Below are 57,671 nucleotides of genomic sequence, written 5' to 3'. Positions count from 1 at the left end.
CGATCTCCAGCCGGAACAGATGTTCCTGCTCCCCTTCCGCGCGCGTCGGCCGAACGATCAGCCATTCTTCGGCCAGCTCCATCGGCAGCTTGACGACACCCTTTCGCAGCGTGCGCCACCCGTCCGGCGCGCCCGTCGCCGCGTCAATACCGTCTCGCTGCAACAGCGATGGTGCCTCGTGCAGGCTGGAATGGGTGAGGATGTGGAACGAGACCCCTGTGTGGGATGGCAGATCGAAGCGCACATCGACATACTCGTACGGCTTGGATTTGCCCAGCAGATAGCCATGGGGAACACAGAGCGCGGGCTTTGTGGGAAGGCGACCGGCGGCCAGGCCCCGGAAGCTATCCAGCATGTTCAGCACTTCAACGGCGCGCTGGGGAACATTGTTCTTGACCGTCACGTTGCCAACCAGTGGGTTCGCGGACTGGTCCGGCTCGGTGAAGTCCCAGGCCTCGCGCTCGATCCGGATGCGGGCGCCATTCTCCCAGCGATACCCTTCCAGCACCCGCCTGGCCGGATCGGCGTCTACCGCGCCTCGGTGCATGAAATAGCCCGGCTGCCCGTCCTGGGATGTGGTGTTCTTGTACAGGAACGGTTCAGCATCGACGCTCTTGACTGCCTTGAGTTGGGCGCCCCGCTTCTCGATCTCATTCTGGAAGGCGCCGAGGGACATGACTTCTGTCCCAATCATGATGCCGCGAATCTTTGTCGAACCGAGCATCGCCATGCCCGGCGGCATCTCCAGCAGGTAGCGACCCACGCAATGGGGGATCAGATTGTGGGTCAGCGCATCGACGGCCTGTTGTTCCGGCGGGGACATCTTGGGCGCCCTGCCGCAGGCCCCGAGCATCAGGGTCGCGCAGAGCGTGAGGGCTGCCGCGGCATGCGCTTTCACAGACCCTCCGCTGTCAGAAGCCATTGGGCCGGGGCCGCAGGGTTCGGGAGATGGCGTCCCAGACCGCGAGGGCTTCGGCGTCCGTCAGCGATGCGCGCTCTAGCCCGCGATCGTCCGGGAGCGGGACCGCTGTCTCCATATCGAGCCCTACGAAAGGCGCCAGCACATCGTTCTCAAGCGCGTTGCCTTCCAGGCTGAAGAGATGCCCATGCACTTCCGTGGTGGGTCTCGGGCCTGCCAACAGCCATTCCTCGGCGTCAACGCCGGCCAAAGCAACCTTGCCTTTTCGAACCGTTCGCCCCCCCTCGATCTGCGACAATGCGTCCTCGATCTGGCGATGCCTCTGCAATAGCGAACTCCTTTCAACGAGATCCGAATCCGTCACAAGTGTGAATTCGACGTCCTCATGGCTTGCGACGTTGAACATCGCAGTCACGCGTTCGTCCTCTTTCGCTTTTCCGAGAATCAGACCGTCCGGCAAGCACAATCCCGGCTCCGATGGAATCTCGTTCTCGCCGCGGCCCCGGAAATTCGTGAGCAGTTCAAAGACATGATTGGCCTTTGTCGGCACACTGTTCTTGACATCCATACGCTGCACGATCGGGTCATCCGCCTGATCGGGGCTGCTGAAATCTGACGCCTCCAGCGTGACCTTGACGCGAACCCCATTCTCCCAACGATAGCCTTCCAGAATCCGGTTTGCGATGTGGCTGTATTCCGAGCCCCGGTGCATGAAGTAGCGGGAATGCTCGTCCCACGCGGGTACATTCAGATAGAGGAATGGGTGAGCGTCAATGCTCTTTACCGCCTTGAGTTCCGTTTCCCGCTCCGATATTTCCTTGTTGAATGCGTCGATGGACATGATTTCTGTCTCGATCAATGCGTCCTGCAAGGTGACGACGCCCCCGACCGTCGCGTCAGCAGGCAAATCGATAAGATGGCGTCCCACACAACGCGGGGTCAAATTGGAAGTCATGGCATTCACGGTCTGTTGTTCCTGAGGCGCCAATGGAGGGGTCTTCCCACAAGCCGGTAGCGCCAGCGATGCGCCCAGGATCGCGCTGATCACCACATATCGTTTCATCATCGCGGCGCGCTCAGAAGGCATTCGGCCGGGGCCGCAGGGTTCGGGAGATGGCGTCCCAGACCGCGAGGGCTTCGGCGTCGGTCAGCGATGCGCGTTCGAGCTTTTCATCGCTTGGGAGTGGGTTCGCTGTCTCCATATTGAGTCGTACGAACGGTGCCAGAACATCATCTGAGCGTGCGTTTCCTTCGAGCGTAAAGACGTGCCCGTGCACTTCCGTAACCGGCCTTGGCCCCATCATCAGCGATTCCTCGGCGTCCACATCGCGCAAGACGACCTTTCCTCTTCGGATCGTTCGTCCGCCATCAGTCTTTGACAACGCCTCCTCGATCTGCCGATGCCGCTGCAGCAGCGTATCCCTTTCAACGAGACGCGAATCCGTCCGAATGGTGAATTGAACGTCCTGATGGTTTGCCAGCCGGAACCTCGACTTTGACCGTTCCTCGCCGCGCGCCTTGCCGCGGATGAAGCCACGAGGAAAACACAACCCCGGCTCCGCTGGGATCTCGTCCTCGGCGCGAGCGCGAAAATTCGTGAGCAGTTCAAAGACATGGTTGGCCTTTGGCCGGACGTCGTTCTTGACTTCCATACGCTGCACGATCGGGTCATCCGCCTGATCGGGGCTGCTGAAATCTGACGCCTCCAGCGTGACTTTGACGCGAACCCCATTCTCCCAACGATAGCCCTCCAGAATCCGGTTTGCGATGTGGCTGCGTTCCGAACCCCGGTGCATGAAGTAGCGGGAGTGCTCATCCCACGCGGGCAGATTGAGATAGAGAAATGGATGCGCATCCATGCTCTTCACCGCCTTGAGTTCCGCTTCCCGCGCGGAGATTTCCTTGTTGAATGCATCAAGGGACATGATCTTCGTCTCGATTCGTGCGTCTTCCACAGTGGCGGACCCTTTGACCGTCACGCCGGCGGGCAAATCGATAAGATGGCGTCCCACACAACGCGGGATTAGGTTGGTAGTCAGGGCATTCACCGTCTGTTGTTCCTGAGGCGTCAATGGAGGGGTCTTCCCACAAGCCGGTAGCGCAAGCGATGCGCCCAGGATCGCGCTGATCACCACATATCGTTTCATCATCGCGGCGCGCTCAGAAGGCATTCGGCCGGGGCCGCAGGGTTCGGGAGATGGCGTCCCAGACCGCGAGGGCCTCGGCGTCGGTCAGCGATGCGCGTCCGAGCGGACGATAGTCCGGAAGCGGATTCGCTGTATCCATTTCGAGCCGCACGAAAGGCGTCAGTACATCGTCCGCGAGCGCGTTCCCCTCCAGCGCAAAGAGGTGCCCGTGCACTTCCGTGGTGGGTCTTGGGCCTTCCAACAGCCATTCTTCTGCGTCGACGCCGGTCAATGCGACCTTTCCTTTACGAACCGTTCGCCCGCCCTCGACCTGCGACAACGCCTGCTCGATCTGACGATGCCTCTGCAGAAGCGAGTCCCTTTCAACGACACTTGAGTCCGTCAGAATGGTGAAACCGAGATCCTCATGGCTTGCAAGACGGAACCTCGACTTTGTGCGTTCCTCCTCGCGCGCCTTGCCGCGGATGTATCCGCGAGGGAGACATAATCCAGGCTCCGTTGGAATCTCGTCATCGGCCCGGCCGCGAAAATTCGTGAGCAGTTCAAAGACATGGTTGGCCTTTCGCGGCACACTGTTCTTGATTTCCATGCGCTGCACGATCGGGTTATCCGCCAGATCGGGGCTGGTGAAATCGGACGCGTCCAGCGTGACCTTGACGCGAACTCCATTCTCCCAACGATAGCCTTCGAGTTTCCGGATTGCGATGTGACTGTGTTCCGAACCCCGGTGCATGAAGTAGCGGGAGTGCTCATCCCACGCGGGCACATTGAGATAAAGAAATGGATGCGCATCCATGCTCTTCACCGCCTTGAGTTCCGCTTCGCGCGCGGATATCTCCTCGTTGAATGCATCGAGGGGCATGATCTTCGTCTCGAGCCGTGCGCTTTCCACAGTGGCGGACCCTTTGACCGTCACGCCGGCGGGCAAATCGATAAGATGGCGTCCCACACAACGCGGGGTCAAATTGGAAGTCAGGGCATTCACGGTCTTTTGTTCCTGAGGCGTCAATGGAGGGGTCTTCCCACAAGCCGGTAGCGCAAGCGAAAAGATCACGATAAGTAGCGATGAGAAGCGTTTCATTTGCGATAGGCCATTGAAGTTTGTTTCACGGCATCCGTGATCTTGACGATCGACCATACGGTGAATAGCTGGAGTGGCAAGACCTTGTACGCGGCTTCATGCTCGATCCCTCGGTAAGCCAGGCAGACCTTTGCTTTCTCCCGTGGCGCTGCGCCGGACCGGCGCGGGACGGTGCCGTCGCCATCTTCGTCCGCGCCGTTCAGGTCGAAGGCGACGCGCAATGGGTTTCCGGCACTGCGCGTGAGGATCGAGATGCTTCCCACGCCTGTGTCACCCGTAACCGTTCCCTCGGCAAGGTCGTCAATGGCGCGCGGCCCGAAGCGCGGCGCAGCATGCCGCCGCCGCCATGTGACCTCTCCCCAGGTCTTGTGTGCGGTATCGTCGCCGTAGAACGCATACGTATTCGGGTGATATCGGTTCGCGATGGCACGATGGAATGGGCGGACTAGCTTCTGAACGGTTTGCACGTACCGTTGCCAGTCCTTGTCGACGGTCTTTTTGTACTTATCAAGCGGATTGATCAGATTTTCATCGCATAGCGCCCACCACTTGCCCCGCACGGTGTAGATCTCGTTATAGGGATCGGATCGTGGAAGCGAGACCATGCGGTTGCCATCACGGATCTTCAACCAATGCGTGCCGTACTCGGGCGTCGGCAGCAATTGCAGGGGTCCGGGAGCCTGAGCGAAAACCGCCGTCACTTCTGCAGCCTTCCTACCGATAACGGTGCCCGCCGAGCCTTCTGTACCGGCTTTCACGCGCTTGTAGGCGACCGCCGCACCGGTAGCCGGCATGACCCCATTCACTACCCCAAGGATGACTTCGTTGCCGCCCATCGATTCAGTGAAGTAGCGCCCGACAAGCCCCCCCATCGAATGCGTGACGAGGATGGCGCGGTCGCACATGAATCCCTTGCTCCGGTAGAAGGCCATGAAGGCATTGACTCTGGCCCCCAGGCGCTTTGCCGAATCTTCGTTGGACTGCAGCCAGTTGTACCCCACGGCATGGACGGGATAGCGGTATTTGTAGGACAACGCGGCTTCCTCACGCGTGAGCGCTGCCACGCCGATCTCGCGCGCCTTCACTTCATCCAGCAACGTCGAACGTATGCCGGTCTGCCATTGATGCGTATCGTTGAGCGCCTCCTCAAGCCAAGCGAGGAACTCCCCGTAGCTCATATATGCGACTTCGCCCCAGCCTCTCCGCTGCATTTCCTCTGTGGAAAGCGTGCTTCCAGTCGGAAGCTTCCCTTTTCCATACACGATCGTCTCATTTGGATCTAGAATCGTCTTTCGTTCTTCCGCACTCTCATCCATCCAACCAATCACGGTAAGCACGCTATCCAGAAGCCAAACTGGATTGTCTTGTTCATCCTTATCAGCCAAATTCGACCCCATCACCCCCGGCACGAACACCACCGGTATGACCCGCCGCGACACCAGGTAGCAAATCGCCTCGGTCTTTCCCTTCGACATGACGGATCGATACCGCACGGAGCCGTCTTCCTGAATCTCGGGCGGGATAATGCGTTGCGTGACTTCCATGACATCACCGTTGTTGTTTGACGTTGACCATCGCCGGCTTCTCAGAGAGCACCGGGTCTGGGCCGCAGGGTGCGGGACACGGCGTCCCATAGGGCCAGTGCCTGCGCCTCCGTCAGCGAGGCCTTCTTCAACGGTTCTTCCAGGCCCGTGGGGCCGCCGTTGCTCAGCTTGACGGCGACGAACGGTGTCTCCGGGCTGCCGGTCGTGGCGTTGCTCTCCAGCCGGAACGCCTGCCCCTGCACGTTCGTCACGATCATCGGCCCCGCAATAACCATCTCCTCGCCCCGGCCACCGGGCAGATCCACCGTGCCCCTGCGTAACGTCTTCCCGTCATCGAGCACGCGTTGCGCAGCGGCAATCGGGCCGCCCCGCCACAGCAAGGAGGTCTTCTCCTGAAGGCTGGAATGGGTGAATACGTTGAAGTAGACGTCGGGATAGGCCGGCAAATTGAAATCGACGTCGACCTGCTCGTCATCCTTCGACTTGCCCAGGAGAATCCCGCCGGGAACGCAGAGACCGGGCTCTGTGGGTATCGCGCCATCCGGCCGGCCGCGGAAGCTGGTGAGCATTTCGAACACCTGCGTGGCGGCGCGGGGCACGTCGTTTTTGACCGCCATCTGCCGTACGAGCGGATCCCTGGTCTGATCTGGCTTTGTGTAGTCCGACGAGCGAAGTCGGATACTGATCAGGACACCGTTCTCCCAGCGATACCCTTCCAGTATCCGATTACCCGGATCGTCGCCGATCGAGCCGCGATGCAGGAAGTAGCGTGAATGCTCATCCCAAGCCGGCGCGTTCACGTACAGGAACGGATGGGCGTCGATACTCCGCGTCTTGGTGAGTTCGGTCTCCCGCGCCGCCATCGCTTTGCGGAACTCGTCCAGCGACATGGCCATCGTCTCGACGATGGCACCTTCAATCTTCACCATGCCGCTCAATTCAACTTGCGCCGGCATATCGATGAGATAGCGCCCCACGCATTGCGGGACGAGCCGGGTAGTCAGTGCCTGGATGGCTTGTTGTTCTTGCTCGGTCATTTTCGGAGAGAAATCGCAGCCTGCAAGCGTCAGGCAAAGGCCGGCGGTAAAGCATCTACGGCTGAACTTCATTTGCTGTACGCCATGGAGGTGAGCTTGACGGCGTCGGTGATCTTCACGATCGACCAAAGCGTAAAGAGTTGGATGGGTAGCGCCTTGAAGGCGCCTTCGTGGTCGATGCCACGATAGGCAAGGCAGACCTTTGTCTTTCCTTTTGGCGCGGCACCCGAGCGGAGCGGGACCGTACCGTCACCGCTTTCTGCTGCGGGTTGGATCTGGAAGACCGTACGAACGGTGTTTTCACCGCGTCGGGTGTGGACGGCGATCTCCCCGGTGCCCTTGTTCGCCACTACCTTGCCCTCCAGCGGGTCATCGACCGGCAAGCCTCTTGCGGGCCCGAGGCCTGCCTGATGGCGTCGCTGCCATGTCACCTCGCCCCAGCTCTTGTGATTGGCATCGTCGCCGAAGAAGGCGTACGAGTTCGGATGGTATCGACCGGAGATTGCCTGATGAAACGGCCTGACGTCGTCCTTGACCATCGACTCATATGTCTTCCAGTCGCGCTCGAGGGTCTCCTTCTTCTTGTCCGCCGGATTGATCAACTTGTCATCGCAGAGGCACCACCACTTTCCACGCTTGATATAGATCTCGTCATACGGATCCGTGTTCGGCAAGCCGATCACCTTGTCCCCGTCCCGGAACTTCAGCCAACGCATGCCGTACTCCGGCGTCGGCAGCAGTTGCAGCGGGCCCGGTGACTGTGCGAAGACCGCAGTCATTTCCTCCGCATCGCAGCCCAGTGCCCAGCCAGCCGGTTTTTCCGTTCCCGCCTTGACGCGCTTGTAGGCGGCTGGCGCGCCGGTAGCCGGCATGACGCCATGCACGACGCCCAGCACCCTGTCTCGCCCGCCCAGCACTTCGGTGTAGCAGCGTGACACCAGCCCGCCCATGGAATGCGTGACGAGGATCACCCGGTCGCACATGAATCCCTGCTTCCGGTAGTACGCCATGAACGTCTCGACGCGCGCCTTCAGGTGCTCCGCCGATGCGCGGTTCGACTGCAGCCAGTTGTAGCCGACGGCATGCACCGGGTACCGGTACTTGTAGGACAGCGCCACCTCCGCGCGGGTCAGCGGCTCCACGCCCACGCGTTGCACGGTGCTCGGCTCCATCAACTGCGAACGCACGCCTGTCAGGAAATCGTGGGTGTCGTTGAGGGCGTTCTCCAGCCAGGCCAGAAACCCGCCGTAGCTGATGTGGGCGACCTCTCCCCAGCCACGGCGTCTCATCTCGTCTTCTGTCAGCGACGTCCCGGCAGGCAGCTTTCCGCCGCCATAGACGGAAGTCGTTCCCGGGTCCAGCATGATCTTCCGGAACTCGGCGCCAACGGGAATCCAGGTCGCCGCATCGGCCATGCTGTCGAGCAGCCACACTGGCTCCTTCGTCAATTCAATGTTGCCGTTGAACCGCCTGCGGGGCCGGAGGCCAAGCAGATTCGACCCCATCACGCCCGGCACGAATACCACCGGGATCATCCGGCGTGACACCAGATAACAGACCGCGACGCTGTCGTCCGGCGGCGTCATGACAGAGCGATAGCGGACCGAGCCGTCCGGCTGGATTTCGGGCGGGATAATGCGTTCTCTCGCTGACAAGGTTGTCGTCCTCAGGATTTCAATGGGCAAAGCAGTTCCACGCTCTCGGCGAACAGGCTCTTCTGCAGCGATGTCCTGCCTTCCGCATCCACCTTGCCGCGAATGCGGCTGCCGTCGTCGCGGACCACGGCATACGACTCATGGCTGGCGGGTTCGTCGTCGAACGGCCACCGGACCGTGAACGCTTCGTCGAACTCCGTGTGCTTCCACGTATTCATCGCCTGCGAGAGCGACTGTTTTCTATCGAGCGTGTAGGAGGCCGACCGGATGATCCGGTCGCCACGCGTGCCGTCCTCGATACCCGTGAGCGACAGGCGCAGGTAGGAGCCGCCGCACTTCAGCAGCAGTTCCTTTTCGGCCTCGATGACCACCCTGCCGTGGGCGCTGCTGATGGTCACGTTCTGGTCGGCCAGCAGGCGCATGTCGTCGCTCTGCGCCTGGATGTCGATGGGTCCCCTTGCGGCGAACAGCTTGATGCCGAGCTTCTGCGCGAAGACCGACACCAGTTCGCCGGCGGCGACGGTGAAGCGCTTCAGCGCGCTGAAGTCCGCGTGGCCGCCCGATGTGCCGATCAGGTTCTGGCTCGCGCTCAGTTGCAGGTCGCCGCCAGACGCCAGCGCCATGCCGGCCGGCGCGCTGGCCAGCAGGCCGGCTTGCTTGAGGGTGTCGAGGGTGTTGTCGAGCAGCGCCTTCTGGCGGCCGTAGTCCGCCGCCACCGCCTGCGCGGCCTGCGCGGCGGAGGCCAGCGCCTCGGTCTGCTGGAGCGCCTGCTGGAGCAAACCCCGGGCCGCGTCCATGCCGAGTTGCGGGCCTCTCGCGGCGGGCTGGTCATCGGCCGACAGGAACAGGCCCTTGCCGCCCCGGACGGCGCCCCATCCGGACGTGCGCAGCTCGAAGCCCTCGCCACGCTTCTGCCGCTTGTCGTCGACCAGATAGCCGAGGTTCAGCTGCGACTTGCGCGCAAAGTCGGTGGAGAGCTTGACGCCCTCCTGCCCCTCCCAGTCCTCGAAGCGCAGCTTGTTGTTGCTCTGGGTGCGGATCACGTTGCGCGACAGCCAGCGGTCCCGGTTCGTGATCAGGTCTTCGTGCTGGCTGTTGTGCTGCACGTGGGCGATGTACGGCTTGTTCGGATTGCCGTCGCGGAAGGCCACGTCCACGTAAGTGCCATCGACGAGCGGGAAGTGGAAGCCGGTCTGCCTCGCCCCCGCGAACGGCTTGGCCAGCGCCAGCGGCACGCTTTCGCCGCCATTCGGCCAGGTGTCGAAATCGAGGTCGAAGCGGACCGTGTAGTGCCCCTGCTGCGTCAGGTAGGCGTACTTGTACTGGCCCGGCGAGGTCACGCGGGCAGACAGCGTGCCCTGGATCCTCGGCCATCGGTCTTCGGCCAGCGGCAGCCGGAAGCGCCGGTCCGAAGGGATGGCCTTGAAGGTGTTGCGATAGGCGGCATCGCGCGCGCCGGTGTGGATGACCTCGGTGATGACCTGCCCGTTCGGTGCCTCGGCCAGCGCCAGGTCCATGCGCAGGATGCGCGCCGGGCGCAGGTCCAGCACGTTGCTCTCGCCCGAGAACACCAGTTGGCCGGCCATTGCCGCTTCATGGCGCAGCTGCGCCTCCCACTTGCCGCCCGCGAAGTCCAGGTGATGGGTGCCGAAGACATAGGACTCCCCGTAGGTTGTGGCCTCCTTGCGCGCGACATTCGCCTCACCCGTGAAGCGCTCCCACGCACTGCCCGGGTGGTAGTCCGCCACGCGAAATGACGCCGCCACGGTCTGCGCATGGGATTGCAGCGCGAGCACCGCCTCCACGCCCGCCTCCAGCCCGGCGGTCTCCCGGTACGGCACGCGCAGTTCCGGCTGGTAGAGGTAGTGGTCGATGTCGTCCCCGAACACCAGCATCTCGCCAAACTTGCCGGGCACGAAGTAGCTGTACAGCCCCTCCTGCTCCATCAGCAGGCGGATGTAGGCCCAGTCGGACATCTGGTACTGGAAGCGGAACGCATGCTGCGGATACTTGCGGCGCAGCCGGAAGGTGAACTGATGCCCCTGCAGGCCGTGCCGGCGCAGGATGGCCTCGATGATCTGCGGCGCAGTCTGGTGCTGGTAGATGCGGCTGGCCTGCGTGAGCTTCAGCCGCGCAGCGAGCGGTTCCACCACGGCCTCGTAGGTGAACAGGTCGCGGGAGCGCTGGAGCCGGCTGAGCCGGGTGATGCAGCCGGCAAACTTGCGGGGTTCGGCCCCATCGGCGCCATCGGCACCATCGGCACCATCGGCACCATCGACGCCATCGACGGAATTGCCGTGGTCGATCCGGAAGGTGGCGGCCTTGCCGAGATAGTCGGCGCGCGGGAGTTCCAGCGGGTGCGTGAACTGCACCGTGACGACGTAGGTGTCGCCAAGCCATTCCTTGGCGGTGAAGGACACCACCGACAGCGCGGCGGCATGTTCGGCGCCGGGCACGTCGAGGAAGTAAGACTGCCTCCCCGCCGCCAGGGCACCGCCATCGTCCGCCCGGTATTCCGTCCGCTGCGCCATTGCTTTCACTTCCCTCCCCATCGACTTGGATTTGCGGCAGAACCGTACTCCGTTTCGATGGCGCCGGAAGCGCGCAAAGCGCGCTGTTTGCGCTACGTCATGTGTAGCTAATTCGTTGATTTTCCTAGGGTTTCTCGGAATCTCCTGAGGTCCGGCCAGCCCCTTCCCAAGCGCCCCTGATCTATCGGCCGAGCTTGCAGCGGCGGTCCAGGAAGTCGCTGGCGTGGCCGTTGTTGCCGGGCGCGAGATCGACCGGCTCGTCCACTACGACAAAGCTGCCGCCGGTGTAGGCGAGAAAGATGCCCCGGTCCTGCGGCGCGATGGCGGTGCCCGGTGCCGTACCCATGTCTCCACGCACTTCATCGAACGGATTGAAGGCCAGCACCGGCTGGTCCGCCGGCACGCGCTTCGCCAGCACGCGCTTCCCTGCGAACGTGAACGCCCCCCACGTCGGCGTGATGCCGCTCTGATTCAGAAACTTCTGAGCGGCGCCGCTGATGCAGTCCAGATGGATATGGAGCTGGTCCTGGCTCCGGGAGGCCCTGGAATTCACGGCCAGGCCGATCAGCGTATCGGGCACCGGCTTGCCGACCGCCCTCGCCACGATCTGGCGTTCTTCCCACCCGAAGGCCCAGCCGTTGGCGCGCGGGCCGGTCCAGACGCGCGGGTCTTCCACGCCCGTAACGGGGTGATCGGGAATTACGAGGTAGTGAGAGGCGCCGACGGCGTCCTTGTAGAGCACGAGGCCCCGGTCGCGGTCAACCACGGCGCAATCGGCATGGCGCGGCGCGCCGGCCGTGAGGCAACGCGCCTGCACGTTGCGCCAGAGACCATTGCGGGTGAAGCCGCCACCGGCATTCGGCGGCCACACGATCTCCGCGCTGGCGACGACCGAAACGCAGGCCGCGATGATCGCGACGAACAAGCCTCGCATCGGAAAACTCCTGGGTATGGGTGAGATGTCTTGCGGCGCAGGCATGCGCCGGACCCGGGAGAGTTACCAGAACTTGTGTGGCATTTCTACCATAGGGCGGACTGGCTATCTGGATTGCACGGCGTGGATTGCACGGCGTGGATTGCACGGCGCGGATTGCACTGCGCGCCCTACTCCACCCCCGCGCTGGCCAGCAACACGAGATCGGCGATGGCCTTGCCGCCCGCCGAGATATGGGTCCGCATGGCCTCGGCGGCGACGTCGGCATTGCCCGCCAGCACCGCCTCCACCACATGCCCGTGCTCGCGGTGGGAGCTGGGTACGCGGGCGTCGTTGATGAGGCCCTTCTTCTGCCAGTAGATCGCCAGCCGGCGGCGCAGCTGCACGATCTGCTCCGACAGGAACGGATTGGCTGCAGCCTGGTACAGCACGTCGTGGAATTTGCGGTTGGCTTCGATATAGCCCGCAGTATCTCCGCGCTCAACGTGCTCGGCCGCCGCCTCATGCGCATTGGCCAGCACTTTCTTGCCGGCAGCAGTGATGCGCTGGGTCGCCAGCCGCGCCACCACGCCCTCCATCTCGGCCAGGGTTTCGAACATCGCCACCAGTTCGGCGGCGGTCGGCCGGTGCACGAACATGCCGGCGCGCGGCACGATGGTCACCAGCCCCTGCGCGGCCAGCATCAGCAGCGCCTCGCGCACCGGCGTGCGCGAGCTGTCGAACGCATCGGCCAGCGCCTTCTCGTCGATCTGTGCCCCCGGGGGCAGCGCGCCGGTCTGAATGGCCGACACCACGTTTTCTCGGATGCGATCCTGGAGTGATTGCACGGGTATACCCTCTTTTGTCCTAGAAAAAAAATATCTGTAGGCTTCGTGAATATATCAAGACACCAGGGAGATATTTCGGAATGGATGATAACTCGCCTCTGCTCACTGTGGACGGCGCCGTCGCCACGATCGCGCTGCGCCGCCCCGAGGTCGCCAACCGCCTCAACCCGGGTGATCTACGCGCCATACGGAATCATATCGAGGCGGTCAACGAGATGGAGCGCGTGCTGGTGCTCCGCTTCGTCAGCGCCGGCAAGTATTTCTGCAGCGGCTACGACATCGGCTCGCTGGCCGGCAAGTCTGACGAAGGTGCGCTGAACTTCGGCGAAGTCATGGACGTCATCGAGGCCGCCCGCCCGGTCACCATCGCCGCCATCAACGGCGGCGTCTACGGCGGCGCCACCGATCTCTGCCTCGCGTGCGACTTCCGCATCGGCGTGCCCGGCTGCGACATGTTCATGCCGGCCGCCCGCCTGGGCCTGCACTTCTATCGCGGCGGCATGGCGCGCTACGTGTCGCGGCTCGGCCTGAACGCCGCCAAGCGCCTGTTCCTGACCACCGACCGCATCGACGCCGCCACCATGCTGGACATCGGCTTCCTGACCGAGATGGTCGAGCCGGCGGCGCTCCACGCGCGGGTGGACCAACTGTCTGCCCAGCTGGCCGGCATGGCGCCCATCGCCCTGCTCGGCATGAAGCAGCACCTCAACGCGCTGGCGCGCGGCACGCTCGATGCCGACGCGCTGGCGCGGGACATTCATCGCTCGGAGACCTCGGCAGATCTCCGGGAAGGCGCGGCGGCGTGGAAGGAAAAGCGCCAGCCGGTATTCAGCGGCAAGTAGCGATACAGCTACCCGGAGGAGACACCCACCATGACAAAGACCCCCGTATCCACGCAGTCCCTGGCCGCCCTGGCCACGCTGGCCCTCATCGCCACCGCCGTACCTGCGCAGGCTTCGCCGCAGACGGCCTACCCGACCAAACCCATCCGCCTTGTCATCGGCTTTCCCGCCGGCGGCGGCGCGGACAACACGGCGCGGCTCTATGGCGATGCGCTGAGCCGCGAACTGGGCCAGCCCGTCATCGTCGATAACCGGCCCGGCGCGGGCACCACCATCGCCGCCGAGTTCGTCGCCAAGGCACCGCCGGACGGCTACACGCTCTACATCGCCACGGCCAGCCTGATGGGCGGCGACAAGGTGCTCTACAAATCCATCAGGTACGAGCCGGCCGACTTCATCCCCATCACGCGGCTGGTGGCGGCGCCGATGATCCTCGCCGTCAACAAGGACACCGGCATCCGCAACGTGGCCGACCTCGTGGCGCAGGCCAAGGCGCACCCGGGCTCGCTGAACTATTCGTCCTCCGGCAACGGCGTCATCACCCATCTGGCCGGCGTCTACTTCACCAAACTGGCCGGCGTGAAGATGACCCACGTGCCATACAAGGGCGGCGCGCCGTCCGCACAGGCCGTGGCCGCCGGCGATGTGCAGCTCACCTTCGGCACGGCGCCGTCCGTCAAGCCGATGATCGACACCGGCAAGATCGTGCCGATTGCCGTGACGTCCGCCCAGCGCTCGCCGGCCAACCCCCAGTTGCCGACCATCGCCGAGGGCGGCGTGAAGGGCTACGACCTCTCCGCGTGGTACGGCCTGTTCGCGCCCGCCAAGACGCCGCCCGAGATCATCGACAAGCTCTACGCGGCCACCGCCAAGGTCATGGCCAACCCCGAACTGAAGAAGAAATTCCTGATGCAGGGCGATGAGGTGGCCGTCTCCGCCTCGGTGGCCGAATTCCAGGAATACGCGGCGCGCGAAGGCCGGATCGGCGTGGACCTGGCGGTCTCCAGCGGCGCGAAGATCGATTGAAAGACATGGAGCATGCAATGACCAATCCGACCATCCCCCCCAACACGCCCCCGGCGGGTCAGGGCCAGTTGCCGCTGGCGGGCCTCACCGTGGTGGATCTCACGCGGGTGCTGTCCGGCCCCTATTGCACGATGATGCTGGCCGACCTTGGCGCACGCGTCATCAAGATCGAGCACCCCGACGGCGGCGACGACTCGCGTCAGGTGGGCCCGTTCGTGGATGGCGAGTCGGCCTACTTCGCCTCCATCAACCGGAACAAGGAATCGATCGCGCTGGACCTCAAGCAGCCGGACGACCGCAAGGTGCTCGACAAGATGCTGGAGACAGCCGACGTGCTGATCGAGAACTTCCGCGCCGGCGTGATGGAGAAGCTCGGCTACACCTGGGCCGCGCTGCACGCGCGCTACCCGAAGCTGGTCTTCGCGTCGATTTCCGGCTTCGGGCAGACCGGTCCCTACCGGAACCGCCCGGCGTACGACATGGTGGTGCAGGCCATGGGCGGCCTGATGAGCGTGACCGGCGAGGCCGGCGGCAACCCGGCACGCGTGGGCGTATCGATTGGCGATATCGGCGCGGGGCTGTACGCCACCATCGGCATCCAGTCCGCGCTGCTCAAACGGGCGGCCACGGGGCTGGGCGAACGGGTGGACATCTCGATGCTCGACTGCCAGGTGGCGTTGCTGGAGAACCCCATCGCGCGTTACTCGGCCACGGGCGGGGTGCCGAAGCCGCTGGGCACGCGGCATCCGTCGATCACCCCGTTCGACATGTTCGCCACCCGGGACGGCTTCATCGTCATCGCCGTGGGCAACGATGCGCTGTTCACGACACTCTGCACGGCGCTGGGGCGAGAGGAATGGGCGCGGGACCCGCGCTTCGCCACGGTGCCGGCCCGCAACGAGCACCACGCCGCGCTGAAAGAGGCGCTCGAGGCCCGCTTGGCCGATGCCACCACGGCGGAGTGGGAAGCCGCGCTGGAAGCCGCCGGGGTGCCGCATGGTCCACTCAACGGCGTGCCAGAACTGGTCGAGAACGCGCACGTGGCGGCGCGCGGCATGCTGCTGGACATCGGCATTGGCAACGGCAAGGCGCTGCGCGTGGCCGGCAACCCCGTCAAGATCGGCACGGCAGACGCCCTGTCAGGCGTGCGGAACCCGCCGGCGCTGGATCAGGACCGGGCCCGGCTGCTGGCCGAGTTCCGGGTGTAGGCCCCGCTAAACGGGGTACGCGCGCGTATCTAACCGGCCTTGGCGTGGCGTGCAAGGCTCGTAAATGTCAGTTGCACAATCAAACAGAATGTCAGGTGCCTCGACGCTACAGTGGTCACTCCCAAGCCTGTAGGCGTTTTAGGAGGTACACGAATGAAGCAACATCTGGCGAAATCCCTGTTGATGGCTGGTGCGATGATCGCGTCTTACCCGCTGCTGGCGCAGCAGACGCTGCCAGCCCAGCCGGTGCAGCCGGCGCCACCGGTGCAACAGGGTCAGCCGCCGATGCAGTCGGCCGCGCCGTCCACGGTGGGCGCGCAACAGGGCACGCAACAGGGCGCGCAACCAGGCGTGCCGACTGCTGCACCCGACACCTACGCGCAAGGCTCGGGCCAGTCGGTCCAATACGGCGTGCCGCCCACGGCGGGCGCGCCCATGGCGGCACCGACTTCAGCACCGGTCGCCCCGGCCGTCAGTCCGGCGATGGACCCGAGCGCGGCGGCCAACACTACCCTGCCGCCTGACGCACTGGGCACGCGGCTCGGCCAGCGCAGCCCCTTCCTGGACGGCGCCTGATCCAGCCCCGAGGCACCGAGGCGCCGGGGCGCCGGGGCACCTTGCGGGTGCCTCGGCATGCCGGCGCTGCCGGTACTCACCGCCGGAACCACAGCATCGACAAGGCGCACGCCGCCACCAGCAGCAACACCGACGACGCCGCCAGCAGCGCGCTCACCTCGGTTTCCTTGTGTTCCAGCGCAAAGCGGGCACTGAGCTGGCGATAGACCTGGCTCAGGTCGGCTGCCGACCCCGCCTGGAAGTACTCCCCGCCCGTTATCGTCGCCACCGCGCGCAGCGCCGGTTCATCGAGCTGCATGAAATAAGACAGGTTCGATTCCCCCGCCGCGCCGCCCTGCGTGGACCCAAACCCCACCGTATAGACACGCACGCCCCGCTGGGCCGCCATGCGCGCGGCTTCCGCCGGGTCCGGGCCTGTGGTGCGCCGTCCGTCACTCAGCAGGATCACCGCGCCGTGCCGATACGAGCCCGGCTGCACCGCCTCCCGTTCCTGGTCGCGCTTGCGCGCGGCATCGGCCGACGCGGCCTCGTCCAGTGAGCGTGGGCCGCGCCCGGGGCGGGCCGACATGCCATTGAACAGGATGTCTTCCAGGTCGATGCCATCGTCGGGAAACAGCACCGCCAGTGCCTGGATCAGCCCACTGCCGGTTGCCGTGCCGCGCTGGAGCTGGAAGCGTTCGAGTGCTTCCAGCATGTCCTGCCGGTTGTTGGTGGGCGGCAGCACCACCGTGGCAGTGGTGGCGAAGGACACGATGCCCAGGCGCACATTGGCCGGCAGCCCGATGATGAGGTCCCGCGCCGCCTGCTGCGCGGCGCTGATGCGCGTGGGCGCCACGTCGGTGGCCTCCATGCTGCGGGAGATGTCCATGGACAGGACCAGCGTGACGGTGTCCGATGGCAGGGTGATGGTGGCGCTGGGGCGCGCGCATGCCAGCAGCGCCAGGGCCAGCGCCCCGAAGAACAGCAGGGGTGGAATATGGCGCCGCAGCCGCTGGCGCGAGCCCAGCGCGGCGCGGGGCAGCGCCAGGCTGGCATAAAGCAGCGCGGTCTTCTTCCGCCGTGCCAGCAGATAGAGATAGGCGGCGGCCAGCAGCGGAAGCGCCAGCAGCAGCCAGAGCATTTGCGGCCAGAGAAACTGCATGCCCTGCTCCTTGGCGCGTGAGTGAGAACGATGGTACTGTATTTTCCACGGCGGGACGGGACCTCGGGAGCAGCAATGAAACGGGTGACGATCTACGGATGGCTCTCGGCGGCAGTCGCGCTCGTGTTCATCGCTGGCGTGGGCGTCGCCTGGCTGATGCAGCCGGCCTCGCCGCGCGCGCCCACGCAGGCAGACATCGATTCGGCCGTGCTCCATACGCTGCAAACCAAAAGCCTGCCGTCGCGCACGGCGCGCGCCGCAGAGGCAGTGCGCGAGTCAGTGGTGGAAGTCCGCAGCTACGCGCCAGGGGAAGACAAGGCGAAGCCGGCACCGGCGGCGCCTGACAGCAAGCCGGCGCCATCCGCCAAGGCACCCACCAGGCCGTCGCCAAAATCCTCGCCAAAGTTCTCCGCACCTTCGCCCACGCCAACCCCCGCCCCGCCGCGTGACGAAATCGCCGCGGAAGGCATGCCCGACCACAAGACCGAGGAGCGCCAGATCGGTACCGGCGTGGTCGTGACCGAAAGTGGCATCGTCATCACCAATCACCACGTCATTGCCGACGCCAGCCGCGTGGAAATCCGCTTCCATGACGGGCACATCGCCGAGGCTTCCATCCTCCAGGCGATTCCGGAAAAGGACATCGCCATCCTCCAGGCCAAATCCATCCCCGACGACCTGCCGGCGGCCACGCTCGGCTCCAGCCGGGAGCTGGCGCCCGGTGCCGAAGTCGTGGCGGTGGGCTTTCCGTTCGGCATCGGCCCGTCCGTCTCCGCCGGCGTGGTGTCCGGGCTGGACCGCCAGTTCGTCTCGCCGGACAACAAGCAGAAACTGGACAAGCTGATCCAGTTCGACGCCGCCGCCAACCCGGGCAACTCGGGCGGGCCGCTGGTCAACATGAACGGCGAGGTGGTGGGCATCGTCACGGCCATCCTCAATCCCAACAAGGACGGCACTTTCCTCGGCATTGGCTTTGCCATCACCATCGAAAGTGCCGGCGCATCCATCGGATCTTCTCCCTTCTAGACGCGGAGGCCTATGAACGACGAAGCCCGCAGCGCTGCAGACAGCGCCAACCTGATGGAACGCCTGCTGTACGAGGTGAAGCGCGTGGTGGTGGGGCAGGACCACTTCCTGGAGCGGGTGCTGGTGGCCGTGCTGGCCGGCGGGCACCTGCTGGTGGAAGGCGTGCCGGGCCTGGCCAAGACGCTGACCGTCAACACCCTCGCCCGCACCATGCGCGGCACCTTCAAGCGCATCCAGTTCACGCCCGACCTGCTGCCCGCGGACCTGGTCGGCACCCGCATGTACAACCAGGGCACCGGCGAGTTCTCCACCGTGCGCGGGCCGGTGTTCACCAACCTGCTGCTGGCCGATGAAATCAACCGCGCGCCGGCCAAGGTGCAGAGCGCACTGCTGGAGGTCATGCAGGAGAAGCAGGTCACCATCGCCGGGGAGACGCACCGCGTGCCGGCGCCCTTCCTGGTCATGGCCACGCAGAACCCGATCGAGACCGAGGGCACCTACCCGCTGCCGGAGGCGCAGGTAGACCGCTTCATGATGAAGGTGCTGGTGGGCTACCCGAGCGAGGAGGAGGAGGTCGTCATCGTCAATCGCGTGACCGGCCCGCGCATCCACGTCGGGGCGATCGCCACGCCCGAGCATCTGGTCGAACTGCAGGAAGCCTGCCGCAAGGTCTACGTCGACCCGGAACTGATCCAGTACGCGGTGCGCGTGGTGGCAGCCACCCGCAAGCCGGGCAACTACGGTCTGGCCGACATGGATCGCTACGTGTCCTTCGGCGCCAGCCCCCGCGCCACCATCGGCCTGATCGAAGGCGCCCGCGCGCTGGCCTTCCTGCGCGGCCGGCACTATGCCGTGCCGGAAGACGTGGTGGACCTGGTGCCCGATGTCCTGCGCCACCGGCTGGCGCTCTCCTACGAGGCCATGTCCGATGGCATGACGGCGGATCAGCTGATCGCGCGCATCCTCAAGGCCCTGCCCGTGCCAGAGCGGCCGCTGGAAGCCCATGTTCGGGCGGCTGCTCGCTAGGCGCCGGGCCGGCCCGGACGCCGCTGCCCCGCTCCCCCCGGTCCCGCCCCCCGCGGAGGCGCCGCTGGGCGGCCCGCGCGCCAGCCAGACCGAGGTGCTGGTGCGCCGCCTGGAGTGGACCGTGGTGCGCCGGCTCGATGGCATGCTCCAGGGCGACTACCGCACCCTGTTCCGCGGCTTCGGGCTGGACCTTGCCGATCTGCGCGAATACCGTCCCGGCGACGATGTGCGCCACATCGACTGGAACGTGACCGCGCGGCTGCAAACGCCGCATGTGCGCGAGTTCCAGGAAGACCGCGAGGTGGCGGTCTGGTTCCTGCTGGACCTGAGCGGCTCGATCGATTTCGGCTCCGGTACGGTGCGCAAGCGCGACCTGCTGAACGACTTCACCACCGTGCTGGCGCTGCTGCTGACGCGCTATGGCAACCGGGTGGGCGCGGTGTTCTACGGCGGCGCGGGCGAGATCGCCACGTCGGTGATACCGGCGCGTGCGGGGCGCCGCCAGTTGCTGCACCTGCTCGACCGCATGCAGGCCACGCCCGCCGCATCGCCGGGCGACACCCGGCTGCGTGACCTGCTCGAGCGCGCGCGGTCCGTGGCGAAACGCCGCTCCGTGATGTTCGTGGTCTCAGACTTCATCAGCGCGCCGGGCTGGCAGGCATCGCTCGCCATGCTGGCCCGGCGCCACGAAATCGTCGCCGTGCGGCTGGTCGATCCACTGGAAGTCGCCTTGCCGGACCTCGGGCTGGTGGTGCTGCAGGATGCCGAAACCGGCGAGCAGATGTTCGTCGACACCCATGACCCGGCCTTCCGCAAGCGCTTTGCGGCCGCCGCCGAGGCGCGCGAGGCCGAACTGCGGCAGGGCTTCGCGCGGGCCGGCGTGGAGTGCCTGACCCTGTCGACCTACGCCCGGCTGGATCTGGCGCTGCTGCACTTCGCCCGGCAGCGCCGCCATCGGCAGCAAGGGGCCGCGAGCGGCGCGGGGGCAGCATGATCGATGCGATGAGCGGCCTGCCCCTCTTCAGTTTCCTGTGGCCGGAAATGCTGTGGCTGCTCGGCTTCGTGCTGGTGCTGGGGGCCGCCTATGTCTGGCTCGATGCGCGCCGGCGCCGTGTGGCGGTGCACTATCCCGCGCTGCGCACCGTCGGCCTGACCCCCACCGGCGGCGCCGGCTGGCGCCGGCACGTGTCGCCCGTGCTGGCCCTGCTGGCCCTGAGCGCGCTGATCTTCGCCATCGCCCGCCCGCAGGCCGTGCTGATGCTGCCCTCCCGCATCGAAACCGTCATGCTGGTGATGGACCTGTCCGGCAGCATGCGCGCGCAGGACGTGAAGCCTACCCGCATCCGCGCCGCCCAGCAGGCCGCCAAGGTGCTGCTGGATGCCCAGCCCTCGGGGGTCAAGGTGGGCGTGGTGGCAATGGCCGCCACGGCGGCGGTGGCGCAGGCGCCCAGCCGCAACCGGGAAGACGTGGCCAGCGCCATCGACCGCCTGAAACCGCAAGGCGGCACGGCGCTGGGCAACGGCCTGCTGATCGCGCTCACGACCCTGCTGCCGGAGGCCACCACCGACGCGGCGCTCCTCATGGACGACGACATCCCCCCGCAGAAGACCGCCGATGCGCTGGGCGGCGACGACAAGCGCCCCGGCGCCTACGCCTCGGGCGCCATCGTCCTGTTCTCCGACGGCGAAAGCAACGCCGGCCCGGCGGTAGCCCAGGCCGCCCAACTCGCCGCCGCGCACGGGGTCCGCATCTATACGGTGGGGGTCGGCACCACCGACGGCGTGGTGCTCTCGGTGGATGGCTGGTCAGCCCGGGTCAAGCTCGACGAGCAGGTGCTGAAACAGGTGGCCGACATCACCGGCGCCGAGTACTTCCGCCTGGAAGACGCGAGCCAGCTCAGGAAGGTGTACCGCGCCCTCAGCGCCAGGCTGGCATTCGACAAACGCAACCAGGTGGAGATCACCGCGTTCTTCGCGGCGCTGGGCGCCTTGCTGGCCGGCTGCGCCGGATTGCTGTCGCTGTGGTGGTTTGGGAGGGTGTTGTAGGGCGCCTCCGAACTGACTACCCGGCGGCCTCAGGCGGCTTACGGCGCCAGGCGCCTGACCGTCTCGTCGGTGTCCCAGAGCGCGTTGGCGATGTAGCGGAAGTTGACCAGCGCCGCATGGTAGCCGTCGCCCTCGGGTAGCTTGGGGCCGGCCACGGCATCGCGCACCACCGCCACCTCGAAACCCTGTTCGAGGAGGTCGCGCAGATGGGACTCGACGCACAGGTTGGCCGCCATGCCGGCGAGGATGACCTGATCCACCCGCTGCTTGCGCAGTTGCAGCACCAGATCGTTGGCCTGCGGCCCATAAAGCTTGTGGGTCGAGCAGATGATGGTCTCGCCGTCCTCGATGTAAGGCTTCAGCTCGGGCATGAAATCGGCGCCCGAGTCGCGGAAGCCTTCCAGCGTCAGCGCGCCGGGGCGGTCGAACATGCCCACGGCATGCTGGAACATCTCCGCCGGGCCCAGCACCTTCCACTTGTGGTCGTGCGGAAAGTAATAGTGCGGGGAGATGGCGACGCAGATGCCGGCCTGCTTCGCCGCCGCGAACAGGCGGACGAGGTTGGGCACCAGGTTCTGCTCGGTCACGCTCTCCCCCACCACGCCCCAACTCCGGCCTTCGGGGCTCATGAAGTCGACTTGCGGGTCGATCACGACCAGCGCGGTGCGCGCAAGGTCCAGCGTCAGGCTGGCGCTGGGCAGGGCCGGCTCGGCCGGGTCAGTGTAGGCAGGGTTGTGATTGCACATGGCGGGGGCCTTTCAAGTTGGGTTGCGCAGGTCAGCTACGGAGGAACGCCAGCAGGTCGGCGTTGAATTTTTCCTTGTGGGTGTCGGTCAGCCCGTGCGGCGCGCCCGGGTAGACGATCAGCCGGGAGTTCTTGACCAGCTTCGCCGAGGCGCGGCCGGCAGCGTCGATCGGCACGATCTGGTCGTCGTCGCCGTGGATGATGAGCGTGGGCACGTCGATCTTCTTGAGGTCTTCCGTGAAATCGGTTTCCGAGAAAGCCTTGATCGAGTCCAGGGTGTTCTTGTGTCCGCCCTGCATCCCTTGCGCCCACCAGGCGTCGATCAGCCCCTGCGACGGCTTGGCGCCCGGTCGGTTGAAGCCGTAGAACGGGCCGGACGGCACGTCGCGGTAGAACTGCGAGCGGTTGGCAAGCTGGGCCGCGCGCAGCCCGTCGAAGACCTCCAGCGGCAGGCCGGTCGGATTGGCCGGCGTCTTGACCATCAACGGCGGCACGGCCGAGACCAGTACGACCTTGGACACGCGCCGCGTGCCGTGGCGGCCGAGATAGCGCGCCACTTCGCCGCCGCCGGTGGAGAAGCCCACCAGGATGGCGTCCCGCAGGTCGAGGGTTTCGATCACCGTGGCGAGATCGTCGGCATAGTGATCCATGTCATTGCCCTGCCACGGCTGGCTGGAGCGGCCATGGCCACGGCGATCATGCGCCACGGCGCGGAAACCCGAGCTGGCCACGAGCAGCATCTGCGACTCCCAGCTATCGGAACTCAACGGCCAGCCATGACTGAACACCACGGGCCGACCCGATCCCCAATCCTTGTAGTAGAGCTGCGTGCCGTCGCGGGCGGTGATGTAGCTGCCGTGCGGCTTGCCCGCTGTCGCGGCGCTGGCCCCCTTGGCAGCCTGTGCGGCTTCGGCGCCGCCGGGAAGGCTGGTGGCCACCAGCGCGGAGGCTGCGGCGGCGCTGCCGAGCAGCAGGTTACGGCGTGACACGCGATTCGGGAGACTCTGATTGGAAGACATGGCGACACTCCTTGCTTTACTACAGGGTTGAGAAAGGGGATGGACCACTGCACGCCTTTTTATATACGACCAGTCGTCTATTAATAGGCGCAAAAAAATTTCAGGACAACAAGCGCTTGAGCGTGACATCCAGGAAGCGCTGACAAGGCGCACCGTTGCGCTCGACCTTCGCGCGCAACACGGCCCCTTCCCACGCTTCGATCACCACCGCCGCCAGCGGCGCGGCATCGACGTCCTGGCGCAACTCCTGCCGCACCTTGGCCTCCTCGATGCAGGCTACCAGCATCCCCTGCCAGCTGGCGAGGATGCCTTCCAGCGCCTTGCGGACCTCGGCGCTGGCATTGGACAGTTCGAGAGACAGGTTCCCGACCAGGCAGCCCAGCTTGAAAGCCTGCGCGGCGTGGTCTTCCACCAGCAGTTCGAACAGCTTTTCGATCCGCTCGAGCGGCTTGATCCGGGCGTCGTACATCACCACCCCGTGCCGGCGCTCGATAGACGCCCAGTACGCACAGAGAACTTCGGCCGCGAAGGCTTCCTTGCTGTCGAAGTAGCTGTAGAAGGAGCCCTTCGGGACCGCCGCAGCCGCCACGATGTCCTGCACGCCGGACGCGTTGAAGCCCAGTTCGTGGATCACACGTCCACCTTTGGACAGCAGTCGCTCGCGGATCTCGGGGTTGGCGGGTCTTGGCATGGTTGTCGTGCTCGGCTGGTATGGAGCGAAATATAGACGACTGGTCGGCTATCGTCAAGCACTGTCCGCGCGTCGATTGGTGCCCGCGCGGCAACATCGTGCGTGTCGCCAGGGCACTACCGGCAGGCGTCACGGCCCCCTACATTGCCAGCAGGCAACCGGCCTGTCGTCGGGGCCGATGTTCAGCCCCGGCCATGTCGTCCGGGCGAAGGTTGCGGAGAAAGGTGATGGCGAAGCCAAAGACGCGTACCGTGCCGGCCTGGGTATGCCTTGGCGTACTGGGCGCGGCGGCGTTCCTGCCGGGCTGCGCCAGCATGACGGGGCTCAAGACGCAGGCCACGGTCGAAGATCCCAACCGCCTGACCGCCACCGCATCGCTCGCGGGCACGCCCCTGTCGCCGGCCGCCTGGCCGGACCGCGCCTGGTGGGAAGGCTTTGGCGATCCGCAGCTCACCGCGCTGGTCGAAGCGGCGCTGGCCGGGCAGCCCACGCTGCGTATCGCCGCCGCGCGGGTGCGCCAGGCCGATGCGCTCGCCGGCGGTGCCGAATCCGCCTTGTATCCGCAGGTCAACCTGAGCGCCCGGACCACGCGCCAGCGCTTCAGCGAGAACGGTCTCGTGCCACGCCCGCTCGCAGGCAGCTGGAAGTGGTCCAGTGACGTGCAGCTTGGCCTCGGCTACGAACTCGACTTCTGGGGCAAGAACCAGGCCGCGTTCGACGCCGCGCTGGACCGCGTGCGCGCCGCCGAGGTCGATTACCACGCGGCGGAACTGATACTGACCACGTCCGTCGTGCGCACCTACCTGCGGCTCGACGCCGCCTACGCCCAGCGCGCGCTGACCGAGCAGACCTACCGCCAGCGCCAGAACACGCTGGACCTGACGCGCCGGCGCGTGGATGCGCAGCTCGACTCCGCCTTCGACATGAAGCAGGCCGAGGCGGCCCTGCCCGCCACGCGCGAGCGCCTTGCCGCCATCAACGAGATCATCGCGCTGACCCGGAACCAGCTCGCGGCGCTGGCGGGCAAGGGCCCGGATGCCGGCGCCGAGGTCCGCCCCCCGCAACTGCGCGACCGCTACGCGGCGGCGGTGCCGGCCACCCTGCCCGCCGAACTGATCGGCCGCCGGCCGGACGTGGTGGCGCAGCGCTGGCGCGTGGAAGCGGCGAGCCACGACATCCGCGCCGCCAAGGCCGAGTTCTATCCGAACATCAGCCTGAACGCCTTTGCCGGCCTGCAGAGCCTGAGCCTGTCCGACTTCCTGACCGCGGGCAGCCGCACCTTTGGCATTGGCCCGGCGCTCTCGCTGCCGATCTTCGACGGGGGCCGGCTGCGCGCCAATCTCGGCGTGCGGCAGGCCGAATACGACGCTGCCGCGGAGCAATACAACGCCACGCTGGTCACTGCGCTGCACGATGTGGTCAACCAGCTGGTGTCCCTGCGCTGGCTGGCCGAGCGCGCCAACGAGCAACAGCAGGCGCTGCAACTGACGCAGGAGGCCTATGACATGGCCGTGTCGCGTTATCGCAGCGGCGTTGGCAACTATCTGCAGGTGCTGTCCGCCGAGGGCCAGGTCCTGCAGCAGAAGCAGTTGCTGATCGACATTGAAACCCAGGAGCGTACGTTGCACCTCGAACTGATCCGCGCGCTTGGCGGCGGGTATGACACCGCGACAGCCCCGGCCTCCCCTGCCCCCCCGGCCCAGCGCGGCGGTGCGGCCACCCGGAGCGCATCTTGAATCCCGCCAGCCAACCCAATCCCGCGCAAGACCCTGCAAAACCGGCCGAGGTCCGCCCGGCCCGGCGCTGGCGCATCGCCGGCAGCGCCTTGCTCGCCCTCCTGCTCGCCGCCGCAGCCGGCTACTGGCTGCAATATGGCCGGGACCAGGTCTCGACCGAAGACGCCTATGTCGAAGGCAACGTGGTGCAGGTCACCCCACAGGTGGGCGGGGTGGTCACCGCGATCCTCGCCGACAACACGGATCTGGTCACCACGGGCGTGACGCTGGTCGAACTCAATGGCGTGGATGCCCAGTTGGCGCTCGCGGCGGCGCAGGCCCAGCTGGCCCGCACGGTGCGGCAGGTACGCGGGCAGTTTGCCGCGGTCGGCCAGGATCGCGCCAATGTGGCGATACGCACGGTAGATCTGGCGCGGGAGCAGGAAAACATGACGCGGCGCACGGCGCTGGTCGCAAGCGGGGCGATCTCGGGCGAGGAACTGATCCACGCGCGGCATGCCGTACGCGCTGCGCAGGCCGCGCTGACCATGGCCAGCGAGCAGCTCAAGCGCAACCAGGCGCTGGTGGAGCGGACGTCGGTGGGGTCTCACCCCGACGTGCTCGCCGCCGCCGCGCAGGTGCGCAATGCCAGCATCGCCCTCTCGCGCACGCGCATCGCGGCGCCGGTGGGGGGCGTGGTGACCAAGCGCTCCGTGCAGGTGGGGCAGCGCGTCAGCCCGGGCGTGTCGATGATGTCCGTGGTGCCGCTGGATCAACTGTGGGTCACGGCCAACCTGAAGGAGTCGCAATTGCGCGATATCCGCCTCGGCCAGCCGGTGACGCTCACCACCGACCTGTACGGCCGACGGGTGGTGTATCACGGCCGCGTCATCGGGCAGGACGCCGGCACTGGCAGTGCGTTTGCGCTGCTGCCGGCGCAGAACGCCACCGGCAACTGGATCAAGGTGGTGCAGCGCGTGCCGGTGCGCATCGCGCTGGACCCGGCGGAAGTGACGGCCCACCCGCTGCAGATCGGCCTGTCGATGAAGGTGGCCGTCGATACGCGCGCGCGGGACGGCAAGCGGCTGGTGGCCATTGACGCACCGGGCCAGAACTACCGCACCACGGTGTTCGCGGACGAGCTGGCGCACGCCGACGAGGCCGTGCGCCGCATCATCGAAGAGAACTCCTAGGCACGCCATGACTTCCGCCATGACTGCGGCGCCGCCCCGCCGCCTGCTGCTGACGATAGCCGCGCTGACCACGATCGACTTCCTCCAGAACGGCATGGTCGCCTTTGCCGCCGCGCCGATCATGGGGGAGATTGGCGCGAGCCCGGACCAGTACAGCACCCTCGCGGCGGCCTACGCCAGCGTGGCCGTGGTGGTGATCGCCCTGCAACGCTGGATCGTGGAGCGCGCGGGATGGCGGCGCTATCTCCAGGGGTCGCTGGGAGCGGCGGCGCTGGGGGCGCTCCTGTGCGCCCATGCCGACAGCTACGAAACCTTCCTGGTCGCCCGCATGGTCATGGCGCTCGGCTGTGCCGGCATGGTGACCTCATCGCGGCTGACGGTGAACCTGATCCCGCCCGGCCCGGCCCGGTTCTTCGGCATCAAGGCGTTGGCATCCGGCGTGTGCTGCGGCATGGCGCTGGCACCCTGGCTGGCCTCCGCCATCGTCAGTGCAGACCGCTGGCCGCTGATCTTCTGGCTGGTGGCCGGGTGCGCGCTGGCACTGCTGCCGGCCACCAGCGTCCTGCCCGAGGCCACGGCGCCGCCCGCGCAACGCTCGGATGCCCATCCGGTGCGCCTCGCGGCGCTGGCCGTGGGCAGCTTCCTGGTCCTGTATGTCCTGCAGCGTTCCTACTACGATTTCTACGCCGACCGGCTCTGGCTGGTAATCGGCGCCGTCGCGGGCGGCGCCGCCCTGCTCGGCTTCATCTGGGCGGAGTCCCGCAGTGATCGCCCGCTGCTGAAGCTGCGCAATCTGGTTGAACCGCGCTACCTGAGCGGGCTGGCGCTGTTCACGTTCTGCTACGTCACCCTGGGCGCGAACGGCTACCTCCTGCCCATCGCCCTGCAGCGCTCGCTGGGGCATGCCTGGTCCACCGCCGGGCAGTTCTATGCGATGGGACTCTCGGCGGGTGTCCTGACCTGGCTGACCGTTTCGCGCCTGCTGCCGCGCTGGCCCAGTCCGCGCAAGTACTTCGTCACCGGCTTCCTGGCGCTGGCCGTCTCGGCCTGGATGATGAGCCGGATGCCGCCCGCGCCCGACCTGTGGGGCGACGTGCTGCCCGCGCTCGCGCTGTACGGGGTCTTCATCATGATTCTGATGCCGGTCACGGCCATGCAGACCTTCAGCGGCGTGGCGCACGACGAGTCCGTGTTCTCCAACGCGCAGCAGACCAAGAACATGCTGGGGCAGATCGGCCAGGCGCTGGGGGTGACCATCGCCACGGTGGGCCAGCAATGGCTGACCACGTGGCACTACAGCACGCTGCATGACACCATCTACCCGGGCAGCCCGCAGTTCCAGGACGCCCACGCACGCTTCACGGCGGCGATTGCCGCGTCGTCCGATCCGGCGCGCGCCGCCGAACTCGCCACGGCGCAGATCGCGCAGGTACTGGCGCAGCAATCCGCCCTGCTGGCCAATCTCGACCACTTCCGCGCGCTCGCCGTCGTGGCCGTGCTGGCCATCGTCGTGAGCCTGACCCAGAAGGTGATTCGCTGAGCGCGCCGATGCTGGCGCCCGCCCTTCCCATTGACTGACGCATCAGATACATTGACGGCTCCTGGCTTACCCGAGGCGCCGTGAAACACTACAACCGCGAGAACTTCCAGCTGACGCAGAGCGTTGGCTTCCACCTGAACAAGGCCCGCAACGGGCTGCTGATGGAAGTCGACGCGGCGCTGCGGCCGCTGGACATTACCGGCCAGCAGATGGGCATCCTGCTGTCGCTCACGCAAGGCGCGGCCAGCACGCCGCTGGAGATCAGCAAGCTGCTGGAGATCGACACCGGCCTGATGACGCGCATGCTCGACAAGCTGGAGAGCAAGGGCATGGTGCAGCGGCAACGGAGCGAGGCAGACCGCCGCGTGGTCAACCTGATCCTGACCGACAAGGGCCGGGACGTTGCCAGCCGCATTCCCGACATCGCCCCGGACGTGCTGAACCACCGCCTGCGCCATTTCACCCGGGACGAGTTCAGCGAGTTCCTGCGCCTGCTGCGCAAGTTCACCGAAGACGCCTGAGCCGCAGGCGGCCCCTCAGTGGGCTGCCGCAGCGGCGCCCGACATTGCGCCCTTGGTGGGCCGCGTCAGCCAGATCAGCGGCACGATGGCGACGAAGATCACCGCCGAGACCCAGAAGATGTCGTTGAGCCCGAGCATGATGGCCTGCGCATTCAAGCCGCGTTCGAAGAACGCCACGGACTGGCCTGGCGACAGATGCATGGCCGACTGGATCGACTCCAGCGCGGCGGTATAGCGCGGATTGCCCGGGCTGGCCTGCTCCGCAAGCCGGGCGTGGTGGAGCACCGCGCGATCGTTCCACACCGTGGTGGCCAGCGACGTGCCGGCCGCGCCAAAGAAGACCCGCACGAAGTTCGACAGGCCAGCTGCCGCCGGAATTTTCTCCGGCGGCAGGCCGGAGAGGATGATGGCCGTCAGCGGCACGAAGAACAGCGCCATCGGAATACCCTGCAGCAGCGTGGGCAGCACCAGCGTGAAGGTATCCACGCCAGTCGTGTACTGCGAGCGCATGAAGAACACGGCGGCAAAGCCCAGGAAGGCCAGCGTGGCCAGCACGCGCAGCTCCGCCTTCGGCAGCAGCTTGCCCACGACCGGCGCCAGCAGCACGGCAAAAATGCCCAGCGGCGCCGTGACGAGGCCCGCATTGACCGCCGGATACGCCAGGTATTGCTGCATCCACTGGGGCAGCACCACGAGGTTGGCGAAGAACAAGGCAAAGCCTACCGAAATCGCCGCCGTGCCCACCAGGAAATTGCGGCCCTTGAACAGGCGCAGGTCGATGATCGGGTCCGGCTCGGTCAGCTCCCAGATCACGAAGAACAGGAAGCTGAGCAGCGCTACCACCCCGAGCGCGATGATCACCGGCGACGCAAACCAGTCGAGATCCTTGCCCTTGTCGAGCATGATCTGCAGCGCCGCCACCCAGATGATCAGCGATGCCAGCCCGACCGTGTCGATCGGCAGCTTGCGCACCGGCGATTCGCGGTCGCGATAGACCGCCCAGGTCACGGCGGCGGCGAACAGCCCCACCGGCACGTTGATATAGAAGATCCAGGCCCAGGAATAGCTGTCAGTCATCCATCCGCCCAGCGCCGGGCCGGCGATTGGCCCCACAGTGGCCGTCATGGCCCACAGCGCCAGCGCCTGGGAACTCTTCTCCTTCGGAAACGAGCCGAGCAGGATGGCCTGCGACAGCGGAATCAGCGGGCCGGCCACCGCGCCCTGCAGGATGCGTGCGGCCAGCAGCGCGGTCAGGTTCGGGGCGATGCCGCACAGCCATGACGCCAGCACGAACAGCAGCAGCGAGCCGACGAACAGGCGGATCTGCCCCACGCGCTGCGTGAGCCAGCCCGTCAGCGGAATGGCCACGGCGTTGGCGGCCGCGAACAGTGTAATGACCCACGTGCCTTCATGGACGGACACGCCGAGGTTGCCGGAGATGGTGGGAATCGCCACGTTGGCGATCGACGAATCCAGCACGTTCATAAAGGTGGCAAGCGCCACGGCAAAGCTGCCCAGTACCAGCCTGCCGCCAGTGAGCGGCGGGGGCGGCTGGAAGGCGGTCGCGGTAGACATGATGCGGCTCCGGTAGCGGTGATGGCGGGGTGATGGCGGAGTGGTGCCAGGGTTAAGACGCGGTGCGCGTGCGCGTTTGCTCGCCGCCTCGCTCACGCTTGCGCGCAGCGCTCTGCTCGCCGCCCTGCCCCTGGTTCCGCGCGATGATGCGGGCGATCTCCACGTCCGCCTCGGCGCCGTATTGTCGGAACACGTCGGTGCTGTACGTGGTTCGGGCCGGCTCGGCGGCGCTGCGTGTGGCGTTGCGTGTGGCGTTGCGTGTGGCGTTGCGCGTGGCATCCAGGGCATCGCCGCGCGCCTTGGTTTCCACGTCCACCTGCATGGACAGCCCGATCTGCAGCGGATGCGCACGCAGTTCGGCCGGGTCGAGGGCGATGCGCACCGGCAGGCGCTGCACCACCTTGATCCAGTTCCCCGTGGCGTTCTGCGCCGGCAGGGCCGAGAACGCGCTGCCGGTACCGGCGGAGAAGCCCGCCACCTTGCCGTGGTAGGTCACCGTCCTGCCGTAGAGGTCGGCATGCAGGGCCACCGGCTGGCCGATGCGGATGTGCTTAAGCTGGACTTCCTTGAAGTTGGCGTCCACCCAGACGCCGTCCAGCGGCACGATGGCCATCAGCGGATTGCCGGGTGCCACCCGCTGCCCCACCTGCACGGACCGGCGCGCCACATAGCCGGTGACCGGCGCCGGCAGCGTATTGCGGGCATTGGCGAGGTAGGCGTCGCGCACGCGTGCGGCGGCGGCCTGCACGCTGGGGTGGTCGGCCACGGCGGCCCCGTCGGTCAGGGCATGGTTCGAGGCGAGTTGCTGGCGGGCCGTCTCCAGCGCGGCGTCGGCGGACTTGACCGCATCGCGGGCATGGGCGATGTCCTCCACCGCCACGGCGCCGGATTCGGAAACCGCGGTGCGGCGCCGCAGATCGTCACGCACGCGCGCCACGTCGGCCTCCCGCTGCCGCACGGTGGCGGCCAGCACATCGTTATTGATATAGAGCGCGCTCACCTGCCGGACGGTCTGGCCCAGCGCGGCCTCGGCGCTGGCCAGCGCAATGCGGGTATCGGCCGGGTCCAGCGTCACCACCGGCTCGCCGGCGCGCACGATCTGCGTGTCGTCGGCATTGACCGACACCACGGTGCCGCTCACCTGCGGCGTCAGCTGCACGAGGTTGCCGTTGACGTAGGCATCGTCGGTGTGTTCGTGGAAGCGGGCCACGCCGTAGTAGTAGGCGCCATAGCCTGCGGCGGCCAGGAGCGTGGTCAAGCCCAGCAGGGCCAGCAGGCGCTTGCGGGTCTTCGGCGCGGTGCCGGACGGCTGGCCGGCGGAGGAGGAAGTCGAGGTCATGAGAGGGTCCGTTATCGAGGAAAAGGAGGGCGGATCAGCGGGCTGCCGCTGTCGGCTGGGCATCAGCGACGGTCGCGGCGGTCTCGGTGTACCCACCGCCAAGCGCGGTAGCCAGCGCGATCTGGCGGTCGCGGCGTTGCATGCGCAGGTTGGTCACCACCTGGCTGCTGGCCAGCGCCGTGGTCTGGGCGTTGAGCACGGTCAACTGCGTGGTCAGGCCACCCTGGTACTGGGCCATCGCCAGCCGGAGCGCGCGCTGCGCGGCCTCGTCGGACCGCGTGGCGTTGACCAACTGCGCGTCCACCGCGCGGATATCGGCCAGTTGCGTGGCCACATCGGTCAGCGCCTGGATCAGCGTGTCGTTGTAGTTCGCCACCGCGAAGTCGAACTCGGCATAGCGCCCCTTGAGCTGCGCACGCAGCGCGCCGCCGTCGAAGATCGGCAGATGGATGGCCGGCCCGGCCGATGCCGTGCGGCTCGCCGCGCGCAGGAAGCGGCCCCAGCCAAAGGCATCGAGGCCGATGGCCGCGCTCAGGTTGATATCCGGATAGAACTCGGCCTTGGCCACCTTGATGTCGTGCGTGGTGGCCTCCACGCGCCAGCGCGCGGCCACGATGTCCGGGCGGCGCGAGACGAGGTCGGCGGGCAGGTTGGCCGGCAGATGGATCTCGTCGCCCACGCCGAGCGTGGGACGCGCAATCGCCAGGCCGCGATCCGGCCCCTGCCCCAGCAGCGCGCCCAGTTGGTAGCGCGTGCGCTGGATATTGCCTTCCAGCGCGGAGACCGTCACCTGCGCTGCCGCCAGATTGGCCTCGGCGGTACGGAGCTCGACTTCGGTGTCGAGCCCCATCCTCACCCGCCCCCGCGCCACGCGCAGCACTTCGGTGCGCTGGACCCCTTCGTCGCGCGCAATGTCGAGCAAGGCGTAGAGCCGCCCCAGTTCGTTGTAGCTGCGGGCGATGGTGCTCGACAGCGTCAGCCGCACCTGCTCGGCTTCGGCCTGGTTGGCGTGCACCTTCGACACGGCCGAGCGCAGCGCCTCGCGGTTCTTGCCCCACAGGTCCAGCTCGTAGCTGGCGCCGAGGAAGGCCTTGTTTTCCGATTGCCAGGTCCCGGCAAACGCGGGCGGAATGAAGGTGCTTTCGGTCAGGCGCTGGCGCGTCCAGCTATAGCCGGCGCCCACCTGCGGCAGCGTGTTGGCGTTGGCGGTCTCGCTGAACGCCACCGCCGCCGCCACGCGGGCGCGGGCCTTGTCGAGCGTCGGGCTGTCCTGCAGCGCTTCCGCGATCAGCGTCTTGAGTTGCGCATCCCCGAACTGGTCGGCCCAATCCGCCGCCGGCCACCGGCCCTGCTCCGCCGGAAGGCTCTGCGCCGTGGCGTATTGGCCGGGCTGCGCCATCTGGCTCTCGCTCCGCATGCCGGCGTAGTTCGCACAGCCCGCCAGCACCGCTGCTACCACCATGGCCACCGGGGCCGACAGCGTCGGCAGCGCCGGCAGCGCCGGCAGCGCTGGTGCGGCCAGGCGGCGCGCCCCGGGCGGCATTCCGTTTGATTGTTCGAACATTATCTGACCTGTCAGTTAAACGTGCAAAAAAGTGGCGCAGCGTCGGCTCCTGTAAAATCCGGCCGGACTGCGCATTGTTTGCCCGAACAATAATTGACAGGTCAGTAAAAAACAAGCCCTGAATGGACGTTTGTGCGTGCACGTGGCGAAGGCGACAGAAAATGCCTGAAACGCCACAGATCCGCCGGTATCGCGTCCGTCATCTCAGTTGTTCGGGTTTAGCGCTACCATCTGAACCGAGCTCCAGCTGCAGAACACCAGATTCGCCCTTCCCTGTCCTCCCCCATGCCCCACGCCCTCGAAGTCCCCCCGCAAACCGTCGACAAATGGCAAGACATCGTCAACCTGCTCGCCGAGATCATGAGCGTGCCGTCCGCACTGATCATGCGGGCGAAGGCGCCCAATATCGAAGTGCTGGTATCGAGCCACTCGGCAGGCAATCCTTATGAGGCGGCCGAGACCGCCCCGCTGGATACGGGACTGTATTGCGAGACCGTGATGGAGACCCGCCAGCCACTGCTGGTGCCGGATGCCATCGCGGACGTGGACTGGAATGCCAACCCGGATATCAAGCTGGGCATGATCTCCTACATGGGGCTCCCGATCAGTTGGCCCGATGGCGAAGTGTTCGGCACGATCTGCGTGCTCGACCGGAAGAAGAACGCCTACAGCGACCAGTTTCTCCGCCTACTGGCAATGTGCCGGGACATCCTGCAGGCCGACCTGAACATGCTGATGGCCTTGAGCGGCCAGCTCGCGGAAAGCCAGGCCAGGATCCGGCGCCTGGTGGACTCGGACATCATCGGCATTTTCCTGTGGGAGGTGGAAACCCAGGTCATCGTCGAGGCCAATGACGCCTTCCTGCGCCTTGTTGGCTACGACCGCGAGGACTTGCGGTCGCGCGGCATGCGCTGGACCGCGATGACCCCGCCGGATTGGCTCGAGGTGGATCTGCGAGACCGGTTGCCGGTGCTCAAGCGCAGCGGCCACCTGCAACCGTTCGAGAAGGAATACTTCCGCAAGGATGGCAGCCGGGTGCCGGTGATGATGGGCGTGGCCCGGTTCGAGGACGGCGGCAAGCAGGGCGTCGCGTTCGTGCTGGATTTGACCGAACGTAAGCTCGCCGAAGCCGAAGCGCGCGAGAGCGAGCGCCGCTACCGGGAAACCCAGAACGCGCTGGCGCACGTCAACCGGGTCACGACCATGGGGCAGCTCACGGCCTCCATCAGCCATGAGCTGAAGCAGCCGATCGGCGCCTGTGCGATGAACGCCAGCGCGGGCCTGCGCTGGCTCGGCGCGGTGCCGCCGAATCTGGAGGAAGCGCGCCTCGCCTTCGAGCGGATCAACAAGGATGCCCGGCAGGCCAGCGACATGATGAGCCACATCCGCGACCTGTTCAAGAACGCCCCGCTGCAAAAGGAGGGGGTGCAGATCAACGAGGCGATTCGCGAGGTCATTTCGCTGACGCGCGGCGAAGTCGTCCAGCATGGCGTGGCAGTGCAGATGCAGCTCGCTGAAGATCTGCCACCGGTCAAGGGCGACCGCGTCCAGCTGCAACAGGCCTTGCTGAACCTCATCATGAATGCCGTGGAAGCGATGAGCACCGTGGAGGACGGCCCCCGGGAACTGACCGTCCGTACCGCCGCCGATGCGGACCACACCGTGGTGGTCACGGTGCGTGACTCCGGACCGGGCGTGCCGCCCGAGCACGCGGCGCGCCTGTTCGAACCCTTCTGCACCACGAAGTCCAGCGGCATGGGCATGGGACTGACGATTTGCCGATCGATCATCCAGGCCCATGGCGGCACCCTGGAGCTCTGCGAGAACGAAGCGCGCGGGGCCGTGTTCCAGTTCACGGTGCCCACGCTCGACGCCTAGCGGGCGTTCCCGGCAATCATCGCCGCGATCTCGGCGACGTCCATCCCCGTCTCCCCCAGCACCTCGGCCGTATGCTCGCCCAGCGCCGGCGCCGGGCGGTGGATCGCGGTCGGGGTTGCGGAGAACCTGGCCGTGGGGCGGATCTGGCGAATCGGCCCAACCACCGGATGCGTGGACTCCTGGAACAACCCCACCTCGCGCAGATGCGGATGCGCGGGCAGTTCATCCAGCCCGTAGATCGGTGTGGCGGGGATGTCCACCCGCTCGCACATCGCCATCCATTGGGCCGTGGTCCGTTCTGGCGCCAGTTCGCGCAGATGACCGTACAGGGCCTGGATATGCGCATTGCGCGCGCGCCGGCTGGCGATGTCGTAGCGGCTGGCGAGGTCGTTCCGCCCCACCTCGGCAAAGAAGGCGTGCCAGTGCTTCTCGGTGTAGGGCAGCAGGCTCATCCAGCCGTCCGCCGTGCGCACCGGCTTGCGCCCGCCGCCGAGCAGCCGCGCGTAGCCAGCCTTGCCCGGATTGGCCGGGAACGTCATGCCGCCCATATGCTCGGTCAGCACGAAGGCGGTCATGGTCTCCAGCATCGGCACCTCCACGTACTGCCCCGTGCCGTGCCGCTCGCGATGGAACAGCGCCGCCAGCACTGCGTTGGCCACCGCGAGGCCCGTGGTCTTGTCCGCGATCAGGCTCGGCATGTAGTCCGGCGCGGCACCATCCCCCGACGCGGCCCCCACGAAACCGCACGCGGCCTGGATGATGTCGTCGAACGCCGGCTTGTCGCGGTGCGGCCCGTCCTGGCCAAAACCGGTGGCGGCGCAGTAGACGATGTCCGGCTTCAGCGCCGCCACGGCCGCATAGCCCAGGCCCAGCCGCTCGATGGCGCCAACCCGCATGTTGTGGATCAGCACGTCCGCCGTGGGGATCAGCCGCGCCAGCGCCTCGCGCCCCGCCGCGCTTTTCAGGTCGAGCACGATGGAGCGCTTGTTGCGATTCAGCGCGAGGAAGATCGAACTCATGCCCGCGTGATGCACCACGCCGTTGGCGCGCATGAGGTCGCCTTCGGGCGCCTCTACCTTGATCACGTCGGCGCCCATGTCGGCCAGCAGCTGCGTTGCCATCGGCCCCAGCACGACCGAGGACAGGTCCAGCACACGTACCCCGTGCAGCGGGCCGGCGGCAGCCGGCGCGTCGGGCATCGATCGATCGCTCTTGGCAGTCCGCTCCATGTTCAGCGCCCCTGGAATTGCGGCAGGCGCCGCTCGGCCATCGCCGCCACGCCTTCGCGGAAGTCCTCGCTGGCGAACTCCTTCAGTTGCGCCGCCAGTTCCTGCCGGTTGACCTCGGCAATGCGGTCCGCCAGCCCCTGCCGCAGCGTGGCGCGGGTGCTGCGCACAGCCAGCGGCGCGGAGATGGCGATCTCCTGCGCCAGCGCGTGGGCCTGCGCCAGTTCGTCGCCAGGCTCGGCCAGCACGTCGGCCAGGCCGATCTCCACGGCGCGCGCGCCATCGATGCGCCGGCCCGTGTAGAACAGCAGCGCCGCCTGCTGCTCGCCGATCAGGCGCGGCAGCGTCACGCTGAGGCCGAAGCCCGGATGAAAGCCGAGCCGGTTGAAGTTCACGCTGAAGCGCGCGTCGCGGCTGGTCACGCGGAAATCCGCAACGAGCGCCAGCCCCACGCCCGCGCCAACGGCCGCACCATGCACGGCGGCCACGATCGGCTTGGCCGTGCGGAACAGGCGCATGGCCTGCCGGTAGAACGGGCTGGGGTCGCGCGCCACGCTGCTGTCCTGCGCGCCGAAGTTGGCGCCGGCGCAGAACGCCTTGCCCTCCGCCGCCAGCACGATGGCGCGGCACTGGGGTGTTTCGTCGAGCGCGGCGAAGACTTCGGCGAGCTGCGTCATGCAGGGCTCGTCCACGTAATTGTGCGGCGGGCGACGCAGCGTCACCTGCGCCACATGGCCTGTCATGGCGACCTGGACCATGTCGGTGGAAAGCTCGGACACGGCACGTTGCGTAGGCATGGGGGGCTCCTTCGGTTGGATGGCGCGCATCGGGCGCCACGAATAGTGGGTTATGTCTGGATCGATATACACTGCAGGGGTCCACCGGACGCCCCGCCAGGGGCCAGGTCCGGCCTCAACATACAAAACCTAGGGACATCGATGGAGCAAGGAGACAGCCTCGCCGGACCGGGGGGCGACACATCAGGCAACACCACGGGCGGCAGACGCCTGCCGCTCGCGGACCTGCGCAAGAAAGACCTCAACCTGCTGGTGGTGCTTGCCGCACTGCTGGAGGGCAACAGCGTGAGCGAGGCCGCCAAGCGGCTCGACAGCACGCAGCCGTCCACCAGCCGCATGCTGGAGCGGCTGCGCGACGAAATCGGCGACCCGCTGCTGATCAAGAGCGCGCTGAAAATGCTGCCGACCCGCCGCGCCCAGGAATTGCAGCCGATGCTCGAAAGCGTGCTGCGCCTGATCGAGCAAATCTACACCCAGGCGGCCGACTACGATCCCACGCTGGAAACCGGCTCCTACGCCATCGGCATTAACGACTCCCTGCAGGCCGTGATCGCGCCCGGCTTCCTGGAGGCGCTGCGCCAGACCGCGCCGCGTGCGCGCGTGCGCATGCAGCCGGTGCCGATGCCGAGCGGCGTCAGCGCGCTGTCCAGCGGTGCCATCGACGTCATGGTGGCCTTCCACCCCGCCGAGGAGCACGAATCGCTGCGCGCGGAACTGCTGTTCAACGCGCAGTTCGGCTGCCTGTGCGCCACCGGCAACCGCCAGATCGGCGACCACCCGACGCCGGCCAACCTGACGCCGCTGCCCTGCCTGGACGTCTCGCAGTTCGGCCTCGTGACCAAGCTGATCGACCGTTACTTCGGCGCCCACGGCACCACCCGCAACATTGTCGGCACGCTGACCAGCTATCTGGCTGTGGCCGACGCCGTGGCGGGCACCGCCATGTACGCGATGGTGCCCGGCTACCTCGCCCCGCTGCTGTGCCGCCACACCGGCGTGCGCTTCGCGCCGGTGGTGGACCCGCTGCTGACCGTGCCGGTCCACCTGTGCTGGCACAACAACGTCCACACGCACCCCTTCGTGTCGGTGCTGCGCACGCTGCTGACGCAAGCCGCCGCGCCGCTGGCGCGCTGACGTCCCGGGTAGTCCATGACGGCTGCGTCCCATCGCGGCTACTCCGGACGGATGCCCGCTGCCTGCGCCACCCGGCGGAAGCGCGCCATCTCGGTCTGGTGGAAGCTGCGCATGGCATCGGGGTCGTAAGGCATCAGGCTGGACCCCGAGCGCGCCACGTAGGCGGCGGACTCCGGCGTCTTCAGGATGGCCTGCATCGTCGTGGCCAGCCGGGCGACGATATCGTCCGGCGTCTGCGCGCGCACGTAGAACGACACCCAGCTGTACTGGATGTAGTCCGGATAGCCGCTCTCGCGCACCGTGGGCACATCCGGCAGCTCCGGATGCCGGCGCTCGCCAGACACCGCCAGCGCGCGCAGCTTGCCCTGCTTCAGCAGCGGCAGCGCGCCGCCGGTATCCACCAGCGCCAGGTCAAGCTGGTTGCCGAGGATGTCGGCCATGATCTGCGCCTGTCCCTTGTAGGGGATATTGGTAAAGCGGATGCCCGCGAGCGACCCGAACCAGACCGCCGCCAGCTGGTAGCCAGCGGAGTAGGTGCCGACGTTGAACGGCCGCTCCTGCTTCTTCGCCGCCGCAGCCAGGTCGCCCATGGTCTTCAGCGGCGACGTCAGCGGCACCACGAACACATTCATATTGCGGCTCAGGCCCGCCACCGGGCGCAGATCGGCGACGGGGTCATAGGGCAACTGCTTCGTGACGAGGGGATTGACCGACATCGGCGAATTGCTGGCCAGCAGGATCGTGTAGCCGTCCGCCGGCGCGCTCTTGAGCGCCTGGATGCCGATCACGCCATTGGCCCCGGGCCGGTTCTCCACCACCACCGCCTGGCCGAGTTCGCGCGCCAGCGCCTCGCCGTAGAAGCGCGCCGAGGCGTCCGAGCCGCTGCCGGGCGTGAACGGCACGATGATCCGCAACGGCTTCGAGGGGAAGTCCTGCGCGCGCTCGCCCGCCTGCGCCATCGGCGCGTGGGCGAGCAGCGTGGCGGCCACCCCGGCCAGCATCGTCTTCAGCCATGTCATGGTGTCTCCCCGTGTGTCGTCTGAAGGCTAGGCCGCGGCGGTGGTCAGGTCCGCCCACAGCGCATCGCCGCCGCGCGCAATCGCGCGCCGGCCAATCTCGGCCGCCCAGTACGCCTCGGTGCCGCACTCGGCACGCCAGGCCCACACGCGCCGCGTGGATTGGTGCAGCGAATGCTCGTGCGTGAAGCCGATCGCCCCATGCACCTGATGCGCGATGGCGGCCGCGCGGCCGGCGGACTGCCCGCAGATCACCTTGGCGACCATCGCCGCCTGGGTCCAGTCCCCGGCGTCGACCGCCGCACAGGCGGACGCCACGGCCATGCGCGCGGCCACGGTCTCGTTGGCGAGGATGGCCAATTGCTGCTGCACCGCCTGGAACTTGCCGATCGGGCGGCCGAACTGCGTGCGCTCGTTGGCGTATTGCACGGTCTGGTTCAGGATGCGCTCCAGCAAGCCAGCGATGCCGATGGCCCGCGTCAGTGCGCCAAGCGCCTGCGGCGGCGCCGGCCATCCCGCAGGATCGCCGCGCACGGCGGCACTGTCCGGTACGCGCTGGACGGTCAGCCGGTCGCGCGGCTCGTTGGCGAGGTTCACACCGGTTTCCACCGCCGCGGCGCCGGTCGCGGCGAGCAGCCAGAGCGGCGCCTTGGTCTCGGCGTCGATCGCCCGGATCAGCACATGGCCCACGTAGCGGCCCCACGGCACCGCCACCGGGCTGTCCAGTTCCCATCCATCGCCATGCAGGCACGCGCTGACGGGCACGGCAAGGTCGGCCATGCCGATCGGGCCGCCCGGCACCGACACGCCAAGCTGGTTCAGGACCCAGCCTGCCACCACGGTGTCCAGGAACGGCGCCGGGGCGTTGGCGCCGGCCAGCAGCACCGGCAGGCCCTCGGTCCAGCTGGCCTGCGCGCCCTCGTCCGCTTCCGGCACAAAGAGGCGGGTGAGGCCGCTGGCCTCTACCTGGTCCCACAGTTCGGCCGGCCACAGGCCGTGTTCCATCGCGTCGATCCGGGCCGGCGTCACGGCATCGGCAAAGAGACGGCTGGCGCTGTCCGCCAGCATGCGTTCGAGTTCGTTCATCGGACCCCCAGTCCCTTGGCAATGATGCCGCGCAGGATTTCGCGCGTGCCGCCGCGCAGCGAGAAGGACGGCACAACCTGTGTCAGATAGCGGTGCGTGGCCGCGAACGGCGAGCCGCTCCCCTGCAGGGCATCCCCGAACAGCTGGTGCGCCACTTCGGGAATCCGTTGTTCGAACAGCGCACCAAGGTCCTTGACGTTGGCGGCGGCCACCTGCGGGTTCTCCCCGCGATTCAGCATGGCCGCGATGCCGCGCGACATCTGCCGCAAGGTGGTCAGTTCCGCCACCAGCAGGCCCAGCTCCGTGGCCTGGCGGCTATCGGCAGCGTCGGCGTGGTCCAGCATCTCGGGCAGCAGCGCGTAGCTGCTCAGGTAGCGCTCGGGGCCGCTACGCTCGAACGTCAGCTCCGCCGTCACCTGCGCCCAGCCGTCGCCCTCCTTGCCGATCAGCATGCGGTCCGGCACGAACACATCGGTAAACACCACCTCGTTGAAGCCCTCTTCGCCGGAGAGGCTGCGGATCGGCCGTACCTGCAGGCCCGGCGCAGTCATGTCGACCAGGAACTGCGACAGGCCCTTGTGCTTGTCGTCGGCGCCGCGATCGGTGCGCACCAGCGCAATCATGTAGTGCGAGCGGTGCGCGTTGGAGGTCCAGAGCTTGGTGCCGTTGATGACCCAGCCACCCGCCACGCGGTCGGCGCGGGTGCGGATCGAGGCGAGGTCGGAGCCCGAGTCGGGCTCGCTCATCCCAATACAGAAATAGACCTCGCCACGGGTGATGCGCGGCACGATCTCGGCGGCAACGGCCGGATCGGCGTAACGCATCAGCAGCGGCCCGCTCTGCCGCTCGGCCACCCAGTGGCCGCCGACCGGCGCGCCGGCGGCAAGCAATTCCTCAAGGACCACGTAGCGTTCGAGCATCGAACGCCCCTGGCCGCCGAACTCGCGCGGCCAGGTCATGCCGATCCAGCCCTGCGCGCCAAGCGCCAGGCTGAACTCGGCATCGAAGCCGCTCCAGCTCTTGGCGCGCAACGGCCTTGGCCGGTCCGGGATGACCCGGGCGAGAAATGCCCGCACCTCGGCCCGCAATGGTGCCAGCGGCCCATCGGGCTCGGCTGGGCGGATCACTATCCTGGCGGCTGTGTCCACGCTGTCTCCTGTCGTTTTGGTGTGTCGCGTTGCCGGGGGCCCCGCGAAAGTGACGACGAGATTAGCAAGCCGCAGACGCCGCACCTATCGCACGGACGGCATATCCGAAATGCATGCGCGGGAGCCCGAGGCATGGTTTTCCCGTAGCCGGACCCGTGCCTGCGCGGCGCATACCGGCCCGCGCATAACGGATATGCCCCGCCGAACCTTGCCTCGGTGCGGCGCGAGCCAGTAGGCTCTTCCTCCATCAAACGACGACGGATCACCGTTGCGGAGGAGACCACAATGAGACACCGACAGGACAAGGTTCGCGCCATCCCTCACCAAACCCGGCGCCGTACGCTGCACACGCTGGCCACGCTGGCGGCGGCTATCGGGCTGGCCCCGCTCGCTGCCCTCCCCGCCCTGGCGCAGGGCGATGCCGCCAGCTTCCCCAACCGGCCCGTGAAATTCATCGTGCCGTTTCCGCCGGGCAGCGGCACGGACACCGGCGCGCGCATCTTCGCCAAGAAGATCGGCGACCTCACCGGCCAGCCGGTCACGGTGGAGAACAAGCCGGGTGGCAACGGCTTTATCGGCGTGCAGACCGCGCTCAACGCGCCGGCCGATGGCTACACGGTCTTCATCGGCAGCAACTCCACGCTCTCCACCAACGCCGCCACGTTCCGCAAGCTGCCCTATGACCCGCTGACCGACTTCGCGCCGATCAGCCTGCTGACGCGCGGCCCGTGCCTGATCATCGTGCCGCCGAATTCGCCGTACAAGAACGTCGAGGAGCTGGTGGCGGACGGCAAGAAGCGCCCCGGCGCGCTCAACTACGCGAGCGGGTCGATGTCGTACACGCTGTATTCGGAATGGCTCAACGACATGACCGGCATGCGCACCACCGGCATCAACTACAAGGGGGCGGGCGATGCGATCAACGTGACGCTCTCCGGCACCGTGGACTTCGCGGTGGTGGACGCCAGCGGCGCCATCGAGCTGGTGAAGAGTGGGAAGCTGCGCGCGCTGGCGTACACGGCCCCGCAGCGCACCCACCTGCTGCCCGATGTGCCGAACGCGCAGGAGGCAGGCATTCCGCAGTTCCTGGCCTACAACTGGGTGGCCGCGGCGGTCTCGGCCAAGACGCCGCCGGAGCTGGTGCGCCGCTGGGCCACGCTGTTCCACCAGGCGGCAGAGACACCGGAACTCAAGGACTACTACAAGCGCCAGTCCACGACGGTCATCATGTCCAGCCCGGCCGAGATGCGCCAGTACCAGCAGGAGGAAATCCAGCGCTGGAAGCAACTGGCTTCCCGCGCCGGCATCCCCCTGCAGTAAGGGTCGCAGTAAGGGCCGCTGTACGGTCCTTTACCGTTCCAGGTTCTTGCGCTCCGTGGCGGTAAGCATGCGCAACTGCGACTCGCCCAAGTCCATCTGCCCCAGCACCTGCACCACGCCTTGCGGATCGTACTTCGGCGGCGTGGCACTGGCCCCTTCGCGCCCACGCGGCGCATAGGCGCCGGCGCCCCCGTCGCCCTCATTGCCGTTGCCGAGCACCCGCACCGTGAACACCGACGGCAAGCCCTGACGCGCCGCCGCGCGGTCACGCTGCACGGCATCCTGCGCCGCGCTGGCCGCCTGCGACGCCGCCGCGCTGGCGTTGCTCAACGCCCCCACGTTGATCGCCGCCACCACCGGCATGCCCGCCGCCTTGCCCTGCACCTGGATGTTTTCCGCATTGACCACTCGCAGCGCCGCCAGATTGACGTTGCCCGAGACCCGGATACCGGCCTCGCCCGCGTCGATGGTGCCGAGCGGCGCAATCAAGTCGATATCGCCCGGCGGCACTTCCGGGATCGGGTTCAGCGTGGCGATGCCCGCGCCGGTGTTCGGCGTGGTCGGTGACAGCGCCACCAGCCCGATGTCGTCATACGTGCGCCGCTGCGGCGTGTAGACCACGGTGGACTTGGAGCCGCGCCCCGCGTTGATGTCGCCCTGCGCCGACCAGCCCAGGATATTGCCGCCGAAGGTGGTGAAGATGCGGCTCTGGCCCAGCAGGATGCTGTCGCGGGCATACATCTGGATCTCGCCCGCGCCCTGCGTCAGCACGCCGGAACCCTCGCCCGGCACGAAGCCACCGTCCACGCCGACCAGCGTCCGGCCACCCGGCGTGAACACGCTGATGTCGCCGCCGAAGTTGGTGTGGATGCCGGCGTCGAGCACGTCGTAGAACGGCACGCTGCCGGGGCTGCCCGCGGCCAGCCACTCGGCCTTGCTCAGATACTTCGTCCCCGGCTTGGGACGCGTGGTGAAGCGCCCGTCCAGGCTGTCCTGCCCGTTCTGGTAGAAGCGCGCGCTGCTGAACATCGTCAGGTCGCCCTGATAGTCACCCTGAGCGTCCGCCGCCTGCCCCGGGAACAGCGTGGCGATGGCCTCGCGGCCGCGCAGGTAGCTGCCCGCGCGCGGGCCCGTGGCGTCGTTGAACTCGCGGCCCGAGGCCTTGAGTTCCGCGTAGTACACGTTGCGCAGGTAGGCGCGCTGCTGTTCCGGCGGCAGCGCGGCGAGGAACTGCCGCGCGTCCATGGTGGCGGCATCGAAATGCACGCCCAGCCCGTTGCTGCCGCCGAATCGGTCCGTCAGCCAGTTGACCAGATGCAGTTGGCCGGCCAGCCCGTACTCGCGTTGCAGGTCGCGGCTGGGCGCCGTGGTGCCGGCAGCCAGCGCGGTCTGGCGCGACTGGTCCAGCTCGGCCTGCCGGGCGGCCAGGAAGGCCGGGGCGCCGGCCTCGTCGCCGGTGTAGCCGAACTCGGCGCGCAACCAGTCGCCCAGCGTCAGCTTGCCGCCGTAAGTGGTCACGGCCTTGCCCGGCTGGTCGGCCAGCGGGCGCCCGCTGTCGGCCTGATTGGCCGCGTCCAGGTAGCGCGCGGCGAAGGCGTCGAAGCCCAGCCCATCGAGCCCCCTGGCGCCCACGCCGGCGGCCACGGCAATGGCCGCGCCGTTGGAGCGGTCGTGCTGCGCCGAGCCCGCCACCGCGCCGATGCTGCGCAGCTCGCCCTTGTCGGCCAGATAGAGATCGCGCCCGGCGGTCACTTCCAGCAGGCCGGGGCCCGCCACGTAGAAGCTGCCGCCGCGGATGTCGCGGCCCGCCGAGATCACCGAGATGTCATCGTCGTTGCCATGCACGATCAGGTTCCCGCGCGTGGTGGCGATCGTGTTCCGGGTGGGCCGCAGCGGCGCGTTGGGCTCGCTGCTGTAGTACTGGCCAAACCAGCCCAGCGCGTCTTCCGGTGCCATCGCGAAGGTGCCCAGCGGCGTGCCGGCGTTGACGATATCGCGCCCCGCGCGGATCGCCACCGGCCCGCCCCCCTCGTACAACGGGCTCTGGGTGCCTACCGTGCCCGTGAGGCTGCCCACGTAGACGATGGTGCCGGTACGCAGGCCGACGATATCGCCCTCGTTCGCATAGAAGCGCGCGGGCGGCTGCCCCTCGCGGGTATAGCCGGACGCGGTGGGCGACGTCAGGCTGAACAGCGGATACAACTGCTCGCTCTCCACCCCCTTCGAGAACAGCACGCTGGGCGCCAGCGCCTGCGGGTCGATATTGCCGACCACGTGCTGGCCGTACCAGGCGTTGCCGACCACGCCGAGGAAGCCCGGGTTGAACGGGCTCGGCAGCAGCGTGGGATTGGCGCCGGACTGCGTGACCGCATAGCCGGCGGCGTAGATCGAATCCCCGGCCAGCAGTTCCAGCGCGCCGGTGCCCGTCACCGCGAAATGCGGGCTCACCGGCGAAGGTGCCAGGATCAGGCCGACCGGCGACTGCTCCGGACTGTTGTTGCTGACCCGGCCGGAACTCGCATTGCCGTAGTACAGGCTGCCGTTGGGCGCCGCCGCGCGCAGGATCGACGGCATCACGAAGCGACCGTCGGTGGCGCTGTGGTTGCTGCGGTCCCGGTCGTCCGTCCACGACGTGGACGGCGTCAGGTTGCCGCCGGCGCTGAACAGGTCGATGGCGGTGGACGGCGTCCACAGCGAGAACCAGCTCCAGCCCTCGCCATCCTGCGCGGTGCCGTCGAGCGTGAACGGCGTGCCGTTGTGGAACTGGGCCACGCGGCCCGGATCCGCCACGCCGCCGATGACCAGATCGCCGCGCGACTCGATGCGCACGCCGGCATCGCCCACCACCAGCACCGGCCCGCCGCCCGCGATGGACGAGGTGGCCACATAGGGCTGGTAGGCGCGCGTCTCCATCGGATCGGCACGGTCGTAGCGCAGCTCGATGCCGCCCACGGCGCCGGCTTCCAGCCGCAGCGCGCCGCGCAGGTTGACGAACGTGCTGTTCAGGTCCAGGCGCGGATTCGAGAAGCGGGTCAGCGGCGTGATCTCGCCATTGCTCTCGGGCTGGTTGCGGACTTCCGCCACCGGGTTCAGGCCGCCGCCGATGCGGATGTCGAGGTCGCCCCCGCCGGTCTGCGTCAGCGTGCTGCCATCGGCCGAGACGCGGCCCGTGCTGCCCACGGCCAGCACCAGACCCTGGCTGCGCGAGAGCACCGGCGCGCCATTGCCCATGCGCGATTCCAGCATGCCGGCGTTGCCGCCGGCTTCCATCACCAGATTGCCGCCGCCGAGCGTGCCGATACCGGTGAAGCCCACCAGGAACGGCAGGGTGCCCTGCACCGCGTACTGGTCGTCCTTGGCCGCCACATAGCTGCCGAAGTTGACCCACCACGCCGTGGGCACGCCCTCGCCGGGCGCTGCCGCGCTGCCGGTGCCCTGGCGCCACAGCCAGCCGCCCACGGCCGAGGTGTCGAAGTGGATGCGCATCTGGCCCAGCGCATCGTCGTTGCGGATGGTGCCCGGCTTGGTGCCGATGATGTCGCCGCGCACATCGCCCTGCGCGCGCACCAGCACGTTGCCGCCGTGCTCGGGATACCACGCCTGGTACGTGCTCTGCGCGCCGCCGTTGATGAACGGCTCCAGGTAGGCGCCGTTAGCGCCCAGCAGCGTGCCGTCCGCGCCCTTGGCGCGCGCCTGGTTGTAGGCGGCATCCACGCCGGCCGACTGCGTGCCGGCGGTATAGACGCCGAACGGCGAGGTCATGGTGAAGTCGGCCGCGGCCAGCAGGTCGAGGTCGCCGGTGCCGGTGCGCAGCACGCTGAACATCTGCTGGCGCCCCGGCATCATCTTGTCCTCATAGACCGGCGGCGTGCCATCGGCGATCTTCTCGACGAGGATGCCAAGGCCCAGGTCGTTGAGCCCCGCCACTGCTTCCTCACCGCCATACGCCTCGAGGTTGATCGGCGTGCCCGGCACTTCGCCGAACATCCAGGCCTCCGGCCCCCAGATGTACTTGCCCGGGATGCCCGTGCCCGGCTTGAGCACGGTCTGCTGGGCCAGCCCGTAGTGGGTATCGGCCAGCAGGAGCTGCCCGCGCGTGCTGCGCGGCTGCAGCGCGCGGGGGTCGGCCGCCGTGAGGTCGGCGCCGCCCACCAGCCGCATCGACCACGCCTGCGAGCCCTGCTCCAGCATCGGCGCCAGCGCCCAGGTGCGGCCCTGGTTGCCGCTGGCATCCGCGTCGCGCATCAGCACGGTGGTGGCGTCGCCGGGCAGCTTCACCACGGTTTCGGCCGGGATCATGGCGCCCTTGCGCAGCATCAGGTCGCCCGCCAGCACCACGCCGTTGACCGGGCCGTAGGTGGGCATGTCCACCACGGCGCCATCGGGGAACGGCAGCGGCACGCCGGCCGGCCACGTCATGGCCGCCACGTGCGCGGCGCCCGGCAGGCGGTTGCCCGCGTCGAGCTGCATGCCGGTGGTCAGCGTGAGCGCGGCGGAGAGCACCGTGCCGGCCGGATGAATCACATTGCCCGCGCCGTCGCGGATCGCGCCGCCCAGCACCGTGCCGGCCGGCAGCACGAGGTCCGCCGTCAGCGTGGCGCGCGTGGGCAGCTCGGTCCCGGCGCGCAGGCTCATGGCCTGGATCGGCAAGGCGTAGTTGAGCGCGCGGCCCGGCTGGAAGAAGGTGCCGTCGGCCAGCGTGACCTTGCCGTCGGTCGGCACCACCACGTCGCCGCCCCAGGGCACGCGGCCCTTGACCAGCATCCAGCCGTTGTCGTCCGGCGTGACGGGCAGCGCGGCGCCGTCGAAGCCATCGGACACGCTGCCAAAGATCTTGAAGTCCCCGCCGGCACGCATCACCAGCGCGCCCGCCTCGCCGGAGCCGCGCACGCCGGTCTGCTGCGTATGCGGGTTGACGCTCGCGTAGCGGTAGCCGGACAGGTCGATATCCCCGTCGATATGCAGGTCGCCATCGGGCGTGATCGAGACGATCTCCACGCCCGGGCGCAGGTGGAAGGCATCCGCGTAGGTGCGCAGGCCGGCCAGCCTGCGGGTCATCAGGTCGCCGTTGGCCAGCGCGTTGCCCATGAAGGTCAGGCTCTCCGCGTGCTTCTGGTCCAGGTAGCCCTGGGTGATGGACTGGTAGTCGCGCCCATCGGCCGTGCCGCCGGAAACCAGCGGCGCGTCGTTGTAGGTCTGGAAGGCGTTGACGGTGATCGCGCGCGCGCCGTCGATGCGCACGCTGCCTGATGCGTCGATGTCGACGTCGTTGCCGGTGGCGCCGCCCAGCCGGCGGGCGCTCAGCTCCACCGTGCCGAGCGACAGCGGCGTGCCGTCGGTGCCGGCGCGCACGTCCATGCGCGCGCCGTCCGCCAGCGTCAGCCGGCCTTGGCCCGCGTTGATGTCGATCACGGCGCGGTTGGGCGCCTCGATCACCTGCCCGTAGCTGTCCACGCGCAGCACGCGGCCATGGGCGTCCAGCAGCGCGCCGCCGCCAATCGTCACGCCATCGCGCGCGGCCAGGCGGATGCTGCCGACCTGCTCGCCGCTGGCGTCCACGATGCCGTTGACTACCAGCCGGCCGCCATCCACCGAGACGCTGATCTCGCGCGCCTTCAGTTCGTCACCCACCGTCAGGTCGCCCTGCTTGATCTGGAAGTTGCGGCTGCCGGTGACCCCGCCCGCCGTCAGGCGCTGGTTGAGGCCGATGAAGTCGGCCACGTGCTGGCCGCGAATGTCGGCGCCGCCGGCCGCGTACGGCACCCACGTGCCGCCCGCATCGTAGTAGCCGGTGCTGCCGCCCACGATGGCGCCGCGCAGGTCCACCGTGCCGGCCCCGGCCCCAGCCCCCACCGCCACGGCGGTGAGCTTGCCGGCGCGGTTCTCCAGCGCGGAGAGGTCGATGCGCGAACCAGCCGTCTGCAGGATGTTGCCGGACTGGCTTTCCAGCACCACGTCGCCGCCCCAGCTGTACTTGCTGACGTCGAAGAAATCGACCTTGCGGCCGGCGAGGTCCAGCCGGGCGCCATCGCCGAGCACGACATCGCCCTCGGCGGACACCGTGAGCTTGCCGCTGGGCAGCGCCACGGTGGTGTCAAGTGCCACGCTGCGTCCGGCGAGCGAGACTTCCGCGCCCAGCGCGGCAATCAGCTCCGCATTCGTCAGCGCGGGCGCGGTAGCCCCGGCAGGCGCGGCCACGTTCACCGCGCCGCCCGCGCGGATCTTGTTGACCGAGCCTGCCGCGCCGGTCAGCAGCGGCGTATGGATGGTCAGGTCGCCGCCGCTGTAGGCGTAGGCGTTGGTGGCCGCATCCCAGGCGCCGCGCGTCTGGTAGACCGCGAGCGAGCCGGTCTGGTTGGCCGTGACGCGTTCGCTGGCGTTCAACGCCACGCCGCCGAAGCCGAGCACCAGCCGGTCCATATCGTGGATGGTGTCCGGACGGGTGCCGGGGCCGTAGCCGAATTCGATCTGGCGCGCATCGACGATGAACTGCCCGCTGCCGTTGCCTGCGCCACCGGCCGCCACCTGCCCCGGCGCGGTGTTGGTGCCGTTCCAGACCAGCGTGTCGGTACGGATGCGGGCGCGGGCGTCGGCGTCTCCCAGGCCGTAGATGGCCGGGGTGGTCAGCACCAGCCGTTCCAGCGAGGACTTGCCGGTGGCAGGATCGATGGTGGACAGTTCGATCGAATCGTAGAAATTGACCGCGTCGCGCGCCGTCAGGACGAGGTTTTCCAGTGCCGGTGCGCCGGCGCTGGTGTCGCCGCGCAGCAGGCGGTCGAGCACGCCCTGGTTGAGGGTCAGGCCGGGGGTCAGGGCGTTGCGCGCGGCCATGGCCGCCAGCGACGCCTCGCTCCCCACGTTGATGCCGCCGACAGCCAGCGTCAGGTTGCGCGTGCCGTAGCGCGCCGTGTCGCGCAGCTCGAAAGTCTGGTCGGTGGCGGCCGCGATGGTGCCTTCCGAATAGAGCTGCGTGGTGCCGTTGCAGACGGCGCCCGCCGCGCAGGCGCCAATGTCGATGCGGCCCGGGCCCTGCGCCGGGTCATTGCCGATGGCAGGCGGCAGCAGGTCCAGCCAGCCGTTGGACACCGCCAGCACGGACAGCCGGGCCGGATCGTAGACGTAGCCGTCCATGGAATCCCACGCGGCCTTGCCCTGGCCGAGCGTGTTGATGCCCGCGCCCTGTTCGATGACGATGCCGCCAGACTTGAGGCCGGTGACGAGGAACACCTCGCCGGCCTTGAGCACCGCGCCTTCGCGCAGCACGATGTTCCGCGCGTTGCCGGTGAAGGTGGCGATGTTGTCGCGCTGCGAGTTGGTGGCGGAGCGCACCACGGCGGGCAGGCCGCCGATGCCGAGGCGGTTGGCGCCGATGGCATTGAGGTCGTCCGCGTGCAGCGAGATCTGGTTCAACAGATCCCCGCCGGGCAGCGCCCTCGGCGTCGCGCCGGCCGCCAGGATCTCGTAGTCGCCGGAGTTGCTGACGACCAGCGCGCTGCCGCCATAGCCGCCCGTCGGCGTGCCGTAGGCGGTGGTGCCGCTGGCAAAGCGCAGCGCGGGCGCGTCACCGATCTTGCCGGCCTGGATATCGGCGATGAATTCGAGCTGAAGGCCCTTGGCGTCGCGCTCGAGCATGGGCCGCGGCACGCCGTTGAGGGCCGCGTTCGCCAGGCCGAATTCGGCGTAGCTCGTTTCGTTGTACTGCGACAGCCGGCGCAGCATATCGGCCGAGGTCAGGAAAACCTGCGTCGGCAGCGCATCGCGGAGGGTCGTGTTGGCCGTGCCGAGCTGCGCCGAGGTCGCGTACGAGCCATTGCGCATGGCCAGCGCCGGTCCCTGCCCCAGCCCAGCCTGGCTGGCGCCGTTGAGTTCCACGCGGAACGCGCCCGGCAGCAGCGCGAAGGTCGAGGGCAGCAGCGTGTAGGTGCCGGCCGGCAGCCCCGGCACCCCCGCGCCGATGGTGATCTGGCGGCCGATGGCCGGGTCGCTCGCGCCGTGTTCGGCCACGATCGGCGCATAGCCGGCCTGCGCACCCGGCACGATCGCATAGATGGGGTTGGTGTCCACCCCGGGCAACGTGAAGCCGCCCTTCGGCGACACCTGCACCAGCGGGTTCATCCGTGCGTCGGTAGAACCGCCGCGCCCGGCCAGGAAGGCCGCGCCGGTCAGCTCGCCGCCGCCCGACATGTCCAGCAGCGCGCCCGGCTGCACGTCAATGGCGTGGCCGGTCAGGTTGATGGTCGGCCCCGCGCCTACGCCGGGGAACACCACGTCCGCGCCGTTGTGCATATAGCTCAGGCCGTCGAGCGTGCCGCCATAGGGCATCACCAGCCCGTTCGCGCTGACCGAGGTCACGCTGCCGGGCAGCACATTGACCACGCCGGTCTCTGTGCCGTTGCCGCTGGTCCCGATCGAAACCGACCCGAGCGGCGCCCGCACCACGCCGCCCTGGTTGACCGTGGGACCGGACAGGCTCAGCGTGCCGAAGACCGAATACGGCGTGGCGGGGAGTGCATCCCCCACCCGCTCGATGTTCAGCACGCGGGTCGGATCGAAGGTGCGGATGGGGCTGCCCCACTGGTTGACACCGTCGATCTGCCCGACCAGGACCCTGCCGCTGTCCAGCATGGCCGGGTAGATCTGCGAGGCGGCCAGCGTCAGGTCGCCCGGCTGGTACAGCAGCGCGGCGCCGGACATGCGGATGTCCGAGGCGCTGCGCAGCGTCATCTGGTCGAACGCATCGCGCTCCACCTTGAGCGGATCGACGGCGTTCTGGATGATCTCGCCGCGCGCGCCAACGCTCAACTCGCCCACGATGTCGAGGAACTGCGCATCGGCCAGGAAGCTGGTGCCGTCCGCCACCAGCGGCACACCGAGCGTGCCGCCCGCCGCGCCGGAATTCTTGGAGCCGCGCACCGGGTTCGGCATGATGCCGTTTTCGCCCTGGCTGCGCGTGGCGCCGGCGAGGCGCATATAGGGCGCCGCCAGGCTGACACGCGTGCCGGCCGCAGCCTGTTCGGCCAGGCCGATGGCGCTGGCCGTCAGGCTCAGGCTCTGGCCCATGGCCAGGTTCACGTCGCCATCGAAGCTGATCAGGCCGTTGGCAAGCAGCGCCAGATTGTCGAAGCCGCCCGCCGCCACGCGGTCCACGCCCACGCGGGCGGTGCCGTAGCGCAGCGCGGTGTCGCGCATGCCGGGGCGCAGCGCGTCGGAAAGGCCGCTATCGCCCTGCACCTGCGCCACCACCAGTTCACGCGGCACGCGCACTGCGTCGTCCACCGCCGCGCCCTTCAGGGTGTTGCGGTCCACGCCGAGGTAGGACGGCGTCTCCAGGTTGATCGCCAGCGTGCCGCCGGCCGCGCCCGCGCCACCGGCGGCCGCACGCAGGTCGCCATCCACGAACAGGCCGCGCATGGAACTGAGCGCGATCACCCCGCCGTTGCTGGCCACGTTGACCGGGCCGACGCCGGCCACGTCCACCACGGCCGACGCCCCGGAGGCGTCCAGCCGCGCACCGGGCCGCACCACCACGAAGGCATCGGCCGCATCGACCTCCCGTGCGCCGTCCACGTGGCGCGCGCCGATCTCGATGGTGCCGCCGTTGGCGACCTCGCCATAGGCCCGGCCCTGCACGTCACGCGCGGTGACCGCACGGCCTGCCACGTCGATCACGGCATCGCCGCCGATCCAGATCGAGCGGGCGTCGGGCGTGCCGCTGGGTGACGCCGCGTTGCCCACGCCCAGCGCGGTCTGCAACACGGCCACGCTGCCGCCCCACGCGTTGAGCGTGCCGTCGATGGTGATCTGGCCGTTGCCCTGCAGCGTCAGCGCGTGGCCCGGATCGACCGTGACCGTGGCGCCCTGCCCCACCGTCACCGGCGCCTGGCCGTAGACGTTGCCGCCACCCAGCACGAGGTCGGCGCCGCGCCGCTGCGTCAGCACGCCATGGACCGGATCTTCCTCCCACAGCGGCGGCAGCCAGCGCTCCAGCGCCTGCGCGGGGTCCGCGCCGGTGGGCACCCTGTGCGCCGCCGTGGTGTCGTGGCGCAGCACCGGCATGATGACGTCGACAGTGGCGCCGTTGGCGATCTGCGAGCCCTGCTGGCCCGATACGTCGTACTTCGAAAACCCGGTCTGGAACAGGTCGGTGTCCAGCACCAGCAGCGGCTTGACCGCTACGTCGGTGGAAAGCACCACGCCGGCCGGCAGGCGGTCCCCGGCGGCCATCGCATGGTCGGTCTGGAACGCCGTGCCCGCCTTGACCGTGGTGCTGTACATGGCCACCGGCATGCCATTCGGGAACACGTTGGCCGGCACTATGTAGCCGGCGCCCATTTCGCCCTGCGTGCGCACCAGCACGGTCCCGGCAGGCACCGTGGTGCCGCTCGCGTACCAGGCGCCGTTCGTGTCGTACACAACGAACTGGTTGAAGCCGACGCCCTGCGGCACCACCCACGGCGTAGCGAGCGTGAGCGGCCGGCTCGGCGCGATGGCGATGGTGCCCGGGGACACCTGGCCCGGCGCGGCAGTGTCGGACGTGAACGTGTAGTCCACCGGCAGCACCGTGCCCGCCTTGATCGTGAACGGCTGGTCCAGCGTCAGGTGCACCGGCACCGATTCCCCGGCGCGCAGCACGCCGGATTCGGCCAGCAGGCCGCCGCCGATGGCGACGCCCAGGCCCGAGTCGATGGTCAGCGTACCGCCGCCGTTCACCCCGTAGCCGCGCAGGTCGCCATCCATGCGCAGCGTGCCCGAGCCGGTGCCGGCCACGTCATACTGGTTCGAGCGCAGCGTGATATTGCCGCCGCGCCCGCCGCGCAGCGCGCCGTCCGCCAACAGCGCCGCGCCGGACGACACATCGATCAGGCTACCCGCGCCCAGCGTGACGTCGCCCGAGCTGCTGACCGTGACCGAGCCGCCGTTCACATAGGGCAGGCCGTCGATGTTGCTGGGGTCCTGCTTGAGATTGGTCCACAGGCCGCGCGCATCGAGGGTGACGCCGGGCGCCACGGTCACGGTTGCCGCGCCGGTGGGCGCGTCGGTGACTGGCCGGTCGATCCAGTTGCCCGGGGTGCCCCGGCTGACGATGTCCCCGAGCGCGATGGTGCCGCCACGCGCGGTAAGGTCCGCGCCGATGTCCACCGTGGTGGCATGCAGCCCCAGCGCGCCGCCCGGCGCCACGGCCAGCGGCGCATCCACCGCGATGCCGTCCTTGGCGAACACGGTGAAGCCGCCGAGTTCCAGCCCGTTGAGCCAGCCGGCATCCAGGCGGATATGGCCGCCGCTCTGGTCCGCCGGCAGCGCGTCGTCCAGACCGATGCCCTGCGCGATGCCCTGCACCGCGCCAATGTCGACCTGCCCGGCCACCGCCGTCGGGATTTCCCGGATCGTGTTGGTGGCGGGATCGAACAACGGCACCAGCTTGCCGATCACCAGCTGCCCATGTCGAGGTGCGGCGATCTGGGACTGCTGATAGCCGTCCAGCCCGGCATCGCGCGCCTGGCTCTGGCGCGGGCCCTGGTAGACGGTGGCGTCGATATCGCCCTGCATCACGGCCGAGGCGGTGGACACCACCACGCGGCCAGCATCGCGGCCCACCGTGTAGCCGTTCTCCAGCCGCTCGCGCGGCGCGATCAGCGGGTTGTAGAACTGCTCGGTGGCCTTTGCGCCCCAGCGCTTGTGCGCCGCCTCGAAGCCGCGATAGACGCCCTCGTAGGTCATGTCGCCGGGCGCCGTGGCGAGGTTGTAGAGCTGGCCGTCGCTGCCGCGCAGCCAGGTCTGCTTGATCTTGCCGGTCTGCACGTCCAGCGAGCCGCCCGCCACGTTGATGGACGACCCCGCCCGCGAGACCAGCTCGCCGCCTTCGAACAGCACGGTGCCGCCCAGCGCGGCCCATTCGCCGATGCCGTGGCCGCTGGTGTTGAGGTAGCCGCTGACTTCCAGCAGGCCGCCGCCGGTGTACCAGCGGTCCGTGGTGGCGCCGTTGGTGCCGGCGGGCACGCGCACGAGATAGCGCCGGTCCACCCACATGGTGGTGTTGTTCAGCTTGCCGGAGTCCCGGTTGTTCGGCGCGTCGCGCTGCTCGTTGCCCTGGACGTTGATCTCGACGTTGTTGGACTCCATCGCCACGCGCACGCCCACGGCGCCCGCCACGTCCAGCACGGCGCGATCGGCCAGCAGCGTGCGCCGCGCGGCATTGACCTGGATCTGCCCGCCGGTGGCCAGCGCCAGCGAATCGGCGTCGAACAGCACGTCCCCGCCCGAGGCGATCTGCACCAGCGACTGGTCGCGCCGGTTGTAGCCGCCCTCGCTGGCGGTGGCGGAATCCTTGATCAGCGCGTCGCGCTGCACGTCGAGCGCGGTCTCGTTGCTGTCGGCCAGCAGGATGGCGGTGACGCTGCCCGGGGCCAGCGTCACGCGGCTCTTGTCGTCGCCCTCGGCGCGCAGGTGCACCGTGCCGCGCGTGGTGACCGAGCTGCTGGAGAGCAGCACGCCGCGCTGCTCGACCGTATGGCCCTTGAGCGTGATGTCGCCGGTGGCGGCCTGGATCAGGCCGGCGTTGGTGACCAGCCCGGCCGTGGTGCCGGTGTTGCGCAGCACGTCCACCTCATTGCCGCGCGTGGTGGACGTCTTGTTCGCGTCGGTGCCCATGCCCCGGCGAATCACAAAGCTGTCGCCGGCGGCCAGCGTGGTCTGGCCGTTCGGCGTGACGATGGTGCCCCGGTTGTGCGCCTCGCGGCCGGCCAGCAGCACATAGCCGCCGCCCTCGGTCACGCTCTGCGGCGTGCGCGTGGCGATGCGGGCACCCGCTTCCACCACTACGTCGCCCGTGGCATTGCCGAATGACGTGGCGGTCGCCGTCGAAACCAGGTCATTGGCGAAGGTGGGCACGTAGCCGCTGCCCTTGGCCTCGCTGAACAGCCCCTTCTGGAACTGGGCATCGGTCATGCCGGCGGCGGCGGCCACGAGGTTGCGCGTGTCGACCTGGCTGGTGCCCTTGAAGACGATGCCGTTGCGGTTGACGATCATCACCGTGCCGTCGGCCTTGATCTGTCCCTGGATCTGGCTGGGCCGCGCCTGCGGGTCGTTCACGCGGTTGAGCACGGCCCAGTCGGCCTGCTGGTGGAACTCCACCGTGGTATTGCGCCCCACGTTGAAGGTTTCCCAGTTCAGGATGGCGCGGTCGCCGGTCTGCTCGATGGAGACCACGGTCCGGCCATCGACAACCTTCTGCCCGGTGGCCTTGTCCAGCGGCCGGGCGTTCTGCCAGCCCGCCGTCAGGCTGTTGGTATCGACCTTGAGGCCGCCCTCGGCCAGCCCGTCGGGGACGGACGGGTCCTGCGCGGCGGCCTGGCGCGCCGCAGCCTGCGCGGCCTGCATGGCGGCGATGGCCTGCGCGGTGGTGGCGAGGTTCTGGATCGAACGCTGGAGCTGCTGGCTGGCCTGCTGTTGCTGCGCGGACGGGTTGGTCAGCGCGGAGGCCGGCATGCCGTTCGGCAGCCGGCCGGTCGCGGCCGCCGTGCCCTGCATCATGTTCTTCTGGGCCATCCAGTCGCGGCTGAAGGCCTGCTGGGCGTGCGCGCTATCGAGCATGCCGCCCGCTGCCACCAGCAGCGCTATCGCATGGGCCAGCGGCCGGCGGCGTGGATTCGGAAGCCGGAAGCCGCCGCCGTATTGTGGCGAAGGCATGTTCCCGCTGTGAGCGCGCATCTGCATGGTGATCTCAATCCCGTCAAGCAACGTTGGCGGGCCGCCTCTCGCAATCTGCGTGGCGTGGCGGCCCTGTCGTCATGTCCACCGACGGCAAGCGCCGTCGATGCTCCTGGGACCTAGACCATTGGGCCGAAGGGAATCGGCAAGCTTTTCCTTGAAGATTTCGTGACAGCGATCCGGGAAAACCCGGACCGGCGTGCCTGCGAAAAACCTAGCTCAGCAGCACCACGCCGCCCGGCAACGTGCGGGCATGCAGGCCGAAAGAACGCTGCATCTGGACGATGGCCTTGTCGAGCGCATGGATCTGAAAACGGCCGGTGACCGGCTTCGCCGCGAGTTGCCGATCCAGCAGCACCACCTTGCCGGTGCGGTAGCGGTTGATCTCGTCGAGCACCTCGCCCAGCGGCGCATCGGTGAAGCGCAGGTAGCCCGCGCGCCAGCCGGGCATGCGCGCGGCGTCGAGCTGCTCGGCGCGGCCCAGCGCGTGGTCGTCGTAGCGCAGTTGCTGGCCGGCTGACAGTTGCGCGGTGCCGCTGGCATGGGCCACCTGGACCTGGCCGTCGATACAGGTCACGCACACCGCGCCGCCCAGGTGCCGGACCTCGAAGCGCGCGGCCCGGCGCTGGAGCGCCTGCGTGCGACCGGCGCCGGCCGCCACCACGAAGGGCGTCTCGGCGTGGGTCAGGTCGATGGCAGCTTCCCCCGCGATCAGGTCGATACCACGCGTGCCGCCGGCGCCGGGCCACACCGCGATGCTGGTGCGCGTATTGAGTTCGACATCGACCGCCCCGCCCAGCGCCAGCCGCCGCTGCTCGCCCGTGGCGGTGCGGTAGTCGGCACGCCATTCGTTGGCGGCGGGCCACAGGCCCAGCGGCGGGTGGACCACGG

39 protein-coding genes (1 of these 39 running past the window's edge) are annotated in these 57,671 nt (G+C 68.0%); 15 read left to right on the top strand and 24 right to left on the bottom strand.

Annotation, left to right across the window (positions count from 1 at the left end; genetic code table 11):
* From KHO18_RS13680 to KHO18_RS13635, 10 genes are all read right to left on the bottom strand, one after another.
* Nucleotides 1-898 carry the 5' portion of a T6SS immunity protein Tli4 family protein gene (locus KHO18_RS13680; protein WP_211943375.1) on the bottom strand. 149 nt of this gene lie to the left of the window's left edge, so 898 of the gene's 1,047 nt are visible here — the first part of the coding sequence; it begins with the start codon at nucleotides 896-898; its stop codon lies off the left edge, out of view.
* Between the two features lie 13 nt (nucleotides 899-911).
* On the bottom strand, nucleotides 912-1,985 hold the full coding sequence (locus tag KHO18_RS13675) for a T6SS immunity protein Tli4 family protein (protein WP_211943374.1): 1,074 nt from the start codon (nucleotides 1,983-1,985) through the stop codon (nucleotides 912-914).
* Between the two features lie 10 nt (nucleotides 1,986-1,995).
* Nucleotides 1,996-3,090 carry a T6SS immunity protein Tli4 family protein gene (locus KHO18_RS13670; RefSeq protein WP_211943373.1) on the bottom strand — a complete coding sequence of 365 codons (1,095 nt, stop codon included), beginning with the start codon at nucleotides 3,088-3,090 and terminating at the stop codon, nucleotides 1,996-1,998.
* Nucleotides 3,080-4,051 (bottom strand): T6SS immunity protein Tli4 family protein, encoded by a 972-nt coding sequence (locus KHO18_RS13665; RefSeq protein WP_211943372.1) that lies wholly within the window; start codon nucleotides 4,049-4,051, stop codon nucleotides 3,080-3,082. The genes KHO18_RS13670 and KHO18_RS13665 overlap by 11 nt, the downstream gene beginning before the upstream one ends.
* A gap of 92 nt (nucleotides 4,052-4,143) precedes the next feature.
* Nucleotides 4,144-5,691, bottom strand: a complete 1,548-nt coding sequence (locus KHO18_RS13660; protein WP_211943371.1) for a lipase family alpha/beta hydrolase — start codon at nucleotides 5,689-5,691, stop codon at nucleotides 4,144-4,146.
* A gap of 41 nt (nucleotides 5,692-5,732) precedes the next feature.
* The gene (locus KHO18_RS13655) at nucleotides 5,733-6,800 is read right to left on the bottom strand and encodes a T6SS immunity protein Tli4 family protein (RefSeq protein WP_211943370.1); all 1,068 of its coding nucleotides are present in this window, start codon (nucleotides 6,798-6,800) and stop codon (nucleotides 5,733-5,735) included.
* A complete protein-coding gene (locus KHO18_RS13650) occupies nucleotides 6,797-8,413 on the bottom strand; it encodes an esterase/lipase family protein (RefSeq protein WP_211943369.1) in 1,617 nt (538 codons plus the stop codon). Before KHO18_RS13650 ends, KHO18_RS13655 begins: the two co-directional genes overlap by 4 nt.
* Entirely contained in the window at nucleotides 8,395-10,914 is a 2,520-nt protein-coding gene (locus KHO18_RS13645) for a type VI secretion system Vgr family protein (protein ID WP_211943368.1), read from the bottom strand. Before KHO18_RS13645 ends, KHO18_RS13650 begins: the two co-directional genes overlap by 19 nt.
* 181 nt (nucleotides 10,915-11,095) lie before the next feature.
* On the bottom strand, nucleotides 11,096-11,848 hold the full coding sequence (locus tag KHO18_RS13640; RefSeq protein ID WP_211943367.1) for a CDP-diacylglycerol diphosphatase: 753 nt from the start codon (nucleotides 11,846-11,848) through the stop codon (nucleotides 11,096-11,098).
* Nucleotides 11,849-12,018: 170 nt separating this feature from the next.
* Nucleotides 12,019-12,675: a GntR family transcriptional regulator gene (locus KHO18_RS13635; RefSeq protein ID WP_144198441.1), complete on the bottom strand. Its 657-nt coding sequence runs from the start codon at nucleotides 12,673-12,675 to the stop codon at nucleotides 12,019-12,021.
* 80 nt (nucleotides 12,676-12,755) lie between these two features.
* Between KHO18_RS13635 and KHO18_RS13630 the strand changes: the two genes are divergently transcribed.
* From KHO18_RS13630 to KHO18_RS13615, 4 genes are all read left to right on the top strand, one after another.
* The gene (locus KHO18_RS13630) at nucleotides 12,756-13,517 is read left to right on the top strand and encodes an enoyl-CoA hydratase/isomerase family protein (protein ID WP_211943366.1); all 762 of its coding nucleotides are present in this window, start codon (nucleotides 12,756-12,758) and stop codon (nucleotides 13,515-13,517) included.
* Between the two features lie 30 nt (nucleotides 13,518-13,547).
* Entirely contained in the window at nucleotides 13,548-14,543 is a 996-nt protein-coding gene (locus tag KHO18_RS13625; RefSeq protein ID WP_144198445.1) for a tripartite tricarboxylate transporter substrate binding protein, read from the top strand.
* 17 nt (nucleotides 14,544-14,560) lie between these two features.
* On the top strand, nucleotides 14,561-15,751 hold the full coding sequence (locus KHO18_RS13620) for a CaiB/BaiF CoA transferase family protein (protein WP_144198447.1): 1,191 nt from the start codon (nucleotides 14,561-14,563) through the stop codon (nucleotides 15,749-15,751).
* Between the two features lie 153 nt (nucleotides 15,752-15,904).
* A complete protein-coding gene (locus tag KHO18_RS13615) occupies nucleotides 15,905-16,327 on the top strand; it encodes a hypothetical protein (protein ID WP_211943365.1) in 423 nt (140 codons plus the stop codon).
* A 76-nt stretch (nucleotides 16,328-16,403) separates the two neighbouring features.
* Here the strand turns inward: KHO18_RS13615 and KHO18_RS13610 are convergent, their stop codons facing one another.
* Entirely contained in the window at nucleotides 16,404-17,468 is a 1,065-nt protein-coding gene (locus tag KHO18_RS13610; RefSeq protein WP_211943364.1) for a VWA domain-containing protein, read from the bottom strand.
* Nucleotides 17,469-17,543: 75 nt separating this feature from the next.
* Between KHO18_RS13610 and KHO18_RS13605 the strand changes: the two genes are divergently transcribed.
* The 4 genes from KHO18_RS13605 to KHO18_RS13590 are packed head-to-tail and all read left to right on the top strand — an operon-like array spanning nucleotide 17,544 to nucleotide 21,566.
* Nucleotides 17,544-18,494 carry a S1C family serine protease gene (locus KHO18_RS13605; RefSeq protein WP_144198453.1) on the top strand — a complete coding sequence of 317 codons (951 nt, stop codon included), beginning with the start codon at nucleotides 17,544-17,546 and terminating at the stop codon, nucleotides 18,492-18,494.
* A gap of 12 nt (nucleotides 18,495-18,506) precedes the next feature.
* Nucleotides 18,507-19,520 (top strand): AAA family ATPase, encoded by a 1,014-nt coding sequence (locus KHO18_RS13600; protein WP_144198456.1) that lies wholly within the window; start codon nucleotides 18,507-18,509, stop codon nucleotides 19,518-19,520.
* The gene (locus KHO18_RS13595) at nucleotides 19,498-20,514 is read left to right on the top strand and encodes a DUF58 domain-containing protein (RefSeq protein ID WP_144198458.1); all 1,017 of its coding nucleotides are present in this window, start codon (nucleotides 19,498-19,500) and stop codon (nucleotides 20,512-20,514) included. The genes KHO18_RS13600 and KHO18_RS13595 overlap by 23 nt, the downstream gene beginning before the upstream one ends.
* Nucleotides 20,511-21,566 (top strand): VWA domain-containing protein, encoded by a 1,056-nt coding sequence (locus tag KHO18_RS13590; protein WP_144198461.1) that lies wholly within the window; start codon nucleotides 20,511-20,513, stop codon nucleotides 21,564-21,566. Before KHO18_RS13595 ends, KHO18_RS13590 begins: the two co-directional genes overlap by 4 nt.
* A 38-nt stretch (nucleotides 21,567-21,604) precedes the next feature.
* Here the strand turns inward: KHO18_RS13590 and KHO18_RS13585 are convergent, their stop codons facing one another.
* The 3 genes from KHO18_RS13585 to KHO18_RS13575 form a co-directional block, all read right to left on the bottom strand.
* A complete protein-coding gene (locus tag KHO18_RS13585; RefSeq protein WP_144198464.1) occupies nucleotides 21,605-22,312 on the bottom strand; it encodes a cysteine hydrolase family protein in 708 nt (235 codons plus the stop codon).
* A 31-nt stretch (nucleotides 22,313-22,343) separates the two neighbouring features.
* Nucleotides 22,344-23,330 carry an alpha/beta fold hydrolase gene (locus KHO18_RS13580; RefSeq protein ID WP_144198467.1) on the bottom strand — a complete coding sequence of 329 codons (987 nt, stop codon included), beginning with the start codon at nucleotides 23,328-23,330 and terminating at the stop codon, nucleotides 22,344-22,346.
* Nucleotides 23,331-23,430: 100 nt separating this feature from the next.
* Nucleotides 23,431-24,021 carry a TetR/AcrR family transcriptional regulator gene (locus KHO18_RS13575; protein WP_211943363.1) on the bottom strand — a complete coding sequence of 197 codons (591 nt, stop codon included), beginning with the start codon at nucleotides 24,019-24,021 and terminating at the stop codon, nucleotides 23,431-23,433.
* A gap of 227 nt (nucleotides 24,022-24,248) precedes the next feature.
* Between KHO18_RS13575 and KHO18_RS13570 the strand changes: the two genes are divergently transcribed.
* The 4 genes from KHO18_RS13570 (at nucleotide 24,249) to KHO18_RS13555 (ending at nucleotide 28,990) form a co-directional block, all read left to right on the top strand.
* Nucleotides 24,249-25,757, top strand: coding sequence for an efflux transporter outer membrane subunit (locus tag KHO18_RS13570; RefSeq protein ID WP_211943362.1), 1,509 nt, complete (start codon nucleotides 24,249-24,251; stop codon nucleotides 25,755-25,757).
* Entirely contained in the window at nucleotides 25,754-26,929 is a 1,176-nt protein-coding gene (locus tag KHO18_RS13565; protein ID WP_244844791.1) for an HlyD family secretion protein, read from the top strand. The genes KHO18_RS13570 and KHO18_RS13565 overlap by 4 nt, the downstream gene beginning before the upstream one ends.
* 7 nt (nucleotides 26,930-26,936) lie before the next feature.
* Nucleotides 26,937-28,469 (top strand): MFS transporter, encoded by a 1,533-nt coding sequence (locus KHO18_RS13560; protein ID WP_144198478.1) that lies wholly within the window; start codon nucleotides 26,937-26,939, stop codon nucleotides 28,467-28,469.
* Nucleotides 28,470-28,549: 80 nt separating this feature from the next.
* Nucleotides 28,550-28,990: a MarR family winged helix-turn-helix transcriptional regulator gene (locus tag KHO18_RS13555; RefSeq protein WP_144198481.1), complete on the top strand. Its 441-nt coding sequence runs from the start codon at nucleotides 28,550-28,552 to the stop codon at nucleotides 28,988-28,990.
* A 15-nt stretch (nucleotides 28,991-29,005) separates the two neighbouring features.
* On the opposite strand, the gene KHO18_RS13550 is transcribed toward KHO18_RS13555, so the two are convergent.
* The 3 genes from KHO18_RS13550 to KHO18_RS13540 are packed head-to-tail and all read right to left on the bottom strand — an operon-like array spanning nucleotide 29,006 to nucleotide 33,366.
* Complete coding sequence (locus tag KHO18_RS13550; RefSeq protein WP_280527758.1) at nucleotides 29,006-30,661, bottom strand: DHA2 family efflux MFS transporter permease subunit; 1,656 nt, start codon at nucleotides 30,659-30,661, stop codon at nucleotides 29,006-29,008.
* Nucleotides 30,618-31,904 (bottom strand): HlyD family secretion protein, encoded by a 1,287-nt coding sequence (locus KHO18_RS13545; RefSeq protein WP_244844790.1) that lies wholly within the window; start codon nucleotides 31,902-31,904, stop codon nucleotides 30,618-30,620. Before KHO18_RS13545 ends, KHO18_RS13550 begins: the two co-directional genes overlap by 44 nt.
* A gap of 34 nt (nucleotides 31,905-31,938) precedes the next feature.
* The gene (locus KHO18_RS13540) at nucleotides 31,939-33,366 is read right to left on the bottom strand and encodes an efflux transporter outer membrane subunit (RefSeq protein WP_244844793.1); all 1,428 of its coding nucleotides are present in this window, start codon (nucleotides 33,364-33,366) and stop codon (nucleotides 31,939-31,941) included.
* 387 nt (nucleotides 33,367-33,753) lie between these two features.
* Between KHO18_RS13540 and KHO18_RS13535 the strand changes: the two genes are divergently transcribed.
* Entirely contained in the window at nucleotides 33,754-35,346 is a 1,593-nt protein-coding gene (locus KHO18_RS13535) for an ATP-binding protein (RefSeq protein WP_144198490.1), read from the top strand.
* Here KHO18_RS13535 and KHO18_RS13530 read toward each other — a convergent pair.
* A complete protein-coding gene (locus KHO18_RS13530) occupies nucleotides 35,343-36,575 on the bottom strand; it encodes a CaiB/BaiF CoA transferase family protein (RefSeq protein WP_244844788.1) in 1,233 nt (410 codons plus the stop codon). The genes KHO18_RS13535 and KHO18_RS13530 overlap by 4 nt on opposite strands.
* 2 nt (nucleotides 36,576-36,577) lie before the next feature.
* On the bottom strand, nucleotides 36,578-37,369 hold the full coding sequence (locus KHO18_RS13525) for an enoyl-CoA hydratase/isomerase family protein (RefSeq protein WP_211943359.1): 792 nt from the start codon (nucleotides 37,367-37,369) through the stop codon (nucleotides 36,578-36,580).
* Between the two features lie 141 nt (nucleotides 37,370-37,510).
* On the opposite strand from KHO18_RS13525, the gene KHO18_RS13520 reads away from it, so the two are divergent.
* Nucleotides 37,511-38,503 carry a LysR family transcriptional regulator gene (locus tag KHO18_RS13520; RefSeq protein WP_211943358.1) on the top strand — a complete coding sequence of 331 codons (993 nt, stop codon included), beginning with the start codon at nucleotides 37,511-37,513 and terminating at the stop codon, nucleotides 38,501-38,503.
* 38 nt (nucleotides 38,504-38,541) lie between these two features.
* Here the strand turns inward: KHO18_RS13520 and KHO18_RS13515 are convergent, their stop codons facing one another.
* From KHO18_RS13515 to KHO18_RS13505, 3 genes are read right to left on the bottom strand one after another with little or no spacing between them, the layout of a single operon-like run.
* The gene (locus KHO18_RS13515; protein ID WP_244844786.1) at nucleotides 38,542-39,522 is read right to left on the bottom strand and encodes a Bug family tripartite tricarboxylate transporter substrate binding protein; all 981 of its coding nucleotides are present in this window, start codon (nucleotides 39,520-39,522) and stop codon (nucleotides 38,542-38,544) included.
* 27 nt (nucleotides 39,523-39,549) lie between these two features.
* On the bottom strand, nucleotides 39,550-40,605 hold the full coding sequence (locus tag KHO18_RS13510; RefSeq protein WP_144198502.1) for an acyl-CoA dehydrogenase family protein: 1,056 nt from the start codon (nucleotides 40,603-40,605) through the stop codon (nucleotides 39,550-39,552).
* A complete protein-coding gene (locus KHO18_RS13505) occupies nucleotides 40,602-41,753 on the bottom strand; it encodes an acyl-CoA dehydrogenase family protein (protein ID WP_211943357.1) in 1,152 nt (383 codons plus the stop codon). The genes KHO18_RS13510 and KHO18_RS13505 overlap by 4 nt, the downstream gene beginning before the upstream one ends.
* 285 nt (nucleotides 41,754-42,038) lie before the next feature.
* Here KHO18_RS13505 and KHO18_RS13500 point away from each other — a divergent pair, with 285 nt between their 5' ends.
* Nucleotides 42,039-43,073, top strand: coding sequence for a Bug family tripartite tricarboxylate transporter substrate binding protein (locus tag KHO18_RS13500; protein WP_144198508.1), 1,035 nt, complete (start codon nucleotides 42,039-42,041; stop codon nucleotides 43,071-43,073).
* A gap of 30 nt (nucleotides 43,074-43,103) precedes the next feature.
* On the opposite strand, the gene KHO18_RS13495 is transcribed toward KHO18_RS13500, so the two are convergent.
* Nucleotides 43,104-56,759, bottom strand: a complete 13,656-nt coding sequence (locus KHO18_RS13495) for a filamentous haemagglutinin family protein (RefSeq protein WP_211943356.1) — start codon at nucleotides 56,757-56,759, stop codon at nucleotides 43,104-43,106.
* 235 nt (nucleotides 56,760-56,994) lie between these two features.
* A partial coding sequence (locus tag KHO18_RS13490; protein ID WP_211943355.1) for a FecR family protein occupies nucleotides 56,995-57,671 on the bottom strand: 677 nt, incomplete at its 5' end.

Origin of the sequence: Cupriavidus campinensis (assembly GCF_905397395.1) — a bacterium.
GTDB classification, from domain to species: domain Bacteria; phylum Pseudomonadota; class Gammaproteobacteria; order Burkholderiales; family Burkholderiaceae; genus Cupriavidus; species Cupriavidus campinensis.
The sequence above is the reverse complement of the archived record's forward strand: the minus strand, read 5'-3'. Positions and strand labels throughout refer to the sequence as shown.

Bases quoted from the DNA above. Each gene is read 5' to 3' on its own strand.
- KHO18_RS13675 (WP_211943374.1), bottom strand. From the start codon at position 1,985: ATGATGAAACGATATGTGGTGATCAGCGCGATCCTGGGCGCATCGCTG.
- KHO18_RS13670 (WP_211943373.1), bottom strand. From the start codon at position 3,090: ATGCCTTCTGAGCGCGCCGCGATGATGAAACGATATGTGGTGATCAGC.
- KHO18_RS13660 (WP_211943371.1), bottom strand. From the start codon at position 5,691: ATGGAAGTCACGCAACGCATTATCCCGCCCGAGATTCAGGAAGACGGC.
- KHO18_RS13655 (WP_211943370.1), bottom strand. From the start codon at position 6,800: ATGAAGTTCAGCCGTAGATGCTTTACCGCCGGCCTTTGCCTGACGCTT.
- KHO18_RS13645 (WP_211943368.1), bottom strand. From the start codon at position 10,914: ATGGCGCAGCGGACGGAATACCGGGCGGACGATGGCGGTGCCCTGGCG.
- KHO18_RS13640 (WP_211943367.1), bottom strand. From the start codon at position 11,848: ATGCGAGGCTTGTTCGTCGCGATCATCGCGGCCTGCGTTTCGGTCGTC.
- KHO18_RS13630 (WP_211943366.1), top strand. From the start codon at position 12,756: ATGGATGATAACTCGCCTCTGCTCACTGTGGACGGCGCCGTCGCCACG.
- KHO18_RS13625 (WP_144198445.1), top strand. From the start codon at position 13,548: ATGACAAAGACCCCCGTATCCACGCAGTCCCTGGCCGCCCTGGCCACG.
- KHO18_RS13620 (WP_144198447.1), top strand. From the start codon at position 14,561: ATGACCAATCCGACCATCCCCCCCAACACGCCCCCGGCGGGTCAGGGC.
- KHO18_RS13615 (WP_211943365.1), top strand. From the start codon at position 15,905: ATGAAGCAACATCTGGCGAAATCCCTGTTGATGGCTGGTGCGATGATC.
- KHO18_RS13610 (WP_211943364.1), bottom strand. From the start codon at position 17,468: ATGCAGTTTCTCTGGCCGCAAATGCTCTGGCTGCTGCTGGCGCTTCCG.
- KHO18_RS13605 (WP_144198453.1), top strand. From the start codon at position 17,544: ATGAAACGGGTGACGATCTACGGATGGCTCTCGGCGGCAGTCGCGCTC.
- KHO18_RS13600 (WP_144198456.1), top strand. From the start codon at position 18,507: ATGAACGACGAAGCCCGCAGCGCTGCAGACAGCGCCAACCTGATGGAA.
- KHO18_RS13595 (WP_144198458.1), top strand. From the start codon at position 19,498: ATGTTCGGGCGGCTGCTCGCTAGGCGCCGGGCCGGCCCGGACGCCGCT.
- KHO18_RS13590 (WP_144198461.1), top strand. From the start codon at position 20,511: ATGATCGATGCGATGAGCGGCCTGCCCCTCTTCAGTTTCCTGTGGCCG.
- KHO18_RS13585 (WP_144198464.1), bottom strand. From the start codon at position 22,312: ATGTGCAATCACAACCCTGCCTACACTGACCCGGCCGAGCCGGCCCTG.
- KHO18_RS13580 (WP_144198467.1), bottom strand. From the start codon at position 23,330: ATGTCTTCCAATCAGAGTCTCCCGAATCGCGTGTCACGCCGTAACCTG.
- KHO18_RS13575 (WP_211943363.1), bottom strand. From the start codon at position 24,021: ATGCCAAGACCCGCCAACCCCGAGATCCGCGAGCGACTGCTGTCCAAA.
- KHO18_RS13570 (WP_211943362.1), top strand. From the start codon at position 24,249: ATGGCGAAGCCAAAGACGCGTACCGTGCCGGCCTGGGTATGCCTTGGC.
- KHO18_RS13560 (WP_144198478.1), top strand. From the start codon at position 26,937: ATGACTTCCGCCATGACTGCGGCGCCGCCCCGCCGCCTGCTGCTGACG.
- KHO18_RS13545 (WP_244844790.1), bottom strand. From the start codon at position 31,904: ATGACCTCGACTTCCTCCTCCGCCGGCCAGCCGTCCGGCACCGCGCCG.
- KHO18_RS13540 (WP_244844793.1), bottom strand. From the start codon at position 33,366: ATGGTGGTAGCAGCGGTGCTGGCGGGCTGTGCGAACTACGCCGGCATG.
- KHO18_RS13535 (WP_144198490.1), top strand. From the start codon at position 33,754: ATGCCCCACGCCCTCGAAGTCCCCCCGCAAACCGTCGACAAATGGCAA.
- KHO18_RS13530 (WP_244844788.1), bottom strand. From the start codon at position 36,575: ATGGAGCGGACTGCCAAGAGCGATCGATCGATGCCCGACGCGCCGGCT.
- KHO18_RS13525 (WP_211943359.1), bottom strand. From the start codon at position 37,369: ATGCCTACGCAACGTGCCGTGTCCGAGCTTTCCACCGACATGGTCCAG.
- KHO18_RS13520 (WP_211943358.1), top strand. From the start codon at position 37,511: ATGGAGCAAGGAGACAGCCTCGCCGGACCGGGGGGCGACACATCAGGC.
- KHO18_RS13515 (WP_244844786.1), bottom strand. From the start codon at position 39,522: ATGACATGGCTGAAGACGATGCTGGCCGGGGTGGCCGCCACGCTGCTC.
- KHO18_RS13510 (WP_144198502.1), bottom strand. From the start codon at position 40,605: ATGAACGAACTCGAACGCATGCTGGCGGACAGCGCCAGCCGTCTCTTT.
- KHO18_RS13500 (WP_144198508.1), top strand. From the start codon at position 42,039: ATGAGACACCGACAGGACAAGGTTCGCGCCATCCCTCACCAAACCCGG.
- KHO18_RS13495 (WP_211943356.1), bottom strand. From the start codon at position 56,759: ATGCCTTCGCCACAATACGGCGGCGGCTTCCGGCTTCCGAATCCACGC.